The organism is Kitasatospora sp. NPDC094016, assembly GCF_040304045.1.
In the GTDB taxonomy this organism is placed as follows: domain Bacteria; phylum Actinomycetota; class Actinomycetes; order Streptomycetales; family Streptomycetaceae; genus Kitasatospora.
In genome coordinates, this window is sequence record NZ_JBEOUK010000006.1 from 163767 (window position 1) to 220216 (window position 56450).

Below are 56450 nucleotides of genomic sequence, written 5' to 3' on the forward strand. Positions count from 1 at the left end.
TAGTTGGGCGTGGTTGTCAGGGCCTTGGCGGGGCTGGCGGCCTGGCCGAGGTGAACGGCGTCCGGATCTCCGAGCGGGTCGGCCAGCGCCGCCAGACTCGCGGGCACCGGGCAGTCGGGGAGCTTGACCAGCTCGACCAGCGTGCCGTCGGCGGTCCGGGCACTGGGCATGAGCCGTGCGGCCAGCTCGGCCGTCAGCGGCTGCCAGGGGCCGGCAGGCAGGACAGCCCCTGACTCATACTCCGGCTCACTGCCTGCGATGCGGACCCCAGCGGTCTCGCAACGGGCGATGAGGGCGGCGGGGTCGGTGTGGGCGATGGCGAGGTTCAATCCGGGCTCCTCCCGGTTCGGGTCACCGGCGCTGGGTCATGGTGTCGCCGAAGGTCACGTCCAGCTCCGCGATCAGGGCTTCGGCGAGCTCGGCCTGCTGGGCCCGGTCGATGACCACCTTGGCGAGGTGGGCGACACCCCGCAGCGAGGCCAGGTCGTTGCCGCGCAGGTCCAGGCCCTGGTACTTGCCCCGTCCGAACTCGGTCAGCCGCAGTGCGCACGCGTCCAGGACCGCTCCGGTCAGGTCGCAGCCGGTGAACGATGCCTCGGTGAGCACGCACTTGGAGAACGCGACCGGCCCGGTGGCCCGGACCTGCTCGAAGCTCGCGTAGTCGAGCCTGCAGTTCTCGAAGAGCACGTTGTCCAGGGCCACGCCGGTGAGGCTGGCACCCATGATCTTGCAGTTGCGGAAGACGACGCGGGACAGCTTGCTGTCGGCGATGCGGGCGGTGGCCAGATCGCAAGTGTCGAACTCGACGGAGTCCAGGCGGACCTTGTCGAGCTGGACGCGATCAGCCCGCAGCCCCCTGACGCGGCCGGTGATGAGGCTGATGTCGGCCAGGTCCAGGTCTCGCAAGTCGGCGTCGCCGTACTGAAAGTCCTGGACGATGCCCCGGGCGGAGTCCAGGGAGGTGACGTTGGACAGGTAGAGGCCGGGCTCGTCCAGGGCGGGCAGGGTGACGGTGACGCGGCCGAAGGTGATGCTGTCCACGGGTGGGGCTCCGCTCTGTAGGGCCGAGCCCGCACCGCGCGGTGCGGGCCCGGGTGCTCAGGTGGTGCTACTTGCTGGTCTTGTTGTCCCAGGTGGGCCGGTTGTCGAACGACGAGCCGACGTTGTCCCACGTCGGTCGGTTGTCGAACTTGGCAACCGTGACCGGGTGACCAGACGTCAGGTCGGCCACCACGGGGGAATCGGTGGCGGCCAACAGTTCGAGGATGGTCATGCTGGTTGCTCCTCTCGGACGGTATCGGACAGTGCGGTGACGAGGGCCTGCCTGGACACGCGGCAGTAGTTGGTTTCGGTGGTGTCCAGGCGCCCGTTCTCGAAGTAGCGATTGCCAGCCTGGGCTCCCCGGCAGAAGCCGAAGAACTCGCACCGGGCCTCGCACTCGTCCAGGCCGGTCAGGAACTCGCGCACGTACCGCAGGTGGTGCGCGCGGTCCAGCATGGAGCCGATGGTCAGCTCCAAGACGTTGCCGGCCCGGAAGTCGTTGTATGCCGGGTCGCTGATGCCCGCGAGCTCGGGCGAGAGCAGGACCACGTCCCCGGCAGCGGAGACGGTCGGGATCGGGTCGATCAGCGCGTCGTCCCACGCGGCCAGACCGTTGGCGCGGGCGGAACTCAGATAGCTGCCCAGCCGGTCGACCTCGCGAACGGTCAGCTCACGGTGTCGCCTCGACCAGGCGATGGTGCGGCGCCAGAACTCGCGGGCCTGTTCGACGGTGGGCACCGCCCGGCCGGTGTTGACGCCCTCGGTCTCCTCCATGTTCAGCCCGACGCTGTGGCAGCCCAGGCCCGCCATGAAGTCCAGCAGCCCTTCCGGGTTGAGGATGCTCTCGGCGCTGACGACTGCGATCGCGGAGAACCGGACCTCGTGCTCCCGAAGGCAGCCGATGCCCTTCATGATCCGGTCGAAGGCCGGGCGTCCGGCCCAGTCGACGCGCTGACGGTTGAGGGCGGCCGGGCCGTCGATGCTCACCCCGATCCGGAACCCGTACTCGGTCAGGAAATCGCACCAGGCCGGGTTGATCAGCACCGCGTTGGTCTGCACCGAGTGCTCAACCAGGCCGGCCTGTCGCAGCGGCTCGAACGGGGCCAACAACTCGGCCAACCGCTTCCGCCCAACGGCCAGCGGCTCGCCCGCGTGCCACAGGACCTCGATGGGCGAGGAGGCCGTGGTGTCGGCGAACTCGGCGATCGAGCGGGCCACCGCCTCGGCGACCGCCACCGGCATCGGCGTGCGCCGGCCTCGGTCGGGCAGGTAGCAGTAGGTGCAGTTGAGATTGCAGAAGCCGTCGGGCTGCACAACCACCGTGTTCGGACGGCGGGCGATGCGGCACCGGTAGCGGGCCAGGGTCTGCATCGTGCTGGCTCCTCGCTGGGTCAAGGGATTCGGTACCCGGGTCGGTGTCCAGCGCACTGGCTGCGGCACGCGGTTGGTACTGAGGCGGTTGGTGCTCGACCAGGTAGCCGAGCAGACCGAGCACGACGAGGTGACCGGACACCACGAGGGCCTTCATGGCGTCGCCCAGCAGCTCGCGGTCGGGGCCGCGGTGCCGGGTGCTCATGCCACAGCCCCCAGTTCGGCGTGGACGGTCTTGCCGTTCGGCAGTTGGTCAGCGCCCCAATGGCCGCCAGTGAGGTGGTGGATCAAAGCGATGCCCCGGCCGCCCTCGTCCTGCCCATCGGCCTTGACCATGACCGGCAGGACGCGGCAGCCGTCGGTGACACGGATCTGGACCGCCTGCTCGGTGAGCCGTTCGATCTCGACTCGCATCCGCAGTCGGCACCCGGTCTTGGCCGCATTGGTCGCCAGCTCCGAGACGATCACCTGGGCGTCCTCGACCAGGTGATCCAGACCCCGGACCGCCAGCTGCACGCGCACCAGCCGACGAGCGGCAGACACGGACTCGGCCCGGTAAGGCAGGTCCAGGCCGACCGACTCGGTACCGCTGGCGGCTGCGGTCACGGCGGCCGTCGGCTCGACTCCCGAAGGCATGCCGGCAGTGAAGGCCATGGCGGAACTCCTGGTTGGGGTGCGGTTGAAGGTTGGCCGGTGCCAGGCCCGGAACGCAGGACGGGCCTGGCACCAGACGCCGTCCCCGAGAGGAGGACGGCCTCGCGTAACCAGTGAACGACCGTCAGCTACCGGCTGGTGAGGCAAAGTACGAGTGCCTCTGGTCCGCGCCCAACCGGAAAACTTGACCGCCTCATTACCCGACCCCCTGCACAGCACGTCACGCCACAGCTACGTTGACCGCATGGTGGCCAACGTCGCACTCCGCCTCCGGATGGCCGAACGACGCATGACGAAGGCAGAGTTAGCCCGCGAAGTGAACGCCGAGGTCAAGATCCTCACAGGGAAGCTCGGCACGGTATCAGAGCGCACAGTCCACAACTGGCTGACTGGTTACACCCGTTGGCCGCCTGCGAAGATCCGCCTTGCGCTCACGGCAGTATTCGACTGCCCGCCCGGGGACCTGGGCTTCGTCCCCACAGGACGAACCCGAAGCAGCACAACGGAGGAAGACGTGAGGCGACGCGACTTCATAGCAGCCGCCGGGGGCACCGCCGTGGCCGCACTCACGGGCGCCACAGCCGGACCACGTCGGATCGGGATCAGCGACGTCCAACAGTTGCAGGCCCGCTTCGCCGAGGTCGTTGCCAGCGACCACCGCCATGGCGGTCGCATCAGCATCGAGACTCGGGCCGGCCAGCTGGCCGACGAAGCTCTCGACCTCCAGGAGCGCGGCACGGCCACCCAGCGGATCAGGGCTCAGCTGTACGCCAGCGCGGCCTCCTTCATGTCGAGCGCGATGTGGGCCGCCATCGACGGCCGCCGCTTCGACGCCGCTCTCCAGCACCATCAGAAGGCTGCCTCCCTGGCAGCCATGTCCGGTGACTTGTCCATCCAGTTCCGCATCTGGTCCCACGCCGGCAGCCTCTACCGCCATCTCGGCCGGCCCGGTGACTCGCTCGCGGCCAACGACGTTGCCCGCAACCTGCCCATTGCCCGGCGTGATCCGTTGTTCGCCTCCCTCGGACACGCCCGCCACGCGGCCATCCACGGCCTGACCGGAGACACCAATGCGGTGCGACGTTCCCTGGGGCACGCACAGGAGGCCCTTGACCGGGCCGACTCTGGCGCCTCCCGCCCGCTGTGGATAACAGCCTTCTACGACCAGGCCGAACTCGACTCCCTGGCCCTGGCTGCCTACCTCTCGGCCGGCAGTTGGGAGGAAGCGGAAGCTCACGCGCACCGCAGCATGGCTCTTCGCCGGGGTGCCATGCAGCGCTCCCACGCGATCACCACGGTTCGCCTTGCCCACGCCCAGCTCGGCCAGGGCGACCTCGAACCCGCCGTCGCCACCGCCATGTCGGTCCCGGCGGAGGTCTCCGCCCACCCCCGCGTCACCGGCATGCTGAACGCCTTCGGCACCAAACTGGGCGACCTGGCCGCTGACAGCAACCTGGCCCGCACCTGGGCCGAGTACGCACACAACACCAGGAGGACCACCGCGTGACGATCGAGCTCCGCCACCAAACCGACCTGACCGAGCAGGCCCGCCAGGACCTGCTGGACGTCTACGCCGACGTGCGGGCGCCCCTGCTGCACCTGGTCAACTACCGCGTCCAGACATTCGCCGAGCGCCTCGACCGGCACGCCACCGAACCCGGCTTCGAACTCGTCCTCGGCTACGACGGCGACGTCCCGATCGGTTACGCCTACGGCAACACCGCCGATGCCGGCGACCGGTACTGGAAGCGCATGGTCGAACCCCTGCCCGACAGCTTCACCGAAGCCCCCGTGCTGGTCATCAAGGAGATCGGCGTCCGCACCCCCTGGCGCGGCACCGGCACCGCCCGCCGCATCCACGACGAACTCCTCGCCCACCGCACCGAGGATCGCGTCACCCTGATGGTCAATCCGCTCGCCGGGGAGGGCAAGGTCCAGGCCCTGTACGAGTCCTGGGGCTACCAGGCCATCAACAGCCAGCAGCCCTCGCCTGACTCACCCCGGCTCACCGCCATGATCCGCCCACGCTGACAGTGTCCGAATCGGCGGGCCGAGACCAGTACCCTCTCGAACTCGGGAAAGCTGCCCTCGTTTTCATATGCGACGACTACCGCCTGGTGGAGCCTTCAGCGCTGATTGAAAACCCCTTGCACCAAGGTCCATCGATTGGTGGGATGCAGGGGCTTCAATGACGGGAGGGGAAGCACGTGGGTGAGGTCTTCAGCGTGGAAACGCTCGGGCATGTTGTGGGAGGCCGTACGGAACCGACCGACGACTACTGGGGAGGGACGCGTGCCATCATCCGGCTCGACGGTGACAGGTTTCCGCTCGACGCGACGAAGGGGCTGGAGGAGTTCTCCCACCTCGACGTGATCTTCCGGTTCCACAGGACCGACCCGACCGACCTGAACTTCGGCGCGCGTCGTCCCCGGGACAATCCGGACTGGCCCGAGGTCGGCGTGTTCGGCCACCGGAACATGCGACGCATCAACTGGCTCGGGACCTCCCGCTGCCGACTCGTCAAGGTCGACGGACTGGACCTTCATGTCGAGAACCTGGACGCCATCGACGGCACCCCGGTACTCGAAGTGAAGCCGTGGTTCGAGGAGTTCGGCCCACGTGGAGAGGTGCGCCAACCCGCGTGGACGACGGAGATGCTCCGTGACTACTTCGCCCCGGTGGACCCTGCTCAGTGAACATCTCGCCTGGGATCACCTCGCTTCTGCCCCTGCCGATGGCAGGGGCAGAAGCACCTTCATCCCGTCCTCCGGCCCGCGCCCGGTTCCCTGGGGCGCGGGCCTCAGAGGTTGGACAACGCCGCCGCTTCGGCTGAGCCCGCCCCCTCGATCATCAATGGCGAGCTCAGCCCACCGAGGAGTAGGCGATGATGCCGCGGCGCAGGCCGTCCACCGCCTTGCGGGCCGTCCGGCGCAGTTCGGCGTCCTCGCCGGCCGCGTCCTGGATCTGGCCGAGGACGTCGATCAGTTGCTTGGTCCAGCGGACGAAGTCGCCGGCCGGCATGTCGGCGTCGCGCAGCACCTGGTCCAGGCTGTGGCCGAGGGCCCAGCGGTGGGCGGCCCAGGCGAAGCCGAGGTCGGGCTCGCGCTGGCCGACGCCCTCGGCGGTGTTGATCCGGTGCTGCTCCTCCAGGGCGTCCAGGTGGCCCCAGATGCGGACCATCTGGCCGAGCGCCTCCTTGGCCGCGCCCTCCGGCACCCGGGGGGCGGTGGCGTCGTCGGACTGGCGCGCCTCGTAGACCAACGCCGAGGCGCAGGCGGCGAGTTCGGCGGCGTCCAGGCCGCTCCAGACGCCTTCGCGGATGCACTCGGAGGCGAGCAGGTCGAGTTCGCCGTAGAGCCGGCCGAGGCGCTTGCCGTCGTCGGTGACGGTGTCGCCGCTCAGGTAGCCGAGGTCGGTGAGCAGCCCGCAGACCCGGTCGAAGGTGCGGGCGATGGTGTGGGTGCGGGAGCGCATCCGGCGTTCCAGCACCTCGGTGTCGCGGTGCAGGCGGTGGTAGCGCTCGGCCCAGCGGGCGTGGTCCTCGCGCTCGTCGCAGCCGTGGCAGGGGTGCTGGCGCAGTTCGGTGCGCAGCCGGGTGATCTCCTGGTCGTCGGCGGCGGCCGCGCGGCCCCGGCGGAACCGCTCGGGTTCGAGGTGGCCGGCCTTGGTGCGCAGCGCGGAGGCGAGGTCCCGGCGGGACTGCGGGCTGCGCGGGTTGAAGGACTTGGGGATGCGCACCCGCTCGACGGCGGCGACCGGGTACGGGAAGTCGATCATGGCGAGCCGCTTGACCTGCCGCTCGGCGGTGAGCACCACCGGGCGGGGCCCGTCCTGGAAGTCGGGGTGGCGGCCGACCCGGCCGTTGCGGCTGACCGGCGGCAGGCCCGGGTCGAGGACGAGGGCGAGGCCGGCGAACTTGCCGGTGGGGACGTGGATGACGTCGCCCGGCTTGAGGTGCTCGATCGACTCGACGGCGGCCGCGCGGCGCTGGCTGCTGCCCTCGCGGGCGAGTTCGTTCTCGCGGTCCTTGAGCCGGCGACGCAGGTCCATGTACGCGTCGAAGTCGCCGAGGTGGCAGGTCATCGACTCGCGGTAGCCCTCCAGCCCCTCTTCGTTGCGCTGGACCTGGCGGGCGATGCCGACCACCGAGCGGTCGGCCTGGAACTGGGCGAAGGAGGTTTCCAGCAGTTCGCGCGAGCGGTGCCGGCCGAACTGGGAGACCAGGTTGACGGCCATGTTGTAGGACGGCCGGAACGAGGACTTGAGCGGGTAGGTGCGGGTGCCGGCCAGGCCGGCCAGCGCCTCCGGGTCGAGGCCGCGCTGCCAGAGCACCACGGCGTGGCCCTCGACGTCGATGCCTCGGCGCCCGGCCCGGCCGGTGAGCTGGGTGTACTCGCCGGGGGTGATGTCGGCGTGGGTCTCGCCGTTCCACTTGACCAGCTTCTCCATGACCACCGAGCGGGCGGGCATGTTGATGCCGAGCGCCAGGGTCTCGGTCGCGAAGACGGCCTTGACCAGGCCCTTCACGAACAGCTCCTCGACCACCTCCTTGAACCGCGGCAGCATCCCGGCGTGGTGGGCGGCGATGCCGCGCTCCAGCCCGTCCAGCCACTCGAAGTAGCCGAGGACGTGCAGGTCCTCGTCGGGGATGTCGGCGCAGCGCTCCTCGACGAAGGCCCGGACGAGGGCGCGGTCGGCGTCCTTGTTGAGCCGCAGGCCGGAGCTGAGGCACTGCTGGACGGCGGCCTCGCAGCCGGCCCGGCTGAAGATGAAGGTGATCGCGGGCAGCAGCCCCTCGGCGTCGAGCCGGTCGATGACGTCCACCCGGCCCGGCGTCCAGACCCGGCCGGGGCGCCCGTTGGGCATGCTGCGGCCCCGGCCGCGGCCGAACCGGTCGCGCGGGTTGCGGTCCAGCTCGGAGCGGGCGAGCCGGACCAGCTCGGGGTTGACGGCCTTGCCGGGGTTGCGCGGGCCGTCCTTGGGGCGGCCGTCCCGGTCGGGGTTGGCGAACAGGTCGTACATCCGGTTGCCAGCCATCACGTGCTGCCACAGCGGCACGGGCCTGGTCTCGGAGACGATCACCCGGGTGCCGCCGCGCACGGTGTCCAGCCAGTCGCCGAACTCCTCGGCGTTGGAGACGGTCGCGGAGAGCGAGACGAGGGTGACCGACTCGGGGAGGTGGATGATGACCTCCTCCCAGACGGCGCCGCGGAAGCGGTCGGCGAGGTAGTGCACCTCGTCCATGACGACGTAGCCGAGGCCGTCGAGGGTGCTGGAGCCCGCGTAGAGCATGTTGCGCAGCACCTCGGTGGTCATGACCACCACGGGGGCGTCGCCGTTGACGGTGTTGTCGCCGGTGAGCAGGCCGACCTTGGCGGCGCCGTAGCGCTTGACCAGGTCGCCGTACTTCTGGTTGGACAGCGCCTTGATGGGCGTGGTGTAGAAGCACTTGCGGCCGCCCAGGAGGGCCAGGTGCACGGCGAACTCGCCGACGATGGTCTTGCCCGAGCCGGTGGGCGCGGCGACCAGGACGCCCGAGCCGGCCTCCAGCGCCTCGCAGGCCTCCAGCTGGAAGTCGTCCAGCGGGAAGTCGTACAGCTGCTGGAAGCCGTGGAGCGCGGTCGCCTGCTCCTTGGCCCGACGGCGGCTGGCCGCGTACGCCTCGGCGGGGCTGAGCTCCTGGTCGTCGTGGGGCTGGGGCTCAGGGGTGTTCATCGCCGTCCGGGTGTGGTTGGTGTGATCTCGCATCTCAGCGAGAGGTTACCCGGCGGCACTGACATCGATAGCACCGTTTTTCCGTGCGACTTTCCGTGCGGCTTCCCCACGGCTTCCCTACGGCTTTCGCTGCGGCTTCCGTGCAGCGTCCGTGGGGCTTCCGCACGGCGGGATCGGCCGCGGGATCATTCCGGGATCGCTTCCCTCTCACATCCATAGTTGCAAACATCTTCAAGTGATCGGAGTCCGACCAGCTTCGGACGTCTCCGGTCATTCCCGGTGGACCGCCGCCGGTCTCCCTACCGTCGTTGGCACGGCGGAGCGACCGCCACCAACTCACGGGAGGACACCGACGATGGCGAACCTGGAGACGTCCCTCAAAGAGGCCATGGGGATCGACGGCGCGATCGGCGTGGCCCTGGTCGACTACGGCAGCGGCATGGCGCTCGGCAGCCTCGGCGACGGCGGCGAACTGGACCTCAACGTCGCGGCCGCCGGGAACACCGACGTGGTCCGCGCCAAGATGCGGGCGATGGAGATGCTCAACCTGCACGACAACGAGATCGAGGACATCCTGATCAGCCTCACCAACCAGTACCACATGGTCCGACCGATCACGACGCCCACCGGACGCGGCCTCTTCCTCTTCCTGGCGCTCAACCGCGGCCGCTCCAACCTCGCGATGGCCCGCCACCAGCTCAAGCGGATCGAACTCTCGCTGGAGATCTGAACGGACCGACACCAGGGAAGGGGGGACTCGTGGCGGTAGCGCTCTACCAGGCCAAGGCCGAGTTCTTCCGGATGCTCGGCCATCCCGTCCGGATCCGGGTGCTGGAACTGCTCCAGGCCGGACCGACGCCCGTCCGCGGGCTGCTCGCCGAGCTGGAGGTCGAACCCTCCAGCCTCTCCCAGCAGCTCGCGGTGCTGCGCCGGTCCGGCATCGTCACCGCCACCCGGGAGGGCAGCACGGTGGTGTACGCGCTGGCCGGCGGCGACGTCGCCGACCTGCTGCGGGCGGCCCGGCGGATCCTCACCGGGCTGCTCGCCGACCAGAACCTGCTGCTCGCCGAGCTGCGGGCCAGCTCCGAGCGGGCCGGATCCGAACGAACCGACGCCGAACGGGCCGGCTCCGACCGAACCGGCTCCGAGCGGGCCGGCCCGGAGTAGCCGCGTGCGGACCGGCCCGGACCAACCGCGCGCGCAGGCCTGCCCCCGCGCGCCGGTCAGCCCTTCAGCAGGCCGGCCAGCCCGTCCGCCAGCCGCTCGTACTCCCGCGGCCGGTTGTACAGCTGCGCGCTGACCCGCAGCACCCCGCCGCCGGCCCACGGGCGGATCGCGATCCGGGTGCCGAGCCGCTGCCACACCTCGTCCCGCAGCGGTCTCACGTCCTGCTCCGCCTCGACGCACCCGGCCGGCAGCCGGACGGAGCGCATCCAGACCCCGGGCGTCGCGGGCAGCGGCGACAGGCCGGCCCGCTCGGCGAGCACCCGCTGGCCGTACCCGGCGAGCGCGGCGTTGTGCGCGGCCACCGCCTCGGGGCCGAGTTCGCGCAGCAGCTCGAACCCGGCCGGGGCGGCCAGCCAGCCCGTGTAGTCGCAGGTGCCGCGCCATTCGACGTTCCACGGGAAGCCCCGGTCGTGCTCCCAGGAGAAGGTGAGCGGGCGCACCCGGTCCACCCACTCCGGGCGGACGGCGAGCACGCCGGTGCCGCGCGGGGCGAAGGCCCACTTGTGCAGGTTGCCGAACCAGAAGTCGGCGTTCGGGTCGACGGGGGCGGGCAGCATGCCGGGGGCGTGGGCGCCGTCCACGACGGTGGTCACGCCGCGTTCGCGCAGGTCGGCGAGCAGGCCCGGGCCGGCGATCAGGCGGGCGGTGGGCGAGGTGATCTGGTCGAGCACCGCGACGGTGACGCGCTCGTCGACGGCGGCGAGCACCGCCTCCCGGACGGCCTGCTCGTCGGGGGTGTCCACCGGCAGTTCGACCTCGACCACCTCGGCGCCGGTCTCGGCGGCCCGGCGCTCGGCGGCCCGGGTGACCACGCCGTAGCCGTGGTCGGTGACCAGGATCCGGTCGCCGGGCGCGAACGGGATGGTGTCGAGGGCGATCGCGACCGCCTCGGTGACGTTGGAGACCAGGGCGAGCCGGTCCGGGTCGACGGCCAGGTCGGCGGCGATCCTGGTGCGCGCCGCGCCGACCCGGGCCGGCAGGTCGGCGAAGAAGCCGTCCGGGTCCAGCTCGTGTTCGGCGCGCAGCCGCTGCTGCGCCCGCTGCACGGGGACGGGCACCGCGCCGAACGAACCGTGGTTCAGGTGCGCCGCGTCCGGTGAGACGCCGAACAGCCCGTCGGCCGCGGGCAGCGGTGCCGGGGGGTCGGCGGTCCACAGGTCCTCGATCACGGCATCCTCCGCATTGTGATGTGTGACATTTCACATGACAGGGTACTGGTCGGGTGGCGCGCCCCGAGACGACGATCGGGCCGTGACCATCACCGACCCCTTCCTGTCGCTCAGCGCCCGCACCGGCCGGTTCACCTTCGGTGCGCCGCGCGCGTTCACCCTCGCCGAGGACGGTACCCGGCTGCTGCTGCTCCGCTCGACCGGTTCCGAGGATCCGGTCGACCGCCTCCACCTGCTCGACACCGCCACCGGCGAGGAACGACTCGTCGCCGACCCGGCCGTCCTCGCCCCCGGGCGCACCGGCCGCCGCGACGACCTGCCCGCCGTCGAACGACGGCTGCGCGAACGCACCCGCCTGGCCGCCGCCGGCATCGGCACGTACGCGGCCACCGCCGACCTCGCGACCGCCGTCCTCGTCCTCGACGGCCGGCTGTTCCTGATCGACACCGCCACCGGTGCCGGCACCGAACTGCCCGTCGCCGGGCCCGCGTTCGACCCCCGGCCGGACGGCGCCGGCGAACGCGTCGCCTACGTCGCCGACGACGCCCTGTACGTCACCCCCGACCTCGAACCGCTCTCCCCCGCCGACGGCGCCCGCTGGGGCGTCGCCGAGTTCGCCGCCGCCGAGGAGCTCGGCCGCTCCCGCGGCCACTGGTGGCGCCCCGACGGCGGCGCGCTGCTGGCCGCCCGGGTGGACGAATCCGCCCTCCCCCGGCGCTACTTCGCCGACCCCGCCCACCCCGGCGAGCCCGCCGAGGACTTCGCCTACCCGCAGGCCGGCGGCCCCAACGCGGACGTCCAGCTCTGGGTGCTCGGCCTCGACCGCAGCCGGGTACGGCTCCGCTGGGACGCCGCCGCGTTCCCGTACCTCTGCGCCGCCACCTGGGCCTGCGACCAGGAGCTGCTGCTCACCGTCGCCGACCGGCTCCAGCAGCACGTCCTGCTGCTGACCGCCGACCCGGCCACCGGCGAGACCCGCGAACTCTCCCGCACCACCGACGAGTTCTGGGTCGACGACCTGCCCGGCACCCCCGCCCGGCTGACCGACGGCCGGCTGCTCACCGCCCACGACACCCCGCAGGCCCGCGGCCTCGCCCTGGACGGCAAGCCGCTGGACACCACCGGGCTCCAGATCCGCCGGGTGGTCGGCCACCTGGACGGCCGGCTGCTCTGCGAGACCGGCCAGGGCGACCCGGCCGACCAGTACGTCCACCTGGTCGACCCGGACGGCGGCGCACCCGAACCCGTCAGCACCGGCCCCGGCGCGCACTCCGCACTCGCCGCCGGCCGCACCCTGCTGCTCACCACCGCCGACGCCGACGGCATCCGGCGCCGCCTGCTGCGCGACGGCTCGCTCGACGCCTCGCCCGACGGCCCCGCGCTGCCGCTCGCCGACCTGAGCGCCGCCCTGCCCTACCAGGTGCGGCCCCGGCTCGCCCGGGTCACCGAACTCGCCCTGCCCACCGCCGTGGTGTACCCGCGCGACCACGCCCCCGGCCGCCGGCTGCCGGTACTGCTGGACGTCTACGGCGGGCCCGGCTTCCAGGCCGTGGCGGCCGAGCCACGCCGCTGGCAGCTCCGCCAGTGGTGGGCCGACCAGGGCTTCGCCGTCGTCACCACCGACAACCGCGGCACCCCGTTCGTCTCGCCCGAGTTCACCCGGGCGATCTTCCGCCGCTTCTCCCAGGTGGCGCTGGACGACCAGGTGGACGCGCTGCGGGCGCTCGCCGGGCAGCACCCTGACCTCGACCTCGGCCGGGTCGGCGTGCGCGGCTGGTCCTACGGCGGGTACTTCGCGGCGCTCGCCGTGCTGCGACGCCCGGACGTCTTCCACGCCGCCTGCGCGGGCGCCCCGCCCACCGACTTCCGGCACTACGACACCGCGTACACCGAGCGCTACCTCGCGCTGCCGCAGGACAACCCGGAGGGCTACGCCGACGACTGCCTGGTCACCGACGCGCCCGGGCTGACCCGGCCGCTGCTGCTGATCCACGGGCTGGCCGACGACAACGTCCACCCCTCGCACACCCTGCTGCTCTCCGAGGCGCTCACCAAGGCCGGCCGCCCGCACAGCGTGCTGCCGCTGCCGGGCGTCACCCACATGACCCCGGGCGGGGTGAACGAGCAGGTCACCCAGGCCGAACTCGCCTTCCTGCGGGCGTCCTTGGGCTGAGTCTCCGAATTCCGGACAAGGGCGTCGCACCGGTGGTGCGGCGCCCTTCGCCTTGCCTCCGCCTCTTCCACGTGACCCGTGACATGTGAAATATTACCTGCGCTTCACCGAACGATTACTCCCACCCGGACCACCCGGACCACCCGGAAGCCCGAGACCCCATCCCCCGGAAAGGACCGGTCAGTTGCGCAGACTGTCCGCCGCACTCGCGGCCGCGCTCACCACGAGCGCGATAGCCGCCGCCCTGCTGGGCACCCCCGCCCAGGCCGCTCCCCCCGCCGCCACGACCGCCCCCGCCACGATCGCCGCCGCCCCGGCGGAGCAGGGCGCCGAAGCCCCGCCCGCGCCGCTCGCCCCCCAGGAGCGCGAGCGCCAGGCCCTCCGCACCAAGGCCCTGGAACAGCTCAACCAGGGCGCCGTCGCCAAGACCGCCGGCAAGCGGGCCCCCGCCAAGGTGAAGGTCGGCAACGACTACGTCCAACTGGCGCACCAGCGCACCGACAAGGTCTTCGTGATCCTCGCCCAGTTCGGCGACGAGGTCGACAACACCACCCAGTACAACGGCCAGCCCCGCTACGGCGGCACCCCCGGCCCGCGCCACGACCAGATCCCCAAGCCGGGCAAGGGCGACAACCACACGCTGTGGGAGCCGGACTTCGGCCGCGACTACTACCAGAAGATGTTCTTCGACGACACGCCCGGCGCCGTGTCGATGCGCAACTACTACCGCACCCAGTCCTCCGGCCGCTACGACGTCCAGGGCACCGTCAGCGACTGGGTCACCGTCCCGTACAACGAGGCCCGCTACGGCAGCAACAAGGGCCCGCAGGGCTCCGGCGCCTGGACCCAGGGGCAGGAGTTCATCCGGGACGCCGTCAAGGCCTGGTACGACGGCGAGATCGCCAAGGGCCGCAGCGTGGCCGACATCAAGGCACAGCTCGCCCAGTACGACGTCTACGACCGCTACGACCACACCAGGACCGGCGAGTTCAACCAGCCCGACGGCTACCTCGACAACGTCATCGTGGTGCACGCCGGCGTCGACGAGACCTGGGGCGGCGGCGCCCAGGGGGCCGACGCGCTGTGGGCGCACCGCAGTTGGACATTCCCCGACGCGACCGGCCAAACCGGACCGGAGGGCAACAAGATCGGCGGCGCGCCGGTCGGCGACACCGGCCTCTACGTCTACGACTACGTCCAGGCCGGCGAGAACAGCGGCGTCGGCCTGTTCGCCCACGAGTACGGCCACAACCTCGGCCTGCCCGACCTGTACAGCACCAACGGCGGCGACAACAGCGTCAACTTCTGGTCGCTGATGTCCTCCGGCTCCTACCTAGGCAAGGGGCCGAACACCACCGGCGGCTACCCCGGCGACCTCGACGCCTGGAGCAAGCTCCAGTTCGGCTGGCTCGACTACGACGAGGCGCAGGCCGCCACCCGGTCCAGCCACGCCCTCGGGGTGAGCGGCTACAACACCGACCAGGCCCAGGCACTGCTCGTCCACCTGCCGGACAGCACCACCAGCACCGACCTCGCCGACCCGTACGAAGGCGCCAGGCAGTGGTGGAGCGACACCGGCGACAACCTCGACAACTCCCTCAGCCGGGACGTCGACCTGCGCACCGCCACCGGCCCGGCCGCCCTGGACGCCGCCGCCTGGTACGACACCGAGCAGGACTACGACTTCCTCACCGTCGAGGCCTCCACCGACCAGGGCAAGCACTGGACGGCCCTGGGCGGCACCGTCGACGGCGCGCCGATCGGCAACACCAGCGCCAACACCCCAGGCCTGAGCGGAAGTTCGGGCACCTACCGGAAGCTGCACATCCCGCTGGACGGCTACCTCGGCCAGCAGGTCCGGCTGCGCTTCCACGCCACCTCGGACGGCAACACCCACGGCCGGGGCGTGCTCGTCGACGCCGTCAAGATCAGCGCCGGCACCGCCGAGCTCTTCGCCGACGGCGCCGAGAACGGCGCCAACGGCTGGACCGCCACCGGCTTCACCGTCATCACCGGCCGCACCGCCGTCAAGCAGCACCCGCGCGCCTATCTCGCCGAGAACCGCCGCTACACCGGCTACGGCGCGTTCCTGAAGACCGGCCCGTACAACTTCGGGTACAGCGGCGTCGCGGGCAAGGCCGACATCGTCGACACCTACCCGTACCAGGAGGGCGTCCTGCTCTGGCTGTGGGACACCGCGTACGGCGACAACAACACCAAGGACCACCCCGGCGGCGGCCTGATCCTGCCGATCGACGCCCACCCGGCCGCGGTCCGCTTCGCCGACGGCACCCTGGTCAACGGGCGGGCGCAGACCTACGACGCGCCGTTCTCGCTCAAGCCGACCACGGCGTTCACCCTGCACAAGGGCGGCGTCGCGGTGCGGATCCCGTCCGAACCGGCCGTCCCGGTCTTCAACGACCACACCGGCACGTACACCGACCCGGCCCTCCCGCAGCTCGCGGTGAAGGTCCCGGACACCAACACCAGGATCGAGGTCGTCCGGGAGTCCCAGGGCGGGCGGATCACCACCGTCCGGGTCGGCCCGGCCTCGTAGGAACCCACAACGAAGGCCCCGGGCCCCCCGACGAAAGGGGCCCGGGGCCGGCTCGTGGGTCTCGCCGTACCCGGAGAACGGTTCACGCCGACCTCCGACGAGGCCGTTCGACGCCGAATCGAGCGGTAACTGTCCTGCTCGGCAGGGGCAGTAACGCTCTGCGCGGCGAATGGTACGGCCACGTCCGGTACGCTAGATCTTCAACAGGACTTGAAGTCAAGGAGTCGAGGAGCAGGCATGGACACCGCACCGGTCGACCTGCTGAGCGTCGGCGAGGTGGCCCGGCGGGCCGGGATCGCCACCTCGGCGGTGCGCTTCTACGAGGACCAGGGGCTGATCTCCTCCGAGCGGTCGCCGGGCAACCAGCGCCGCTACCGGCGGCACGTGCTGCGCCGGATCTCGCTCATCCTGGTCGCCAAACGGCTCGGCATCCCGCTCTCCGAGGTGGCCGAGGTGTTCACCGGGCTCCCCGAGGACCGGATGCCGGGCAAGCACGACTGGGACCGCATCTCGCGGCGCTGGGCCGAACAACTGCGCGCCCGTCGAGCCGAGTTGGAGCGACTGGAGGAGGAACTGACCGGCTGCATCGGCTGCGGCTGCGTGTCGCTGCGCCGCTGCCGGGTGCTCAACCCCGGGGACGAACTGGCCGCCGAGGGGCCCGGCCCGCGCCGGCTGCTGCCGGGCACGGCTGGCGAGGCGGGCGGGCCGTCCGGATCGTGAAGACGGCCGGCCCACGAGAACGGCCGGCCCACAAGAACGATCGGTCCGTGCGAACGGCCGGACCGTGAACACGGTGGAACCCGGCCGGACGCGGCCCTCGTGAGGTTCCCCGCCGCGCCCGACCGGGCGTCTGCGGCGAGGGATCGCGTCCCTCGCCCGTTGGGTGCCGTACCGCCCGGCGTGGGGGCAACTGGGCGGTACGGCGGCTCTGTGTGCCCGGCCTCAGCCGGACTCGGTCGGCCCCGGAGGCCTCCGGGAACCGGACTCGGTCGGCCCCCGAAGGCCTCCGGGAATCAGGCCTCCGGGAAGTGGCAGGCCGCCTCCCGGCCGCCCGGCCCGGCGATCCGCAGCAGCGGGCGGTCCGTGCGGCAGACCTCCTGCGCCTTGGGGCAGCGCGGGTGGAAGGAGCAGCCGGACGGCGGGTTCGCCGGGCTCGGCGGGTCGCCGAGCAGCACGATCCGCTCCCGCGCGCGCTCCGCCGCCGGGTCGGGCAGCGGGACGGCGGACAGCAGCGCCCTGGTGTACGGGTGCGCCGGGCTGCCGTACACCTCGGCCTTGTCACCGATCTCGACGATCCGCCCGAGGTACATCACCGCCACCCGGTCGCAGACCCGCTTGACCACCGAGAGGTCGTGCGCGATGAACACGTACGCCAGGCCGAGCTCCTGCTGGAGCCGCTCCATCAGGTTGACCACCTGGGCCTGGATGGAGACGTCGAGCGCGGAGACCGGCTCGTCGGCGATGACCAGCTTCGGCGAGGTGGCGAGCGAGCGGGCGATGCCGATGCGCTGCGCCTGGCCGCCGGAGAACTCGTGCGGGTAGCGGTCGATCTGCTCGGGGATCAGCCCGACCAGTTCCATCAGCTCGCCCGCCCGCCTGCGCGCGTCGGCCGCGCCCGACCCCTGGAGCAGCAGCGGCTCGGAGATGATCCGGGCCACCGTCTGCCGGGGGTTGAGCGAGGAGTACGGGTCCTGGAAGACCATCTGCAGGTGCCGCCGGTGCGGTCGCAGCCGGGCCTGGGAGAGCCCGCCGATCTCGGTGCCGTCGAAGGTGACGGTGCCCGAGGTCGGGTCGAGCAGCCGGACGATCATCCGCCCGGTGGTGGACTTGCCGCAGCCGGACTCGCCGACCAGGCCGAGCGTCTCGCCCTTGCCGACGTCGAAGCTGACGCCGTCGACGGCCCGGACCGGGGCGCCGGGGCGGCCGGTGCGGCTTCGCCGGCCGGGGAAGGTCTTCACCAAGTCCCGTACGGACAGCAGGGTTTCGGTCATGACCGGACTCCTTCCGGCACCAGTGGCAGGTGGCAGGCGGCCTGGTGGCCGGGGGCGAGCGGGCCGAGCTCGGGACGTTCGGCCAGGCAGCGGGCGTGTTCCTCGGCGGTGGCGGCGCCGGTGCGGGCGCAGCGCGGGGCGAAGGAGCAGCCGGGGGCGGGGGTGATCAGCGACGGCGGGCTGCCGGGGATGGCCCGCAGCGGGGCGTCGTCGGTGTCGTCCAGGCGCGGCAGCGAGTCCAGCAGGCCGCGGGTGTACGGGTGCCCGGGGGTGGCGAACAGCCGTTCCACCGGGGCCTGTTCGGCGGCCCGGCCGCCGTACATGACCAGCACCTCGTGGGCGACCCGGGCGACCACGCCGAGGTCGTGGGTGATCATGACGACGCCGAGGCCGCGCTCCTGCTGGATGCGGGCGATCAGTTCGAGGATCTGCGCCTGGACGGTGACGTCGAGGGCCGTGGTGGGCTCGTCGGCGATCAGCAGCTCGGGCTCGCAGGCGAGGGCCATGGCGATCATGACGCGCTGGCGCATGCCGCCGGAGAACTGGTGCGGGTACTCGTCGACCCGCCGGGCCGGCTCCGGGATGCCGACCTCGGCCAGCATCTCGACCGCCCGCGCGCGGCCCGCCCTGCGGTTGGCCTTGAAGTGCACCCGGTAGTGCTCGGCGATCTGCTCGCCGACGGTGTAGAAGGGGTGCAGGCTGGACAGCGGGTCCTGGAAGATCATCGCGATCCGGCGGCCCCGGACGGTACCCAACTCCCGTTCGCCGAGCCCGTTGAGCTCCGTCCCGTTGAGCCGGATCGAGCCGGTGACGGCGGCACCGCGGTGCAGGCCCATGACGGCGAGCGAGGTGACGGACTTGCCGCTGCCGGACTCGCCGACCAGGCCGAGGGTCCGCCCGGCCTCGACGGCGAAGGAGATGCCGTCCACCGCCCGGACGACGCCCCGGGGTGTGTCGAAGGAGACCCTGAGGTCGTCGACCTCCAACAGAGTCATCAGTACCTCACTCTCGGGTCGACGAACGCGTAGAGCAGGTCGACCAGCAGGTTCGCGGCGACGATGAAGGAGGCCGCGAGCAGGGTGACGCCGAGGATGACGGGCTGGTCGGAGCGGACCAGCGCGTCGTAGAACAGCCGCCCGACGCCGGGCAGGCCGAAGATGGACTCGGTGATGACGGCGCCGGCCAGCAGGCCGCCGAGGTCCATGCCGAAGATGGTGAGGATCGGCGTCATCCCGGAGCGCAGCCCGTGCTTGACGGCGACGGTGCCGGGCGGCAGGCCCTTGGCCCGGGCGGTGCGGATGTACGGCTCGGCCATCGCCTCGATCATCGAGTTGCGGCTCTGCCGGGCGTACATGGCCGCGTACAGCAGGGCCAGGGCGATCCACGGCAGCAGCAGGTTGGAGGCCCAGGCGAACGGATCGTCGGTGAACGCGTGGTACGCCGGGTACGGCAGCAGGCCGGCCGTCCGGACGACGCCCCAGATCAGCATGATCGAGGTGAAGTAGACCGGCAGCGACGCGGCGCCGACCGACGCCACCATGAGCGTCCGGTCGGTGAGCCCGCCCTTGCGCAGCGCCGAGGTGACGCCGGCGCCCAGGCCGAGGACCAGCCAGAGCACGGCCGCGCCGATGGCGAGCGAGACGGAGACGGGCAGGCGGTCGGTGAGCAGGTCCCAGACCGGCAGCGAGTACTCGTAGGAGTAGCCGAGGCAGGGGAAGCCGCAGTGGGTGGCGCTGGCGCCGCTGCCGTAGTCGCGCCCGGCGAAGATGCCGGTGAGGTAGGTGGCGAACTGCTCCCAGACCGGCTTGTCCAGGCCCATCGCCGTCTTGACCTCGGCGACCCGTTCGGGGCTGCAGGTCTTGCCGCAGGCGGCCACCGCCGGGTCGGAGGGCAGCAGGTAGAAGATGGTGAAGGTGATCGCGCAGACGGCCAGCAGGATGCCGGCCGCGGCGAGCAGGCGGCGTCCGAGGTAGAGGATCACGGCCGGCCTCCTCGGGGGTCGGGGGAGAGGGTCACGACCGGCCTCCCCGGGGGTCGAGGATGTCGCGCAGCGCGTCGCCGAGCAGGGTGAAGGCGAGCACGGCGAGGAACAGGAAGACCGTCGGGATCAGGAAGTACGTCGGGTCGGTCTCGTAGTGGACGATGCTCTCGGCGATCATCTGGCCCCAGGACGGGGTCGGCGGGCGCACTCCCACGCCGAGGTAGCTGAGCGCGGCCTCGGTGGCGATCATGCCGGGGACGAGCAGCGTGGTGTAGGCGATGATCGGGCCGGAGACGTTCGGCAGGATCTCCCGGGTGAGGATCCGCCAGGAGCGGGCGCCGCCGACCTTGGCCGCGTCGACGTACTCGCGGTGCTTGAGCGAGAGGGTCTGGCCGCGGACCACGCGGGCGATGCCGGGCCAGCCGAACAGGCCGATCACCAGGGTCATCAGCAGGATCCGGTTGACGTCCTTGGCCACCGACATCATCGAGATCATGAAGATCAGGGACGGGAAGGACATGGTGAGGTCCATCAGCCGGGAGAGCACGGCGTCGGTGCGTCCGCCGAAGTAGCCGGCGGCGATGCCGGTCAGTGTGCCGACGACCACGACCAGCACGGTGGCGGTGAACGCGATCAGCAGCGAGGTCTGGCCGCCGTGCAGGACCCGGGCGAACAGGTCGCGTCCGGTCGCGGGTTCGACGCCCAGCCAGTGCCGGGTGCCGATCCCGCCGAAGTCGCCGATCGGCAGGCCGCCGAGGTAGGGGTCGATCGCGCGTTTGTCGAACTCGTCGGGGGTCCAGCCGCCGAGCGCGCTCAGCGGTCCGGCCAGGGCGGCCAGCAGGACCAGGAGGGCGACCGTGACCAGGCCGAAGCGGGCCGAGCCCCTGGCCCACAGCTGGTCCCAGACCAGCCGCCACGGCCCGCGGCCGGCGGCCTTCGCGGGGCCCGCCGCCGCGACCTGCGCGGCGGCGGGCTCAGTGCGTGTGCTCATCGTGGACGGCCCCTCAGCCCTTGCTCTTCGAGGGGTCCTTGAGGCCGATGGTGGCGAAGTCCCACTGGCCGGTCCAGACCGGGTGGCCGAAGGCCCCGGCCACGTTGGTGCCGGCCAGCAGCGGGCGGCGCAGCCAGAGCAGCGGCACGGTGGGCGCCTTCTTCAGCAGGTCGTCGCTGAGCTGCATCCAGGCCTTGTTGGCCTCGGTGATGTCGCTCATCGCGTTGATCTGGTCGATCCGGTCCGAGGTGGCCTGGTCGCGGAACTGCTCGACGTTGCCCTGGTTGCCCTTCTCCTTGATGGTGCGGCCGTCGAAGACCTGGGGCAGGAAGGTGGCACCCGACGGGTAGTCCGGGCACCAGCCGAGGATGGCGAGGTCGGGCGCGTTCTTGGTGTCGCCGATGGTGTCGTAGTAGACCGACGGGTCGGCGGTGGTGATGGTGACCTGGATGCCGACCTTGGCCAGCGACTGCTGGAGGGCCTCGGCCCGGGTCTTGTCACCGGAGGAGACGGTCAGCGAGACCTTGAGGTCGGTCTTGCCGGCGTCCTTGAGCAGCTGCTTGGCCTTCTCCGGGTCGCCGGTCGGGGCGATCTTCAGGGTGTCCTGCTTGGTGCCGCCGGTCAGCGCGGGCGGCAGGTAGGAGGTGGCCACGTCGGCCGTCGCCGGGCCGCCGAACGCCGTGACCTGGGCGTCCCGGTCCACCGCGTACATCAGGGCCTCGCGCACCTTGGGGTCGTCGAACGGCGCCTTGGAGGTGTTGGGGTAGAGCATGTCGGTGCAGCCCTGCTGCTCGGCGATCAGCCGGCTCTTCACGTCCGGCTTCGGCAGCACCTTGGAGATCGACTCCGGGCGCAGCGTCGCCCACTCGATCGTGGAGGCGTCCTCGCCCTCGCTCGCGATGATCCGGTCGTCGATCTGACCGGCCTTGAGCCCCTCGACGACGACGATCTTGTCCGGGTAGGCCTTGCGGACGGGGTCGGTGGACTGGTCCCAGTTGGTGTTGCGGACCAGCGTCAGCTGCTTGCCGCGGTCGTAGGTCTCGATCTTGTACGGGCCGGAGGAGAACGGGCGCAGGTCGTACTGGGTGCCCTTGTCCTGGGCTTGCGGCACCGGGGAGAAGGTCGGCAGCGTCGCGGTGGAGGAGAACTCGGCGACCGGGCGCTTCAGGTGGAAGACGACGGTCTTCTCGTCCGGGGTCTCGATGCCGGCCAGGTGCTCGCCGTTCAACGGGCCCTTGTAGTTCTCGCCGCCGGCCAGGTACTGCTGGGCGTAGTCGGGGCCGCCGGTGAGGTCCGGGGCGAAGGAGCGCTCGACGTTGTACTTGACGTCGGCGGACTTGATCGGCGTCCCGTCCTCGTACTTGAGGCCGTCCTTGAGGGTGAAGGTCCAGGTCTTCCCGCCGTCGGAGGAGCGGCCGAGGTCGGTGGCGAGGTCGGGGACGAGCTCGCTGCCGGCGGCGCCCGGCTCGGCCTTGAAGGTGACCAGGGTGCGGTAGAGCAGCCGGATGCCGAAGTCCATGTTCGGCATGGTCCAGTTGCGGGCCGGGTCGAGGTGGGCGAAGTCCTGGTTGGACAGGACGGTGAGGGTGCCGCCCTTGACCGGGGTGCCACCGACGATCGACCCGGACTCCGCCCCGGGGCCCTTGGTGCTGCCCGCCGCCGCGTCGGCGCCGCTGTCGCTCTTGTCGTTCTTGCAGGCCCCGAGGCCGAGGGTGAGGGTCGCCGCGAGGGCCGCCGCGAGGGCGGCGTGGGTGCGCCTGGTCATGTGCAACTCCGCTGTGGGGGGCCTGCCGTGAAGCCCGTGGTCCGCCCCGGGAGGTGATCCGGGGACCCGACCGGGAGGCGACCTTCGAGATCTGGCCGCTCCGCGGTGTGACCCGTAACATAGTAATGTGAAATTGCACTGCACAAGAGGTGACGCCCCCCGTTACCGAGCTGTGTCCGGGCCACACCACCCCCGCACCTCCTAGGAGTTCACCGGTGCCCCTCCGCCAGACCGGCCTCAACACCGGGAGCCACGACCTCCCCGTCTCCCCCGCCCTCGACGCCTTCATGGGCACCCGCTGGGCCGCCACCCCCCTCCCCACCGACCAGCGCGTTCCCGGCCGCGACCGCCTCCCCGGCCGCCACGCCCGCCTCTGCGCCGCCTTCCCCGGCGAGCGGCTGATCGTCCCCGCCGGCCGGCTCAAGGTCCGCTGCAACGACCTCGACCACCGCTTCCGCCCGCACAGCGCCTACGCCTGGCTCACCGGCCTCACCGGCGAGGACCAGGCCGACCACGTCCTCGTCCTCGAACCGACCGGCCCGCACGGCCACGAGCCGGTCCTGTACCTGCGCCCCCGCTCCCCCCGCGGGGGGCACGCCAACGGCACCGAGTTCTACCGCGACCGCCGCTACGGCGAGTTCTGGGTCGGCCGCCGCCCCGACCTCGCCGAAGCCGCCGCACTCACCGGACTGCGCACCGAACACCTCGACGACCTCGACAAACTCCTCACCGGCCCCCAGCCGCCCACCCGCGTCCTCGCCGGCACCGACCCCCTCGTCGACGAGAGCACCGGACGCCCCGGCGCGCACACCGCGCGGGACGGCGAACTCGCCGCCGTCCTCGCCGAGTTGCGCCTGGTCAAGGACACCTGGGAGATCGGCCAGCTGCAACTCGCCGTCGACCACACCGTCACCGGCTTCCAGGACGTCGTCCGCGCCCTGCCCACCGCCCTGCGCCACCCCCGCGGCGAACGCTGGATCGAGGGCGTCTTCGACCTGCGCGCCCGCGCCGAGGGCAACGGCACCAGCTACACCACCATCGCCGCCTCCGGCGCCCACGCCTGCGTCCTGCACTGGATCCGCAACGACGGCGCCCTCGACCCGAACTCCCTGCTCCTGCTGGACGCCGGCGTCGAAACCGACACCCTCTACGCCGCCGACATCACCCGCACCCTCCCGCTCAGCGGCACCTTCACCCCCGTCCAGCGGCAGGCCTACGACCTCGTCCTCGCCGCCCAGAGCGCCGGCATCGCCGCGCTGCGCCCCGGCGCCCGCTTCCGCGACTTCCACCACGCCGCCATGCGGGTCATCGCCGAAGGCCTCGCCGACTGGGGCGTCCTGCGCATCCCCGCCGAGCAGTCCCTCGCCGAGGACAACGGCCTCCACCGCCGCTACACCCTCTGCGGCAGCGGCCACATGCTCGGCCTCGACTACCACGACTGCGCCAGGGCCCGCGCCGACCGCTACCTCGACGGCACCCTGGAAGCCGGCATGGTCCTCACCGTCGAACCCGGCCTCTACCTCCAGCCCGACGACGAAACCCTCCCCCTCGAACTCCGCGGCCTCGGCATCCGCATCGAGGACGACCTCGTCATCACCCCCGACGGCGCCCACCTCATGTCCCACGCCCTCCCCCGCACCGCCCCCGCCATCGAATCCTGGATGGCGAGCCTGCTGGATTGAGCCGTTCGAAGCGGGCGGACGATCAAGCCACCTTGATCGTCCGCTCCCCCTGCCGAACGGCCACCTCGACCTCCCCGCCGATCGCGGCGGCGTACGCCCTCAGGTTGTCCAGGCTGTCCACCTGCCCGTGCTCGATCTGCGACACCCGCGCCTGACTCACCCCCATCAGCGCGGCCACCTCCTTCTGCGTCAGCCCGGCCGCCTTCCGCAGCTCAGCCAGCTCGTACCCACGGATCCGCGCCAGGGTCTCCTGCCGGATCTGCGCCCGCTCAGCCTCCGCCTCCGGCGTCGCCAGCGCGGGGTTGAGACGCTGTGCCTCGGCCCACACCTCGGTCCAACTACGGCCTTTCATGCGCGCGCTCCCTCGTTCTTCCCGTTGACGTACTGCTCATAGCGGGCCTCCGCCAGCGGGATGTTGACGTCGTACCACCGGGACCACTCCCCGTTCTTGTCGCCGGCGACCAAGATGATCGCCTCCCGCTCGGCGTCGAAGACGAAGAGCATCCGAATCTCGGACTGCCCGGCCGAGCCAGGCCTGAGTTCCTTGAGGTTGTGCAGTTTGCTCCCCTGGATCCTGTCGACCATCGGGCGCCTGAGCAGCGGCCCTCTCCGGGCGAGCAGCGTGACCGCGTCAACAATCTGGTTGGCGGTGTCCGGATCCTTGACGCAGATGTCCAGGAACCAGTCGTTCACTGGACCAACGAGTGTGATCTCCCACATGGGGAAAAATTAAGTTGTCCCTTATACGTTACCGCGCGTTTTCCGGTCTGATCCACCCCTGCGAGGGACAACACGCCCCGACCTCGCGAGCGCCGGGCGCACTACCCCCGCGCAGACCGCCACAGCTCCGCGATCAGGTCCGCCGCCGGGCCCGTGCGGGCGAGGTGGTGGGCGGTGCCGGCCCAGAGGTGCATGGACCGGAGGTCGGCGCGGCGGGTCGCGGCGGCGCGCAGCGGCTGGGTGAGGTGGTGCACCTCGGGGTAGGCGGGCGGGGCGTACGGGCCGTGGCGGTCGATGAAGGCATTGCGCAGGCCGCGGGCCGGGCGGCCGGTGAAGGCCCGGGTGACGGCCGTCTCCGGGAGTTCGGTGAGCGCCGCCCGGTGCGCGGCCGAGGTGCCGGCCTCGTCGGCGCGCAGCAGGGCCGTCCCCAGCTGCACCGCCGCCGCGCCGGCCCGCAGCGCCGCCGCGACCGCCGGGCCGTCGCCCAGCCCGCCGGCCGCGATCAGCGGCAGCGCCGTCACCGCCCGGACGGCGGGCAGCAGCTCCAGCAGCGGGACGTCGCCGGGCTCGTCCCCGATCCGATGGGTGGCGCGGTGCCCGCCGGCCTCCGGGCCCTGCACGCACAGCGCGTCCATCCCGACCGCCTCCGCCGCCCGCGCCTCCGCGGGCGTGGTGACGGTGCCGACCTGGAACGACCCGGCCGCGCGGACCGCCGCCGCCTCCTGCGGTGTCGGCAGGCCGAAGGTGTACGAGACCACCGGGACCGGGTCGGCCAGCAGCACGGCGAGCTTGGCCTCCCAGTCGTCCCGGTCCGGCCCGATCTCCTCGGGCAGAGCCACGCCCCACCGCTCGGCCTCGGGCCGCAGCCGCTCCCGGTAGGCGGCGACGGCCGCCGGATCGCCGGGCGGGGCCGGGACGAACAGGTTCACGCCGAACGGCCCACCGGTCGACTCCCTGACCAGCGCGACCTGTTCGGCCATCGCGGCGGCGCTCCGGTACCCGGCGGCGAGGAACCCCAGCCCGCCGGCCCGGTTCACCGCCGCCACCAGCTCCGGGGTGGACGCCCCGCCCGCCATCGGCGCGCCGATCACCGGCACGGAAAGTTCATCGAGACGCACGGCCACCGGGGTCCTCCACTCCGGGAAACGGTTCGGACCGGGCCCACCCTACGCTCAGCGGATCAGCCCCCGCCCGCGCGCCGCCCGCACCGCCGCCGTCCGCGAGTCCACCGCCAACTTGGTGTAGACGTGCACCAGATGGGACTTCACCGTGGCCTGGCTCAGGTGCAGCCGCTGACTGATCTGCTGGTTGGTCAGCCCGTCCGCGACCAGCCCCAGCACCTCGGTCTCCCGCGCGCTGAGCGCCGCCGCCGGCGTCCGCATCCGTTCCAGCAGCCGGTCGGCGACGCTCGGCGCCAGCGCCGAGCGGCCCGCGGCGGCCGCCCGGACGGCCTGGGCCAGTTCCTCCGGCGGGGCGTCCTTGAGCAGGTAGCCGGTGGCGCCGGCCTCCAGCGCGGGCAGGGTGTCGGCGTCGGTTTCGTAGGTGGTGACGACGAGGACCCGGGGCGCACCCGGCCGGGCGGTGATCGCGGCGGTCGCCTGCGCGCCGTTCATGGCCGAGCCGGGCCCGAACTGGAGGTCCATCAGCACCACGTCGACCCCGCCCGCCGCGGCCAGTTCGACGGCCCGTTCGGCGGTCGCGGCCTCGGCGGCGATGGTGAAGTCCGGCTCGCCCTCCAGAACGGCCCGCAGCCCCGCCCGCACCACCGGGTGGTCGTCCGCCAGCAGCAGCCGGATCACCGCGCCGCTCCCGCTCCCGCCGTCACTGCGCCCGTTCACGCCCCACCCTCCGTCACCGGCAGCTGCACCGCGAGCGCCGTGCCCCCGCCGGGCGCCGACTCCACCGTGAAGGTGCCGCCGAGCGCCCGCGCCCGGGCCCGCATCGACGGCAGCCCGAAACCGCCGTCCCCTCCGCTGCGCCCGGCGACCGCCGCCGGGTCGAAGCCGGCCCCGTCGTCGAACACGTCCAGCGCCACCTCGCCCTCCATGTAGCTGAGCGTCACCTCGGCGTGCGAGGCGTGCGCGTGCCGGACGGTGTTGCCGAGCGCGGACTGCGCGATCCGCAGCAGCGCGACCTCCTGCGGCACCGGCAGCCGTACCGGGTCCCCGGAGACGTGCAGTTTGACCGGCAGGCCGCTGTGCGCCGCCGTGGTGGCGCACAGCCGTTCCAGCGCGACCGGCAGCGGGTCGCCGTCGAGCGCGGGCGGGGTGAGCGCGCGGACGAACCGCCGGGCCTCGTCCAGGTTGTCCTGGGCTGCCTGCCGGGCCTGCTCGACGTACCCGGAGGCGGCCTCGGTGCGTTCCGGCAGGGCCCGCTGGGCGGCCCGCAGCAGCAGCTGGATGGAGCTGAGGCTCTGCGCGAGGGTGTCGTGGATCTCCCGGGCGAGGCGCTCGCGTTCGGCGAGCACCCCGGCGGTGTGGTGGGCGGCCGCGGCGTCGGCGCGGGCGGCGGTGAGTTCGTCGATCAGCCGGCGGCGCTCCTCGCTCTCCCGGTACAGCGCCTGGTAGCCGAGCACGGTGGCGGTGGCGACGGCCGCGCCGAGCACGGGTCCGATCGCGGCGGGCAGGCTGAAGGTGTGCTGGTGCCAGGACCAGGCGGCGATGGCGGTGGCGGCGGTCAGCCCGACGGCGGTGAGGCCGCCGCGCCGCCCGAGCAGGTGCAGTTCCAGGAAGTACAGCGGGAACGCCAGCCACACCCCGTCCTGGGTGGCGATCAGCACGCCCACCCAGGTGACGCCGAGCAGCGCCAGCCACAGCGCGGCGGCCCGGCGCGAGCGGCGGACGGCGGCCAGCCGGGGGCCGACGGCGTACACGGCGGCCATCGCGGTGGCCGCGGCGGCGACGGGCAGTGGGTCGCCGCCGCGGCCGACGACGGCGCGGGCGACGGCCAGGGCGAGCAGGCCCGCCACGAGCAGGTGCAGGCAGACCTGGAGGACGCGGGCGACGGGGGTGGTGCGGGATCGTTCGGTCGCCATCCGTCCAGCCTAGGTTCCGGACCGGGCCCCGGCATCAATCAAAAGGTTGAACTCCGCTTCTGCCCTTTGATGCCGGGGATGCAATCCGCGGTGCGATGCCCGCGGGGCCCCTTCTCCGGGACGGTGGAAGCGTCGGAAGCACTCGTTCAGCAGGAAGGCCCACCGTGTTCGTCGCCTGGAGGGATCTGGGGTTCGCCAAGGGGCGGTTCGCCCTGATGGGGACCGTCATCGTGCTGATCACCGTACTGGTCGGTCTGCTGTCCGGACTGACCGCCGGACTCGGCCGGCAGAACATCTCCGCGATCACCGGCCTGCCCGCCGACCACCTGGTGTTCGGCGAGCCCGCCGACGGGCAGAAGCTCTCCTTCACCGACTCCCAGGTCACCCCCGAGCAGTGGCAGGCCTGGGCGGCCGAGCCGGGCGTCACCTCCGCCCAACCGCTGGGCATCACCACCACCAAGGCCGCCGCCGGCACCCGCACCACCGCGCTGTCCGCCTTCGGCGTCCCGGACGGCTCCGCGCTGGCCCCGCAGGGCGCCCGGATCGCCCCCGGCCAGGCCGTCCTGTCGAAGACCGCCGCCAAGAACCTGGGCGACCTCGCCCCCGGCGCCGACTTCACCCTGGCCGGCCACCGCCTCCGGGTCGCGGCCGTCGACGGCGACGCCGCGTACAGCCACACCCCGGTGATCTGGACCAGCCTCGCCGACTGGCAGCAGGCCGCCCCCGGCGGCACCGGCCACGCGACCGTCATCGCGCTCACCACCGCCAAGGGCGCCGACCTGCACGGCGCCGACGCCCGCCACGGCACCGAGACCCGCACCCGCGACAACGCCCTCGCCGCGATCGGCTCCTACACCTCCGAGAACGGCTCGCTCCAGCTGATGCGCGGCTTCCTGTTCGCCATCTCGGCCCTGGTGATCGGCGCCTTCTTCACCGTCTGGACGATCCAGCGCAGCGGCGACGTCGCGGTGCTCAAGGCCCTCGGCGCCTCCACCCGCTACCTGCTGCGCGACGCCCTCGGCCAGGCCGTCCTGCTGCTGGTGCTCGGCACCGCCGCCGGCACCGCGCTCGCCCTGGGCGCCGGCGCGCTGATCGGCTCCGCCGTCCCCTTCGTCCTCGACGCGCCGACCCTGCTGCTGCCCGCCGCCGTCATGATCGCGCTCGGCGCGGTCGGCGCCGCCCTGTCCATCCGCCGGATCACCTCCGTCGACCCGCTGACCGCCCTGGGGAGTGCCCGATGAGCCTGACCCTCGACCGCATCACCCTCACCTACCCGGACGGCGACGGCCGGCTCACGGCGCTGGACGACGTGTCGCTGACCGTCCCCAAGGGCTCGATCACGGCCGTCGTCGGCCCGTCCGGCTCCGGCAAGTCAAGCCTGCTGGCGGTCGCCGCCACCCTGATCACCCCGGACTCCGGCCGGGTCGTGCTGGACGGCACCGACACCACCGGACTCGGCCGCGCCGAACTCACCGCCCTGCGCCGCACCCGGATCGGCATCGTCTTCCAGCAGGCCAACCTGCTGCCCTCGCTCACCGCCGTCGAACAGCTCCAGGTGATGGCCCACCTGGACGGCCGCTCCCCGCGCACCGCCCTCCCCCGGGCCCTGGACCTGCTGGCCGCCGTCGGCCTGCGCGACCAGGCCGCCCGCCGCCCGCACCAGCTCTCCGGCGGTCAGCGCCAGCGCGTCAACATCGCCCGCGCGCTGATGAACGACCCCACCGTCCTACTGATCGACGAACCCACCAGCGCCCTCGACCACGAACGCGGCGCGGCCGTCCTCGACCTCATCACCGACCTCACCCACCGCCGCGCCACCGCCACCGTCCTGGTCACCCACGACCGCACCCATCTGACGGCCGTCGACCGGATCGCCGAAGTCCACGACGGCCGCCTGACCGTCCCGGCGGCCGCCTGAGCTACTTCTTCGCCGCCAGCACGTCGTCCACCGAGAGCGTCACCGACGCCCCGATCGACTCCGGCAGGGTGAACGACTGCCCCGGGTGGTGGACGGCGTGCACGCGGTACTCGCCGTCCTGCGGGTCGGTGAGCATCATCACCCGCTGGTTCGTCCGGTCCACGATCACGTAGACGGGTACTCCGGCGGCGGCGTAGACGAAGGGCTTTCTCTTCAGGTCGTCACTGAGGTTGGACGACGTGACCTCCACCACGAGACGGAAGACCGCCGGGTCGTAACAGTTGTACTCGATCAAGTGGTCATCGATGTCGGCATCGACGATCGCCAGGTCGGGAACGGCGTAGTCCGACGGCCCATCCGGCAGCCAGATGCCAACGCCCTGAATGACGTCGACCTCGTCCCCGTCGAGGCCGGCCGCGAACAGCACACGCATGAGGCGGCTCAGCGACTTGCCGTGCGAAGCGTTCGGCGGCGGCGTCACGGTGATCTGGCTCCCGACGATCTCGACCCGGTGCCCGGCGAACTGGTTGGAGATCAGCTCGGCGGCTTCGAGCAGAGTCGGCTGCCCCATGGGTTCTTCCACTGCTGCGGCGGACATGGATTTCCTCCTGGCTGCCGATGTCGAGAACATCATCGTAGGGCGCAAGCACCTTCCGACGCCCAGTCCCCAGTCTTCACCCGAACGGATGGTTTAGCCCCTACCGCGCCCGCAGCTTCAGCGCCGGGCGGGCCTCCTCCGCCGCCTCGTCCTGCCCCGCCCACAGCGAGCGGACGTGGCTGAGGTGGCGGGTCATGCAGGCCTCGGCCGCCTCGGCGTCGCCGGCCAGCATGAGGTCGAGCAGTTCCAGGTGCTCCTCCGCCGAGGAGGTCAGCTCGCCGCGCTCGTCGAGCCGGTTGAGGCCGTACAGCCGCGAGCGCTTCCGCAGGTCGCTGACGACGTCGACCAGCCGGGCGTTGCCGGCCAGCCCCAGCAGGTCCAGGTGGAACTGCCGGTCGGCCTCCAGGTACCCGATGAGGTCGTGCTTGCGCGCGGCCGCGACGATCTCCTCGGCCTGCGGACGCAGCCGCTCCAGCTGCTCCCTGGTCGCCGTCCGCGTCACCCGGCCGACGGTGGGGACCTCGATCAGGGCGCGGATCTCGGTGTAGTCGTCGAGGTCACGCTCGGTGAGCTCGGTGACCCGGAAGCCCTTGTTGCGGACGGCCTCGACGAGGCCTTCGCGGGCGAGGTCGAGCATGGCCTCGCGGACGGGGGTGGCGGAGACGCCGAAGTCGGCGGCGAGCGCGGGTGCGGAGTAGACGACGCCGGGGCGCAGTTCGCCGGAGATCAGGGCCGCCCGGAGCGCGTGGGCGACCTGGTCGCGAAGCCGCTCCTGCACGGAGATCAGGGTGCGGGATTTGAGGTCGGCCATGGTGTTCCTCCGGGTGGGTGCAGAACACCAGCGTACAATGTCACGTTACGTTGAGTGCGCAACATTTCGCGATTCGGACACCTGCCCTCCGGCCGCGCCGACCCTGGCAGCCGGGAGTGCCCGGCGCCTACCCCTGCCGGTACACCTCCGCCGCGACCGCCAGGTCCTCCCACGCCATGCCGACGCTCTTGAAGAACCGCGGCCGCCCATCCGGCACCAGCGCGTCGCCGCGCACCAGCTCGGCCAGGTTCCACAGCTGCCGGCCGACCACGCCCGCCATGATCAGGTCGCCGGCCTCGCGCGCGGCCACCGTCCGCGCCTCCACGTACAGTTCGGACCGCCCGACCAGTACCTCGTCCACCTCCCGCGCGTCCGGCTCGTGCGAGCCGACGGCCGCGACGGCGGCGTGCGCGGGCACCAGGGCGCCGTCGAACAGCGGCGTGCGCGCGGTGGTGCAGCAGACCACCAGGTCCGCTTCGGCGACGGCCTCCGGCCCGCCGACCCCGGCCGCCAGCCCGAGGCCGCGCCCGTACGCGGCGAGGGCCCCGGCCCGGCCGGCGTCCCGTGCCACCACGGTGAGCCTGGTCAGCGGCCGGACGGCCAGCAGGGCGTCCAGGTGCCCGTACGCCTGCGGCCCGGAGCCGAACAGCACCAGGTGTTCGGCGTCCGGCGCGGCCAGCCGGCGCAGCGCGACGGCGGTGACGGCGGGCGTGCGCAGCGCGGTGAGCGCGGCGCCGTCGAGCAGGGCGAGCGGCTGCAGGGTGGGCCCGTCGAGCAGCAGGTAGCTGCCGGTGATCCGGGGCAGCCCCCGGCCGGGGTTGGCGGGCGCGACCCCGGCGATCTTCACCCCGGCGTACGGGCCGGCGGCGGCCGGCATCATCAGCAGTTCGCCGGCCGGGACGGGGACGGCCGAGCGGGCCGGTGCGGGCTCCGGGTCGAACCCGTCGAGCAGCACCCGCTCGATCGCCGCCACCGCGGCCGCGGGCCCGACCCCGCCGACGCCCGGCACGGCGTACTGGAGCGGCTCAGCCGCCGTACCGGGCGGCACAGGAGGCGGCACATGAGACGACGCATGAGGCCGCGCAGAAGGGTCCACGGGCGGGTTCGCGGGAGCCGTCACAGCAGGAACCCCGCGCCCAGCTCGTCGTCCGGTTCCAGGACGAACGCGTGCTCGCCGGTGCGGTGCGCGCTGCCGGTGACCTCGGTGACGACGCCGCCGTCCAGCGGGTCGCCCCCGGGCAGGACGCGGCCGGTGAAGACCGTCCCGATGACGGACTCGTGCCGCAGTTCCTCCCCCGGCGCGAGCCGGCCCTCGGCGGCGAGGACCGCGAGCCGGGCGGAGGTCCCGGAGCCGCAGGGCGAGCGGTCGATCTGCCCGTCCGCGAAGACGGTGACGTTCCGTTGGTTCAACACGCCGTCCTCCGAGACGAGTTCGTCGAACAGGATGACCCCGTACACCCCCGACAGCAGCGGGTCGCTCGGGTGCGCCACCGCCGCCGCGCCGGCCAGCAGCTCCCTGATCTCCCGCCCGGCGGCGGTGAGTTCGGGCAGCTGCGCGGGCTCGACCGCGAGGCCGAGGGCGGCCGCCGGCACGGAGGCGTAGCAGGCGCCCGCGTGCGCCACCGCGACCTCCACGGTGCCCCGTGAAGTGGCCAACGGCAACTTCAGAGCGGCGACCCGGGTGGGCACGTTGCGGAAGGTCACGCCGGTGGTCCGCCCGCCGGCCCGGTGCACCAGCGCGGTGACCCGGCCGGACGGCACGTCGATCCGCACCCGGGCCACGCCGTCGGCGGGGGCCGCGACCCGCCCGGAGTCCACCGCCCAGGCGCCGAGCGCGATGGTGCCGTGCCCGCAGGCCGTCGAGTAGCCGTCCTTGTGCCAGAACAGCACCCCGAAGTGCGCCTCGTCGTCGTCCGGCGGCACCAGGAACCCGCCGTACATCCCGGCGTGGCCGCGCGGTTCACGGCTGAGCAGCTGCCGGGCGTCGTCCAGCGCGCTCGGCCGGGGCGCGGTCGCGCTGCCGCCGGCGCCGAGTGCGATGGCCCGCCGTTCGGCGACGCTGTCGCCGGGGATCGCGGGCACGCCGTCCAGCACGATCCGGAACGGCTCACCGGCCGCGTGGTAGTCGACGGTGCGGACGAGCATCACGCGCCCCCGCCCGGCAGCAGGCTGACGGTGCGGCTGACGGTGTAGAAGTCCAGCGCCGCCTGGCCCTGTTCGCGCTCGCCGTGGGCGGCGCCCTTGGCGCCGCCGAACGGCAGGTGGAAGTCGACGCCGCTGGACGGCGCGTTGACCCGGATCATGCCCGCGTCCAGCCGGTCGGCGGCGGCGAGCGCCACGTCCAGGCTGCGGGTGTGCACGGAGGTGGAGAGGCTGTGCGGGGTGTCGTTGGCGAGCGCGATCGCCTCGTCGAGGTCGGCTGCGGCGTGCAGCAGCGCGATCGGGCCGAAGAACTCCTCGCGGGCCAGCGGGTGTTCGGCCGGCACGTCGGTGAGCAGGGCGGGTTCGAGGTACCAGCCGTCCCGCTCGGGCGCCCGGCCGCCGGTGAGCAGGGTGGCCCCGGCGGCGACGGCCGAGTCGACGGCGGCCGTCAGCCGGTCCCGGGCGGCGGCGTTGATGACCGGCCCGCAGGCCGCGTCGTCGACCAGTTCCAGCGCCTTGACCAGGGCGTCGCGCAGCGGCTCGTACGCGGCGCCGACCGCGATCACCCGGCTGGTGGCGGTGCACTTCTGCCCCGCGTACCCGGCGATGGCGGCGGCGAGGTGGGCGGCGGCCTGCGCGAGGTCGGCGTCCGGCAGCACCAGCGCGGCGTTCAGCCCGCCGAGTTCGGCCTGCACCGGGACGCCGCGCTCGGTGGCGGCCCGCACCACGGCCCGGCCGACGCCGGTCGAGCCGGTGAAGGAGATCACGTCGGCCGTGTCGACCAGCGCCGCGCCCTCCTCGGCGCCGCCCGGCAGCACGGTGAACACGTCCTGGGGCAGCCCGGCCCCGGCGGCCAGTTCGGCCAGCCGCAGCGCGCAGGCGGTCGCCTCGGGCGCCGGCTTGAGCACCGCGGTGTTGCCGACCGCCAGCGCCGGCGCGGCCTTCCAGGTGGGGATCGCCAGCGGGAAGTTCCACGGCGCGATCAGCCCGGCGACGCCGTACGGGCGGCGCCGGGTGAGCAGCAGCCCGGGCCCGGCGGCGGTCTCGTGCACCGCCCCGGACGGCGCGAACGGCGCCTGCGCGTAGTAGCGCCAGATCGCCGCGGTGCGGGCGACTTCGCCGCGCGCCTCGGCGAGCGGCTTGCCGACCTCGCGCACGATCAGCCCGGCCAGTTCGTCCGCGTGCGCCTCGACCGCTTCGGCGACCCGGCCGAGCACCGCGGACCGGGCGCCCGCGCCGGCCGCGAGCCAGCCGGGCTGGGCGGCCCGGGCCCGGGCGACGGCGGCCCGGACGGCTTCGGCGCCGGGTTCCTCGACGGCGACGACGAGGTCCGCGGGGTCGGCGGGGTTGTACGAGGTGATGGTCACGACCAGCAGCCCTTCGAAGGTGGTTCAGCGGACGTCTGAGCGGGCCCCTCCCGCGAGGCCGGCTCCTCTTTCAAAACAGCTTCGAACCGCTCTACAGCAGGAACCCGGCCGGGAACGGGTCACGCGGGTCGAGGAAGTACTGGGCGGTGCCGGTGACCCAGGCCCGCCCGGTGACGGTGGGCACCACGGCGGGCCGCCCGGCCACCTCGGTCTCCTCGACCAGGCGCCCGATGAAGGTCGTCCCGATGAAGGAGTCGTTGCGGAAGTCGCGCCCCAGCGGCAGTTCGCCGCGCGCGTGCAGCTGCGCCATCCGGGCCGAGGTGCCGGTGCCGCAGGGCGAGCGGTCGAACCAGCCGGGGTGGATGGCCATCGCGTGCCGGGAGTGCTCGGCGTTGGAGCCGGGGGCGAGCAGCTGGACGTGGTGGCAGCCGTGGATGGACGGGTCCTCCGGGTGCACCGGGCGGTCGGGGCTCGCGTTGATGGCGGCCATCAGGGCCAGTCCGGCCTCCAGGATGTCCTGCTTGCGCTCGCGCTCGAAGGGCAGCCCGAACTCGGCGAGCGGCAGGACGGCGTAGAAGTTGCCGCCGTACGCCAGGTCGTAGCCGATCGTGCCGTACCCGGGCACCTCGATCTTGGCGTCCAGGGCGGCCGAGTAGGACGGCACGTTGCGGATGGTCACGGCGGTGGCGGCGCCGTCCTCGACCCGCACCTCGGCGATCACCAGCCCGGCGGGCGTGTCCAGCCGCACCGTGGTGACCGGTTCGACCACCGGCACCATGCCGGTCTCGACCAGCACGGTGGCGACGCCGATGGTGCCGTGGCCGCACATCGGCAGCAGGCCGGAGACCTCGATGTAGAGCACGCCGAAGTCGGCGTCCGGCCGGGTCGGCGGCTGGAGGATGGCACCGCTCATCGCCGCGTGGCCGCGCGGCTCGTACATCAGCAGGGTGCGGAAGTGGTCCAGGTGCTGCTGGAAGTGCACCCGGCGCTCGGCCATGGTGGCGCCGGGGATGACGCCGAAGCCGCCGGTGATGACCCGGGTCGGCATGCCCTCGGTGTGCGAGTCGACGGCGTGGAACACGTGACGGCTGCGCATGGCTCTGACGACTCCCGTCGGAGTGGGCGTACGGAGGAGCTGACCGTACGCGGGATCGGGTGGGATCGGGTGGGGTGGGGCCGGGCCGGCTGCCCCCTCAGCCGGCCTGGCGGCGAGGTCTCCCGGTTATGCCAGGCCCTCGGCCAGCGCCTTCTCGGTGGCCGCGCGGACGGCCGCCTCGATGTCCGGGGTCAGCGGCTGGCGCGGCGGGCGGACGGGGCCGCCCGGGCGCCCGGCGATGTCCATGGACAGCTTGATGGCCTGGACGAACTCGGTCTTGGAGTCCCAGCGCAGCAGCGAGTGCAACGACTTGTATAGCGGCAGCGCGGTGTCCAGCTCGTGCGCCACGGCGGCCCGGTACAGCGCGACGCTGGCCTCCGGCAGGGCGTTCGGGTAGCCGGCGATCCAGCCGACCGCGCCGGCCAGCGCCAGCTCCAGCAGCACGTCGTCGGCGCCGATCAGCAGGTCCAGCCCGGGGGCCAGTTCGGCGATCTCGTAGGCCCGGCGGACGTCGCCGCTGAACTCCTTGACCGCGACGATCGAGCCCTCGCCGTGCAGTTGGGCGAGCAGCGCGGGGACGAGGTCGACCTTGGTGTCGATCGGGTTGTTGTACGCGACGACGGGCAGTCCGGCCTTGGCGACGTCGGCGTAGTGCGCCCGGACGGACGCGTGGTCGGCCCGGAAGGCGTTCGGCGGCAGCAGGAGCACGGAGCCGGCGCCGGCCTCGGCGGCCTGCTCGGCCCAGCGGCGGGACTCGGCGCTGCCGTAGGCGGCCACGCCGGGCATCACCCGGGAGCCGTCGCCGGCCGCCTCGACGGCCACCTCGACGACGCGGGCGCGCTCCTCGGCGGTGAGCGTCTGGTACTCGCCCAGCGAGCCGTTGGGGACGACGCCGTCACAGCCGGACTCGATCAGCCAGCGGACGTGCTCGGCGTACGCGTCGTAGTCGACGGAGAGGTCCGGGCGCAGCGGGATCGTGGTGGCGACCATGATGCCGCGCCAGGGCCGGGCGGTGTCGTGGGGGGTGTTGGACACGGTGAGCTCCTTGGTGAGGTGTGACATTTTATTAGAGGAGACGGGCCGGAGACAAGAGTCCCCGGCCCGCGTGTTCGACGGGCCTCAGGCCGTGTCGGCATCCTCGCCGGTCGGCCCGGACCGCCCGGACGGCCCTGACGACCCGGACGGCCCGGCCGCCAGCTGGGACAGCGGCACCGGGCAGGCCAGCGGCCGCCGGTCCGGCCCCGGCTCACCCGAGCCGGCCAGGCAGGCCACCGCCGGACCGCACATCCGACCCTGGCACCAGCCCATCCCGGCCCGGGTGAGCAGCTTGACGGTGCGCGGATCGCCCGCGCCCAGCTCGTCCACGGCCTCCCGGATCGCCGAGACCGGCACCTCCTCGCACCGGCAGACGTCGGTGTCCGGGCGCAGCCAGCCGGTCCAGCCGGGGCCGGGCCGGTGCGCCGCGGCCATCAGGTCGGCGAAGTTCCGCAGCCGGGCCCGGCGGCGCAGCAGTGCGGGCTTCGGTACCCGGTCGGCCACGGCGTGCGCGGCCAGTTCGCCTTCCACGATCGCGAGGTCCGCGCCGCCGACGCCGTTGGTCTCCCCGGCCGACCAGAGGCCGGGCACGGTGGTGCGCAGCCGGGCGTCGACCCGGAGCCCGACGGCGCCGTCCGGGGCGGTCCTGGTGGCCGCGCCCAGTTCGGTGGCCAGGTCGATCTGCGGCAGCAGCCCGTGGCCCACGGCGACGGCGTCGCAGGCGATCCGGCGTTCGGTGCCGGGCACCGGCCGCCAGTCGGCGTCCAGCCGGGCCACCGTGACGGCGGTGACCCGCTCGGTCCCGTGCGCCTCGACGACGGCACTGCGCGGGCGCAGCCGCACGCCGTGCCGCAGCAGCGTGCTCCCGTGGCCGGCGCCCTCGACGAGCTTGGCGGGGACGGCCGCCAGGGCGCCGGGGCGCCGGGCGTAGCCGAGGTAGTCGGTGGCCTCGACGACCGCCGGCACCTCGGCCCCGGCGGTGACCAGCGAGGACGCCGCCGCGAGCAGCAACGGCCCGCTGCCGGCCACCACGATCCGCCGCCCGGGCAGCACCAGCCCGGCCTTGAGCATCGCCTGGGCGCCGCCCGCGGTGACCACTCCGGGCAGGGTCCAGCCGGGGAACGGCAGTTGGCGCTCGTACGCGCCGGTGGCGAGCAGCACGGCCGCGGCCGGAACGGTGGCCCGGTCGGTGGCCTCCGGTCCGCGCGTGACGTGCACGGCGAAGCCGTCGCCGGTCCGCTCCAGCGCCCACACCTGGTGGCCGCCGAGGAAGCGGACCCGCCCGGCCCGCTCGTGCGCGGCGAGCCGGTCGGCCAGTCCGGTGTAGACGGACCAGCCGTGGTGGAGCCGGTCCGGGCGGGCGGCGCCGAGGCCGGGCGCGGGGTGCCGGTAGTACTGCCCGCCGGTGCTGCGGCCGGCGTCCAACAGGACGCAGCGCAGCCCGAGGTCGGCGGCGGTCACGGCGGCCGCGAGCCCGGCCGGGCCGGCGCCGATCACCGCGAGGTCGGGGCGTCGGGCCGCTTCGGCGGCGGCCCGGTCAGACGGCGAGGTCGGCACGGCCGTGGCCCTCCTGGGTGGTGACGGTGGTGCCGGGGTCGGCGGGGAGCAGGCAGGTGCGCTGGTTGGGGCGGCCGTCGACGGTGGCCAGGCAGTCGAAGCAGGCGCCGATGCCGCAGAACACCCCGCGCGGGCGGCCGCCGACCCGGGTGGTGCGCCAGGAGAGCACGCCGTCGGCCCAGAGCGCGGCGGCGATCGACTGTCCGGGCAGGGCCGGGACGGGTCGGCCGTCGAACTCGATGTAGTGGGCGGGGCCGGGTTCGGCCCGGACCAGGTCGGCGGGGGTGCGGCGCATCGGCGGCTTCTCCGTTCCGGGGTTGGTCGACGAACGAGGGCGATCGGCACGGCGGGGGCGATCGACAGAGCGAGGGCAGTCGGTAGGCGGGCAGCGGCGGTCGAGGAGCCGCGGCTCAGCCCCCGGCGTCCGCCGGGAAGCGGTCCGGGCGGAACGGTGCGAGGTCCAGTTCCGGCTGCTTGCCGGTCAGTTGCTCGCTGATCAGCAGGCCGGTCGCCGGGGCCAGCCCGATGCCGGCTCCCTCGTGCCCGCAGGCGTGGTAGAGCCCGGGCGCCCTGGGGTCCTCGCCGATGGCCGGCAGGTGGTCCGGCAGGTACGGGCGGAAACCCCGGTAGGTGCGCATCACGGTGACGTCCGCGAGCACCGGGAAGAGCGCCGCGGCCTGGGCGGCGAGCCGCCTCAGCACCTCCTGGGAGAGGGTGCGGTCGAAGCCGACCCGTTCGCGGCTGGCGCCGATCAGCACGGGCCCGCCGGGGGTGCCCTCGACCACGGCGGAGGTCTGGAGCCCGGCCGAGCCGCTGGCGACGTCGGCGACGTAGTCGGCGGCGTAGACCTTGTGCCGGACGATCCGCGGCAGCGGCTCGGTGACCAGGACGAAGCCGCGGCGGGGCATCACCGGCAGGTGCACCCCGGCCAGCCGGGCCAGTTCGCCGCCCCAGGTGCCGGTCGCGTTGACGACGGCGGGGGCGTCGAGTCGGCGGCGGTCGGTCCGCACCCCGCGCACGGCGCCGTCCGGCCCCCGGTGCACGGCGGTCACCGTCTCCCCGGTGATCAGCTCGGCGCCCATCCGGCGGGCCTCGCGCAGCAGGTGGGCGGCGGCGAGGGCGGGCTGGACCTGGGCGTCCTGCGGGTAGTGGAAGCCGCCGGCGAGGCCGGGGGCGAGGTGCGGCTCCAGCTCGTGCAGCCGCTCGGCGGCGACCTCCTCGGCGGTGACGCCGGCGGCGGCCTGGCCGACGGCGAAGGCCCGCAGGGCGTCCTGCCCGGCCGGGGTGGAGGCGATCACCACGCCGCCCTTGGGCTCGTACTCGACGGCCGCGCCGAGGTGTTCGGCGAGGTCGTGCCAGAGCCGGGTGCTGAGCAGGGCGAGGTCGAGTTCGGGCCCGGGCTCCTTGTCGGAGACCAGCAGGTTGCCCTCGCCGGCGCCGGTGGTGCCGCCGGCCACGGGCCCGCGGTCGACGACGGCGACGGTGAGCCCGGCGCGGGCCGCGTAGTAGGCGCAGGCGGCGCCGACCACGCCGGCGCCGACCACGACGACATCCAGGGGAGGTCTCTGGGTCTTGAGCACGTCAGTAATATGTCACATGCCATCAACCATGCCAAGACCACCCGCCGAATCCCGAAACCGGGCCGGAGCAGCGCAAAGGCCCCGGCCCACCGCGTCGGGCGGCGGGCCGGGGCCTCAGGATGCGCTACCGGCTCAGGTGATGTCGTCGATCTGCTCGTGACGGGCGGCCGGCACCGGGGCGCCCGCCGTCGGCGCGGCCGAGGCCTGGACCATCTCCGTACCGGCCACCGGCTGCACCGAGAGGTCCAGCTCCGAGGCCTCCTCGTCGCTCAGCCCGGCGTCGGGGTTGCGGCGCTCCTTGCGCCTGTCGTTGAAGATCGCGATGCCCACCGCGAGGAAGTAGAACGCCCAGATCGGCGCGGCCAGCGTGAGCATGCTCACCGGATCGGCGCTCGGGGTGGCGAAGGCGGCGAAGACCGTGATGCCCATGACCATGCCGCGCCACCAGCCGAGCAGCCGCTTGCCGCTGACCATGCCGACCATGTTCATCATGACCAGCAGCAGCGGGAACTCGAAGGCCAGGCCGAAGACCAGCACCATCCGGGTGGCGATGTCGAGGTAGTCCTCGGGCGGCAGGATCGGCGTGGTCTTGTCCGGGGTGAACGAGATCAGCACGTCGACGGTGGTCGGCAGCACCAGGATGGCGCAGCCCACACCGGCCAGGAAGAGCGGCGCCCCGCACAGCATGAAGATGACGGCGTACTTCTTCTCGTGCCGGTGCAGACCGGGCGCCACGAAGGCCCAGACCTGGTAGAGCCAGATCGGCACGGTCGCGACCACGCCGGCCGTCAGCGACACCTTGAGCATCCAGGTGAAACCGGCGGTCAGACCGATGTTGGAGACCTGGGCGCACTTGCCCTTGAACTGGTCGGCGGTCTCCGGTGTGCAGCGCGGCAGCGGCTCCAACAGGAAGTTCTCGATCTGCCGGTGGTAGACCGCCGCCACGATGGTGATCACCACGATCGCCAGGACCGACTTGACCACGCGGTTGCGCAGTTCCCGCAGGTGGTCGGTGAGGGCCATCCGCCCCTCAGGATCCTTGGACGCCTTCGACGCCTTGGAGAGCTTGCTCAACCCCGGTCCTCAACTCGTGCGTCGAGGCCCGCCGGTCGACGGGCCTCCGTGGTCGCGTTCGTCACGTGCGCCGCGCTCAGTGCGGGCGGTCGCCGTCGGCCGCGGACGGCCCGGCGGCGGGCTCGGCCACCGGGCGGGCGGTGCCCGAGGCGCCCGGAGCCGCCTGGATGGTCCTGGCCGCGGTCGTCGCCGAACCGCCGTCGACCCGGGGCGCCGGAGGCGGCGTCGCGGCGGCGTCCTCCTCGGCACCGTCCGAGCGCATGGCCTTGGTTTCGCTCTTCAGGATCCGCATCGACTGCCCGAGCGAGCGAGCCAGGTCGGGCAGCCGCTTGGCGCCGAACAGCAGAACGGCGAAAATCACGACCACCACGATCGCGGTCATCGAGATGCGCATTGCGCGACCACCTTCACTCATGGAGACCCGTCGGGCCCCCCGCCGCGGATGGTAACCGCTGCGGATGACGCCACGACGACGGCCGCCCGAACAGGACAGCGGCCCCGGTTCGCAGTTCAGGAGCCATCTGCAGGAGCCATCTGAGAGCGTAACCCGCCCCGGCCTCCCCGCAGCAGCCCCCGTACCACCGACGGCCCTCCTGTGCTACCGAACAGGCGCCACCGGACGGGCACCATCGGACGGTCTCACCGGGCGGGCCCTGGCGGAAGGGCGCCACCGGACGGCACTACCGGCCCGGTACGGCCTCCGCCAGCTCTCCCGCCGCCTCGGCCAGCGCCCGCGCGGCCGCGTCCACGCCCTTGGCCAGCGCCCGCACGTCCAGCCAGAGCCGGATCGCGAGCACCCCGAGGACCAGCAGGCCCGCGGTGGCGAGCAGGACGGCGGCGACGAGCATCCAGGACATGCGCCCCACCCTATCGGGCCCGGCCCCCCGGCCGGGTCCGCGGGAGAGCGCCCGCTACCCCTCGGCCGGGACGAGCCGCATGGTGCGGACACCGGCCCCGACCAGCGCCGCGACGATCTTCTCCCCGGCCGGCTTGCGCACCGCCGCCCCGCAGAGCGGGCAGCCGAAGCTGTAGTGCGCCTGGGCCGGGGTGCGACCGAGGGTCAGCCGGAACTCGTCCGCCGGGAGCTCGACCTTCTCCCGGCACTCGGAGCAGTACACCTTGAATCTGGTCCCGGGCTCCACCGATCAGACCCGCCCCTCCCCGTCGGCGACGGTCTGCTCCCCGTACGCGGCCAGCGCTTCCAGGGCGGCCGCGCGGGCCTGCCCGGCGAGCCCGGGCGGCGAGACGATCCGGCCGTCCCGGCCCAGCCGCAGCGCCAGCGGTCGTAGCTGGGAGGGGTCGGCGCTGCGCAGGGTGATCCGCAGCCCGCCGTCGGGCAGTTCCTCGGCCCGGTCGTGGGTGTAGTACTCGGCCACCCAGCGCCCGCCGGAGGAGACCTCGACGACGACCTCGGGGTCGTCCGCGGACGGGTTGACCAGCCCGCCGCTCAGGTCGCGCGGCTCGCGCCGCGGCGGGTCGGCGGGGACGTCCAGCACCCGGATCTCGGCGACCCGGTCCAGCCGGAACATCCGGTGGTCCTCGGAGGTGCGGCACCAGGCCTCGAGGTAGGTGTGGCCCTCGGTGAGCAGCCGGATCGGGTCGACCTCGCGCTCGGTCATCCCGCCGCGCCCGTGCGAGTAGTAGCGCAGCCACAGCCGGCGCCCCTCGCTGAGCGCGCGGTCGATGTCGGCGAACACGTGACCCTCGGCCTCGAAGGTCACGCCGACCCGGGCGCTGCCGGCGGCGCTCTCGCCCGCCGCGTTCTCGATCTTGACGACGGCCCGGGTGAGCGCCTCCCGGTCGCCGGCCCGCAGGCCGGGCAGCCCGGCCACCGCACGGGCGGCGACCAGCAGCGCGGTGGCCTCGTCGGCGGCGAGGCGCAGCGGCTGCGCCACGTCGTCGACGTTGTGCCACCAGATCCGCTCGCCGTCGGTGTCGATGTCGAGCAGGTCGCCGCCGCGGAAGCTGGTGCCGCACATCGGCAGCACGTTGAGGTCCCCGATCAGCTCGCGCTCGGAGATCCCGAACGCGCGGGCCACCTCGGCGACCTCGGCGCCGGGGCGCTCGCGCAGGTAGGTGACCAGCGACAGCATCCGCCGCGTCTGGTCGATCGCGTTGCTCACGCCTGAACCCCTCCGCTTCCGTTCACCACGTCCAGCCCGGCCACGGCCCGCAGCCGGTCGATCACGTCGGCCCGCAGTTCCTCGGGCCCGAGCACCAGCACGTCCGGCCCGAACTCGGCGAGGTCGGCACCCAGCCCGTTGCCGTACGGGATCTCCAGCTCGTCCCAGCCGTCGTCCACCCGCGCACTGCTCAGCGCCTTGGTGCGCAGCGGGAAGCCCGCTCCCCGGCGGACCCGGACGGTGGCGGTGGCGGTGGCGCCCTCGCCCGCGAACTTGGCGACGGTGGCACGGACGTCGACGTGCTCGGGCACGGTGCCGAGGAAGGCTCCGGTCCTGGCCCGGACCTTGCCGGTGATCCGGCTGAGCCGGAACACCCGGGCGTCACCGCGGTCGCGGTCCCACCCGGCCAGGTACCAGTGCCCGCGCCAGCACTCCAGCGCCCACGGCTCGACGGTGCGCAGCTCGCCGGCGGCGGCGCCGGCCTTGCGGTACTCGAAGCCGACCGGGCGGCGGTCCCGGGCGGCGGTGAGCAGCGGCTCGAACGCGGCCTCCCGGGCGGGAATGCGGGGCTCCAGGGCGGTCCGGCCCTCGGGCTCGGCGAACGGCACCCCGGCGGCGCGCAGCTTCTGCAGCGCGCCGCTGGCCGCGCCGGACATCTTGGCCTGCTGCCAGACCCGGGCGGCCAGGGTCAGCGCGGCCGCCTCCTCGGCGTCCAGCGCGATCTCGGGCAGCCGGTTGCGGTCGGCGCGGGCCAGGTAGCCGAGTTCGCCGTCCAGGGCGCTCTCGTCGACGTCGATCACCAGGCCGAGTTCGCGCAGGTCGTCCTTGTCCCGCTCGAACATCCGGTTGAAGGCGTCCTCGCTGCTGTTCTGCCAGGCCTCGCGGTACGCCTCGATGGATTCCCGCAGCTCCTTCTTGGAGAGCGGACGTCTGGTGTTCATCAGGCACAGGGCGAGATTCATCAGCCGCTCTGCCTTGGCGATCGCCATCGCTGACCCTTCCGGTGTGCCGCGCGTGCGCGGGGTGCGCCCGCCGGGCGGTCGTCACCCGGCGGGACCGACCGTACCGGTAGCGGTACGCAGTGCAAAAGCCGCCTCCGGAGACGACCGTGGGCCGAACCCCGGTCGGGGTTCGGCCCACGCTCTGGAACGACTCAGACGCCGATCAGGTCGACCACGAAGATCAGGGTCGAGCCCGCCGGGATGAGCGGGGTCGGCGACTGGTTGCCGTAGGCCAGGTGCGACGGGATGGTCAGCTCGCGGCGGCCGCCGACCTTCATGCCCGCGACACCGCGGTCCCAGCCCTTGATGACGCGGCCGGCGCCCAGCGGGAACGAGAACGGGGCGGTGCCCCGGTTCCAGCTGGAGTCGAACTCCTCACCGGTCTCGAAGGTCACGCCGACGTAGCGGACCTTGACGACCTGGCCCGACTTGGCCTCCTCGCCGTCACCGACGACGATGTCGCGGATCTGCAGGTCCGCCGGGGCGTCGCCGATCGGGAAGTCGATCTCGGGCTTCTCGTTGAGGTTGACGCTCACAGTCCCTCTTCTCACGTTTCGCATTGCAGTCACGACCAAGCGGCGGGCGCCCGCACCCCGGTCCGTTCCCGGACCACGGTACGGGCGCCCACCGCCCGGGGTGGTCCGGCCACGCGGCCGGACCTGAAGGTCACACGCACACCATTGTCACCCGAAAGTGGATCAGCCCTGACCGGCGTCCAGGATGTCCACCACGAAGACCAGCGGCGCGCCGGGCGGGATGTCGCCCTGGCCCTTGTCGCCGTACGCCAGCGCGGCCGGGATCACCAGCTCCACCCGGCTGCCGACGGTCTGGCCCACCAGCCCCTGGTCCCAGCCCTGGATGACCTGGCCACCGCCGACCGGGAAGGAGAACGCCTGGCCCTTGCTGAGCGAGGAGTCGAACATCTTGCCGTCCTTGAACAGCGCGCCGGTGTACTGGACGACGACCTTCTCGCCCTTCTCCACCGCCGGCCCGGTGCCCTTGATCAGGACGTGCGACTTCAGCTCGGTCGGGTCCTTCGCGCCGGCCACCGGGGTGATCTCGGCCGGCTTCTTGCCGTTGTCCTTCACCTGCGGGAAGTCCGCGGGCGGCGGCGTGACGGTGCCGCTCACCACGGAGTCGGGCGCGTTGGCGTTGCGGATGTCGATCACGAAGATCAGGTCGTCCTTCGCCCCGATCGACATGTCGGCCTTGCCCTGGGAGCCGAACGCGGCGGCCGGCGGGGCCACCACGAGGATCCGGCTGCCGGCCTTCTTCCCGACCACGGCCTGGTCCAGCGCCGGGATCAGCGCGTCGGTGCCGGCCTGGAAGATCTGCGGCTTGCCGTTGTTGTCGTACGAGCTCGGGATGTCCTTGCCGGTGGTCCAGTCCTTGGCGGTGTAGTCCACCGAGGTCCAGGAGTTCTTGTCCACCTTGGGGCCGGTGCCCTCGGTCAGCACCTTCACCACGAAGGAGCCGTCGGAGGCCTCGCCCGGCACCTGGATCTCGGCCTTCTTGCCGAAGTCACCGGTGACGGCGGGCAGCACCTTGGCGCTGTCCTTGATCGGCGGCACCGGGTCGGCGGTCGGCGTGGGCGGCGCGCTCTTGGCGGCGTCCGGCTTGGCGGCGGTGTCCGACTTGCCGTCCTTGTTCACCAGGTACAGCGTCACGGCGCTGCCGGCCAGCAGCACGGCCAGCACCGTGCCGAGGATCACGCCCAGCCGGCCCACCCCGGGCGGGTTCTCGTCGTACCCGGCCTCCGAGGTGTCGCCCCGACGCACGGTGGAGGCGAAGATCTGCGGGGCGTCGTCCGTCTTGGTCCCGCCCGAGGCCCGCGGCTGCTCGCCGGGCTGCGCCCAGCCGGCCTGCTGCTTCAGGATCGACGGCGGAACGACGATCGACTCGCCGTCCCCCGGGAGCGGGCCGCCGGGACGCGAGGCGGCCGGGTCACCCGCAGAGCTGTCGTTCGCCGCGGTGCCGGCCCCGCCCGGGCTCGGCGTCTTCTCAGTCATGACTCCCCATCCATCTCGCCACGAGGTCTTCCAGGTCTGCGACCGGCGTGCTGACTGCCGGTCTGCCGTCGCACCGTCCGCCCCGGACCTCGACGCCGGGCGGCGCCTGCCACAGTGCGAGGGCAGTATGACAGCTCAGGATGAGGGCGGACGCTTCGTTGTACGAGCGTCCGCCCAAGCGTACGGAATCCCCTAGGGGACTTCCTAGAGCGTGTCCGCCCTAAACCGCTTCCCTAAACCGCTTCCAGAACGTCGATCACGAAGACCAGCGTCGAGTTGGGCGGCACCGAGCCCTGCGCCTGGTCCTTGTACCCGAGCGCGGGCGGCACCACGAGCAGGATCCGGCTGCCGACGGTCTGGCCGACCAGCGCCTTGTCCCAGCCCTCGATCACGCTGCCGGTGCCGATCTGCACCGCCTGCGCGCCCCCGTGCGTCCAGGAGGAGTCGAACTGCTGGCCGTTGTTCCAGAGCACCCCGGTGTACTGCACCACCAGGGTCTGCCCGCTCTTGACCTGCTTGCCCTCGCCCTTGATCAGCACCGCCTGCTCCAGGTCGGTGGGCGCGGCCTGCCCGGCCGGCACGGTGATCGTCACCGGGGCCTTGCCGTTGTCCTTGACCTGCGGCATCGTCGCCGGCGGCGGGGTCATGGCGCCGGTCAGCGTGGAGTCCTGCGGCAGGCTCTCCATGATGTCCAGGACGAACACCACGGTGTCGCCCTTGTTGACGCCGAGCTGGGTGCTGCCCTGCTCGCCGAAGGCCGCCGCCGGCGGGGCGACCACCAGCAGCCGGCTGCCGACCTTCTTGCCGATCACGCTCTGGTCCAGCGCCGGCACGAGCTGTCCGCTGCCGGCCTGGTAGAGCTGCGGCTTCCCGCTCGGGTCGTACGAGCTGGGCAGGTCCTTGCCGGTGGTCCAGTCCTTCGCCGTGTAGTTGACCGTCACCCAGTCGCCCTTGTTGACCGTCGACCGCTCGCCCTCGCTGACGGTGTTCACCACGAACTGGCCGCCGGGCTGGCCCTCCGGGAGGGTGATGGTGGCCTTGCTGCCGAAACCGCCCCCCGAGAGCGTGGGCATCGGCGACGCCTCGCCGACCGGCGCGGGCACCGTCGGAGGCGCGCTCGCCGCGGACGGAGTCGCCGGGCCGGCCGCCTTGGGCGAACTGCTGCAGGCGACCGCCAGCAGCAGGGGCAGGGTGAGTAGCAAACCGGCGGTGCGGCGCACGGTGGTCCTAACTGTCGATCGAGGTCGGCTCTCCTGACTTCGACGGACAGCGTATGCCCGGACGGTGTCCGGCCCCGGTAGACACCACCGGGGCCGGACACCGCCTTGATCACAAACCTGGGATCCCCCGCGGGGCTCACATCCCGGCGATCAGCTTCTCCACCCGCTCGTCCACCGAGCGGAACGGGTCCTTGCAGAGCACCGTGCGCTGCGCCTGGTCGTTCAGCTTCAGGTGCACCCAGTCCACCGTGAAGTCCCGGCGCTGCTCCTGCGCCCGGCGGATGAAGTCCCCGCGCAGCCGGGCCCGGGTGGTCTGCGGCGGGATGGACTTGGCCTCGAAGGTCTTGAGGTCGGTGGTCACCCGCTTCGCCTGGCCCTTGCCCTGGAGCAGGTAGAACAGGCCGCGCCGGCGGTGGATGTCGTGGTACGCCAGGTCGATCTGGGCCACCCGCGGGTTGGACATGCTCATCTGGTGCTTCTCGCGGTAGCGCTCGATGAGCTTGTACTTCATGATCCAGTCGATCTCGGTGGCCACCTGGTCCAGGTTCTCGGTGCGGACGGCCTCCAGGGTCCGGCCCCACAGTTCGAGCACCCGGCCGATGGTGCCGGTGTTGATGCCCTTGCGGTCGGCGAACTCCAGCGCCTTGGTGTAGTACTCCTCCTGGATGTCCAGCGCACTGGCCTCGCGCCCGTTGGCGAGCCGCACCTGGTGGGTGCCGGTGAGGTCGTGGCTGACCTCGCGGATCGCCCGGATCGGGTTCTCCAGGGTGAGGTCGCGCATCACCACGCCGGCCTCGATCAGCCGCAGCACCAGGTCGGTGGCGCCGACCTTGAGCAGCGTCGTGGTCTCCGACATGTTGGAGTCGCCGACGATCACGTGCAGCCGGCGGTAGCGCTCGGCGTCCGCGTGCGGCTCGTCGCGGGTGTTGATGATCGGGCGGGAGCGGGTGGTGGCGGAGCTGACGCCCTCCCAGATGTGCTCGGCGCGCTGGCTGACGCAGTAGACCGCGCCGCGCGGGGTCTGCAGCACCTTGCCGGCGCCGCAGATCAGCTGGCGGGTCACCAGGAAGGGGATCAGCACGTCGGCCAGCCGGGAGAACTCGCCGTGCCGGGCCACCAGGTAGTTCTCGTGGCAGCCGTAGGAGTTGCCGGCCGAGTCGGTGTTGTTCTTGAACAGGTAGACGTCCCCCGCGATGCCCTCCTCGTGCAGCCGCCGCTCGGCGTCGACCAGGAGCCCTTCGAGGATCCGCTCGCCCGCCTTGTCGTGCGTCACCAGCTCGATCACGTCGTCGCACTCGGGGGTGGCGTACTCGGGGTGGGAGCCGACGTCGAGGTACAGCCGGGCGCCGTTGCGCAGGAAGACGTTGCTGCTGCGGCCCCAGGAGACGACCCGGCGGAACAAGTACCGCGCCACCTCGTCCGGCGACAGCCTGCGCTGCCCGCGGAACGTGCAGGTCACGCCGTACTCGTTCTCCAGCCCGAAAATCCGGCGGTCCATGAGCACTCCATTCTGTGTCGGAGCTGTCCGAAACCGCCTCCACGACGACTGGGCCGCCGCAGGGGCACCGGAGTCCCGTACGGCCTCCGTCCGGCCGCCGTACGGGACTCCGCAGGCACTGCTACTCCGGCGCGGTGTCCGCCGGGTTGTCCTCGTCGTCCGACTCGGCGGACTGGTCGCCGTCGAGCAGCCGGGCGAGCTGGTTGCCCAGGATGCGCTTGAACTTGCGCTGCTGGAACCGCTGGCGGTCGAGGACGGCCACCTCCAGCTGCTCCGGGGTGAGGGCGCGCGGGCTGCCGCCGTTGGGGTCGCGGGCGAGCGAGTCCACGGCGGCCCGGACCACCTCGGTGAGGCTCATCCCGGCCCGGTGGCGCTGGCCCAGGTAGTTGCCGATCGAGTCGGCGTTGCCGCCGACCACGACGTAGTTCTTCTCGTCGACGATCGAGCCGTCCGGGGTGAGGCGGTAGATCTGGTCCTCGTCCGCGGTGCGGCCGACCTCGGCCACGATCAGCTCGACCTCGTAGGGCTTCTCGCCGACCGAGGAGAAGATGGTGCCGAGCGTCTGGGCGTAGACGTTGGCCAGGCCCCGGGCGGTGACGTCGGCCCGGTCGTAGGAGTAGCCGCGCAGGTCGGCGTAGCGGACGCCGCCGATGCGCAGGTTCTCGAACTCGTTGTAGCGGCCGACCGCCGCGAAGGCGATCTTGTCGTAGATCTCGGAGACCTTGTGAAGCGCTCTGGAGGTGTTCTCCGCGACGAAGACGATGCCGTCGGCGTAGGTGAGCACGACCACGCTGCGGCCGCGCGCGATGCCCTTGCGGGCGTACTCCGCGCGGTCCGCCATGGCCTGCTGGGGCGAGACGTAGAACGGTGTCGACACCGGCGGTCGTCCCTTTCCTGAGAGGTGATGGCTAGAGCAGCGGGGCCTGCGGGCCGTTGGGGTACGAGCGGCGCTCGTCGGTGATCGCCACCGCGATCTCGGTGACCTCCGCGTCGGTGAGCCGGCGGAAGCCGTCCTCGGTGATCAGCGAGACGATCGGGAAGATCTTGCGGGCGAGGTCGGGGCCGCCGGTGGCCGAGTCGTCGTCGGCCGCGTCGTACAGCGCCTGGACGACCAGCGTGGCGGCCTGGTCGGCCGTCAGGCCGTCGCGGTAGAGCTTCTTCATCGAGCCGCGGGCGAAGACCGAGCCCGAGCCGGTGGCGGCGAAGCCGCGCTCCTCGGAACGCCCGCCGGTGACGTCGTAGTTGAAGATCCGGCCGCGGCCGAGGTCCAGGTCGTAGCCGGCGAACAGCGGGACGACCGCCAGGCCCTGCATCGCCATGCCCAGGTTGCCCCGGATCATCGCGGTGAGCCGGTTGGCCTTGCCCTCCAGCGAGAGCACCGCGCCCTCGATCTTCTCGTAGTGCTCCAGCTCCAGTTGGAACAGCCGGACCATCTCGATGGCGAGGCCGGCGGTGCCGGCGATGCCGACCGCGCTGTACTCGTCGGCCGGGAACACCTTCTCCATGTCGCGCTGGGCGATCACGTTGCCCATCGTCGCCCGACGGTCACCGGCGATCACCACGCCGCCGTCGAACACCGCGGCCACGATGGTGGTCCCGTGCGGGGCCTCGATCACGGCCCCCGCCGGGAGCCCGCGGTGGCCGGGGATCAGCTCCGGCCGGTGCTCGGCGAGGAAGTCCACGAAGGAGGAGGACCCCGGGGTCAGGAAGGCAGCCGGTAGACGCCCGGTGCCACGAGTGTTGGCTTCCACACGATTCCTTCCAGGTAGCTTGAAGCTCGCGTTGCCCGCACCCTACCCGCCCGGCGATCACTGTCCACGCGCGCAGGGGGCCGGTGCCGGACGGCCGGGCGGCCCTCGCCGCCCGACCGCCCTCGACGGTCACGACCGTGAATTCCCGAATACCAGGGGTGGGCTATTGCCCGCCCTTCTGCACGAATCCGCGGACGAAATCTTCCGCATTCGACTCGAGGACCTCGTCGATTTCGTCCAGCACCGCGTCGACGTCGTCGCTCAGCTTTTCCTGGCGTTCCTTGAGGTCGTCGGAATTCTGGGTTTCCGCGGCCTGCTCCTCGACCTCCTCGGAGGAGCGGTTCGCCCGCTGCTGGCCGCCGCCGGTGTCCTTGCTCGCCATTTCCCTCACCCCGCTCGATTCTTCTGGCACGGTTTGGTCGTTGCTTGCTGCACCGACCCTATACACAAGGTGCGACTGCCGCTCCCGGTTTGCCGGTGGCGCTTCCTGTCCAACACCCGCTGCCACCCCGGATGATTCCCATTCGGCGGACGTTCACCCATGGTGATCGAAAAGTTACCCGCCGGAGAGGACCCGCAGCAGGTCCTCCGCGGTGCGACAGCGGTCCAGCAGCTCCTTGACGTGGTTGCGGGTGCCCCGCAGCGGCTCCAGCGTGGGCACCCGCTGCAACGAGTCCCGGCCCGGCAGGTCGAAGATCACCGAGTCCCAGGAGGCCGCGGCGACGTGGTCGGCGTACTGCTCCAGGCAGCGCCCGCGGAAGTACGCCCGGGTGTCCTCCGGGGGCTTGGAGACGGCCCGCTCGACCTCCGCCTCGGTCACCAGCCGCTCGAACCGGCCGCGGGCCACCAGCCGGTTGTAGAGGCCCTTGTCGGGCCGTACGTCGCTGTACTGGAGGTCGACCAGGTGCAGCCGGGGGTTCTCCCACCCGAGGGCGTCCCGGCTGCGGTAGCCCTCCAGGATCTCCCGCTTGGCGATCCAGTCCAGTTGCCGGGAGAGCGACATCGGATCGCGCTCCAGCCGGCCGAGGACGTCCTCCCAGCGGGCCAGCACGTCCAGTGTCTGCTCGTCCGCGTCGGTGCCGAAGCGGTCCTCGACGTACTTGCGGGCCAGCTCGAAGTACTCCAGCTGGAGCTGGACGGCGGTGAGTTTGCGCCCGTTGCGCAGGGTGATCAGGTGTTTGAGCGTGGGGTCGTGGGAGACCCGGTGCAGGGTGCGCACCGGCTGGTCGACGGCGAGGTCGGAGGCGATGAAGGAGTCCTCGATCATCGACAGGACCAGTGAGGTGGTGCCCAGCTTGAGGTAGGTGGAGATCTCGGAGAGGTTGGCGTCCCCGATGATCACGTGCAGCCGGCGGTACTTCTCCGCGTCGGCGTGCGGTTCGTCCCGGGTGTTGATGATCGGGCGCTTGAGCGTGGTCTCCAGGCCGACCTCGACCTCGAAGTAGTCGGCCCGCTGGCTGATCTGGAAGCCGTGCGTCGAGCCGTCCTGGCCGATGCCGACCCGGCCGGCGCCGGTGACCACCTGGCGGGAGACGAAGAACGGGGTGAGGTGGCGGACGATGTCGGCGAACGGCGTCGCCCGCTTCATCAGGTAGTTCTCGTGGGTGCCGTAGGAGGCGCCCTTGTTGTCGGTGTTGTTCTTGTACAGGTGGATGTTCTGCCCGTTGGGCAGTTCCAGCGCGCGCTGCGCGGCGGCGGCCATGATCCGCTCGCCGGCCTTGTCCCAGAGCACTGCGTCGCGCGGGTTGGTGACCTCTGGCGAGCTGTACTCGGGGTGCGCGTGGTCCACGTAGAACCGGGCCCCGTTGGTGAGGATGACGTTGGCCAGGCCGATGTCCTCGTCGGTCAGCTGGCTGGCGTCCGCCACCTCGCGCGCCAGGTCGAAGCCCCGGGCGTCACGCAGCGGGTTCTCCTCCTCGAAGTCCCAGCGGGCCCGCCGCGCCCGGTGCATCGCCGCCGCGTACGCGTTGACGATCTGGGACGAGGTGAGCATGGCGTTGGCGTTGGGGTGCCCGGGCACGGAGATCCCGTACTCGGTCTCGATGCCCATCACGCGCCGTACGGTCATGCGGCCCTCCTTGTCCGGTGCGCCGCCCCCCACGGGCGGAGCACGCCGACGTACCGCTGAACAACACCGGCGCCGGCGTTCTGCCCGCGATCGGTGGGTCGAGCCTAGAACCCGGCGCCGACGGGCGGACCCCGAGACGCGCCGTCCGGCTGCGGGGCCGCGAGGCGCCACAGCCGGACGGGGTGCGTGCTGTTCCGGGGACCGCCGGGCGGCCCGGTCTCACCGCGTGCCTACAGGTACTGCCCCGTGTTGGCGACAGTGTCGATCGAGCGGCCGGACTCGGCGCCCTGCTTGCCGGTGACCAGCGTGCGGATGAAGACGATCCGCTCGCCCTTCTTGCCGGAGATGCGGGCCCAGTCGTCCGGGTTGGTGGTGTTCGGCAGGTCCTCGTTCTCCTTGAACTCGTCCACGCAGGCGGCGAGCAGGTGGGAGACGCGCAGACCGCGCTGACCGTGGTCGAGGAAGTCCTTGATGGCCATCTTCTTCGCGCGGTCGACGATGTTCTGGATCATGGCGCCGGAGTTGAAGTCCTTGAAGTACAGGACCTCCTTGTCACCGTTGGCGTAGGTGACCTCCAGGAAGCGGTTCTCCTCGGTCTCGGAGTACATCCGCTCCACGACCGACTGGATCATCGCGGCCACCGTGGTGCCCAGGGAGCCGTCGTGCTCCTTGAGGTCGTCCGGGTGGAACGGCAGCGACTCCTTGAGGTACTTGGAGAAGATGTCCTTCGCGGCCTCGGCGTCCGGGCGCTCGATCTTGATCTTGACGTCCAGGCGGCCGGGCCGCAGGATCGCCGGGTCGATCATGTCCTCGCGGTTCGAGGCGCCGATGACGATGACGTTCTCCAGGCCCTCCACACCGTCGATCTCGGCGAGCAGCTGCGGGACGATGGTGTTCTCCACGTCCGAGCTGACGCCGGAACCGCGGGTGCGGAACAGCGACTCCATCTCGTCGAAGAAGACGATGACGGGCGTGCCCTCGCTCGCCTTCTCCCGGGCCCGCTGGAAGACCAGGCGGATCTGCCGTTCGGTCTCGCCCACGTACTTGTTGAGCAGTTCGGGGCCCTTGATGTTGAGGAAGTAGCTCTTCCCCTGGGGGCGTCCGGTGACCTCGGCGACCTTCTTGGCCAGCGAGTTGGCGACCGCCTTGGCGATCAGCGTCTTGCCGCAGCCGGGCGGACCGTAGAGCAGCACGCCCTTGGGCGGGCGCAGCTCGTACTCCTTGAAGAGGTCGGCGTGCAGGTAGGGCAGTTCGACCGCGTCCCGGATCAGCTCGATCTGGTTGCTCAGTCCGCCGATCTGGCGGTAGTCGATGTCCGGGACCTCCTCGAGGACCAGCTCCTCGACCTCGGACTTCGGCACGACCTCGTACACGTAGCCGGAGCGGGGCTCCAGCAGCAGGGCGTCCCCCGCCCGGATGGTGAGCTCGCGCAGCGGTTCGGCGAGGCGCACCACCCGCTCCTCGTCGGTGTGGCCGACGACCAGGGCGCGTTCGCCGTCCTCGAGGATCTCCTTGAGGGTGACGATCTCGCCGATGCGCTCGAAGGCCATCGCGTCCACGATGTTGAGGGCCTCGTTGAGCATCACTTCCTGGCCGCGCCGCAGTTCGTCGAGGGCGACGTTGGGGCTGACGTTCACGCGGAGCTTGCGCCCCCCGGTGAAGATGTCGGCGGTGCCGTCCTCGTTGGCCTCGAGGAAGGTGCCGAACCCGGCCGGGGGCTGTGCCAGCCGGTCCACTTCCTCCTTGAGGGCCACGATCTGGTCGCGGGCCTCTCGCAGGGTGGAGGCGAGCCGTTCGTTCTGGGCGGACACTCCGGCCAGGTTGGTCTGGAGCTCGACGATCCGCTCTTCGAGGATCCTCGAATTGCGCGGCGAGTCGGCGAGCTTGCGGCGCAGCACAGCGATTTCCTGCTCAAGGAACGAGACCTGAGCGGCCTCGTCGGAACCACGAGCGGGCCTGCCGGTGCTGCGGTTGTAGTCGTCATCGTGGGCTGCCACGGTCCTCACCTCCTCCGGGGAGCTGGACGCTTCCAGACCCTACCTGGGACCAGGGGTCCGTAAACCCCTAGATCAAGAAAGATGGAACGGGCGTGTCCGATCTTCGCCCCAGCGTGCTTCCCCTCTGCTAAGGGGATACCCACCGCTCACCACCCAAAGCGGGCCAGATGTATCGTCGAGCGAAGTGATATCCGATCGCGACCGGGCGCCTGGGTCCGATCGTTGTACGAATGGCGGGATTGCCCCCGGAAAAGGGCGACCCGGGACAGAAACGGCAGGGGACCATGTCGGTAACCGAGCAGACGGCCGCAGCGGCCGAACAGCTGGAGGTGTGGATCGACCAGGATCTGTGCACCGGCGACGGCATCTGCGTGCAGTACGCACCCGAGGTCTTCGAGCTGGACATCGACGGCCTCGCCTACGTGAAGGGGCCGGACGACGAGCTGCGCCAGCAGCCCGGGCAGACCGCCCCGGTGCCGCTGACGATCCTTCAGGACGTGGTGGACTCGGCGAAGGAGTGCCCCGGCGACTGCATCCACGTGCGCCGGGTCACCGACCGGGTCGAGGTGTACGGGCCGGACGCGGACTGACGCGTCCTCCCCTCAGGTCTGGCTGACCGGGGCGGCGGTCTGGGAACGTTCCCAGCCGCCGCCCTTGCGCATCCAGGTGAGGTCGAGTGAGATGTCGGGACGGAAGCGCGGCACCTCGTCGCTCGAATACCCCTGCGCGTGACCGGTGATGGCGCCGTCGGAGCGCAGCGCGAGCCGGCCGAGGGTGAGGTTCTCGCGCTCGGAGAGGAGCGTGGCCAGCACCACCGGGCGCTCGCCGGGGCCGAAGCCGAGCAGGTAGACGGCGTCCGGCGGGGTGCCGTTCTCGGCCGCGCAGTGCGCGGCGACGACCGTGCCGGGCCGTCCGTCGCCCAGGTCGGCCGGCATGCTGATGGCCGTCGCGACCGGGAACGGGCCGCAGTCGAGCGGAAGTTGGGCCTTGGCCGGGTCCGGGGCGGCGCTCGCCCCGAGGGCCTTGGGAGTGCCGTGGACGGGCACCGGGGTGCCGGTGGCGGGGCCGGCGGCGAGGGCCGCGGCCACCACCGCGCCGCAGCCGGCCAGGGCCAGGGCCCAGTGCCACGGGGCGGTACGCGCGTGTCCGGGCCCGGTGCGGCCCCGCGGTGTCTGCTGTCCAGCCGTCGTCCCGACCGCGGTCTCCACCAGGCGTCCCCTCCAGTGCTCCCAGGAGCTGGTCTGCGTGCGCGAGCATCGTCCCACACGCCGGCGGCCGGAATGCCGAGGGGTGGCACGAGCAGGCTCGTACCACCCCTGGGAAGCGCTCCCGGTCAGCCCAGGTCGGGCTGCTCGGTCTCGACGGCACGGGCGGCGGCCCGGGCCGCGGCGCGCTCCTGGAGGCTCGGCTCCGAGCCCCCGTTGTCGTAGTCCTCGCCGTACGCGCCCTTGGCCGGGCGGCGGCGGCGCAGCGGCGGCTCGACGCCGTCGGCGAGGCGGCGGGCGGTGAGCAGGAAGCCGGTGTGGCCGATCAT

Annotated in this window: 56 protein-coding genes and 1 pseudogene (2 of these 57 cut by a window edge); 12 read left to right on the forward strand and 45 right to left on the reverse strand. The window is 72.3% G+C overall.

What is annotated here, in order from left to right; translation table 11 throughout:
• The 5 genes from ABT015_RS08675 to ABT015_RS08695 form a co-directional block, all read right to left on the reverse strand.
• Window positions 1-329 carry the beginning of a hypothetical protein gene (locus tag ABT015_RS08675; protein ID WP_350877944.1) on the reverse strand. The gene continues 388 nt to the left of window position 1, outside the view, so only the first 329 of its 717 coding nucleotides appear in the window; it begins with the start codon at window positions 327-329; its stop codon lies off the left edge, out of view.
• Window positions 330-351: 22 nt separating this feature from the next.
• Window positions 352-1041 (reverse strand): pentapeptide repeat-containing protein, encoded by a 690-nt coding sequence (locus ABT015_RS08680; protein ID WP_350877945.1) that lies wholly within the window; start codon window positions 1039-1041, stop codon window positions 352-354.
• A 67-nt stretch (window positions 1042-1108) separates the two neighbouring features.
• Window positions 1109-1273, reverse strand: coding sequence for a multiple cyclophane-containing RiPP AmcA (gene amcA / locus ABT015_RS08685; protein WP_350877946.1), 165 nt, complete (start codon window positions 1271-1273; stop codon window positions 1109-1111).
• A complete protein-coding gene (gene amcB / locus ABT015_RS08690) occupies window positions 1270-2412 on the reverse strand; it encodes a cyclophane-forming radical SAM peptide maturase AmcB (protein ID WP_350877947.1) in 1143 nt (380 codons plus the stop codon). Before amcB ends, amcA begins: the two co-directional genes overlap by 4 nt.
• A 201-nt stretch (window positions 2413-2613) precedes the next feature.
• A complete protein-coding gene (locus ABT015_RS08695; RefSeq protein WP_350877948.1) occupies window positions 2614-3066 on the reverse strand; it encodes an ATP-binding protein in 453 nt (150 codons plus the stop codon).
• 244 nt (window positions 3067-3310) lie between these two features.
• On the opposite strand from ABT015_RS08695, the gene ABT015_RS08700 reads away from it, so the two are divergent.
• The 3 genes from ABT015_RS08700 (at window position 3311) to ABT015_RS08710 (ending at window position 5762) form a co-directional block, all read left to right on the forward strand.
• Complete coding sequence (locus ABT015_RS08700) at window positions 3311-4573, forward strand: helix-turn-helix domain-containing protein (protein WP_350877949.1); 1263 nt, start codon at window positions 3311-3313, stop codon at window positions 4571-4573.
• Window positions 4570-5097, forward strand: a complete 528-nt coding sequence (locus ABT015_RS08705) for an N-acetyltransferase (protein ID WP_350877950.1) — start codon at window positions 4570-4572, stop codon at window positions 5095-5097. The genes ABT015_RS08700 and ABT015_RS08705 overlap by 4 nt, the downstream gene beginning before the upstream one ends.
• A 176-nt stretch (window positions 5098-5273) precedes the next feature.
• On the forward strand, window positions 5274-5762 hold the full coding sequence (locus ABT015_RS08710) for an SAM-dependent methyltransferase (RefSeq protein WP_350877951.1): 489 nt from the start codon (window positions 5274-5276) through the stop codon (window positions 5760-5762).
• A 166-nt stretch (window positions 5763-5928) separates the two neighbouring features.
• Here ABT015_RS08710 and ABT015_RS08715 read toward each other — a convergent pair whose 3' ends face one another.
• Window positions 5929-8781 carry a DEAD/DEAH box helicase gene (locus tag ABT015_RS08715; RefSeq protein ID WP_350878048.1) on the reverse strand — a complete coding sequence of 951 codons (2853 nt, stop codon included), beginning with the start codon at window positions 8779-8781 and terminating at the stop codon, window positions 5929-5931.
• Window positions 8782-9136: 355 nt separating this feature from the next.
• On the opposite strand from ABT015_RS08715, the gene ABT015_RS08720 reads away from it, so the two are divergent.
• Entirely contained in the window at window positions 9137-9511 is a 375-nt protein-coding gene (locus ABT015_RS08720) for a hypothetical protein (protein WP_350877952.1), read from the forward strand.
• A 29-nt stretch (window positions 9512-9540) separates the two neighbouring features.
• Window positions 9541-9948 (forward strand): ArsR/SmtB family transcription factor, encoded by a 408-nt coding sequence (locus ABT015_RS08725; protein WP_350877953.1) that lies wholly within the window; start codon window positions 9541-9543, stop codon window positions 9946-9948.
• Window positions 9949-10004: 56 nt separating this feature from the next.
• On the opposite strand, the gene ABT015_RS08730 is transcribed toward ABT015_RS08725, so the two are convergent.
• Entirely contained in the window at window positions 10005-11177 is a 1173-nt protein-coding gene (locus ABT015_RS08730) for an aminotransferase class V-fold PLP-dependent enzyme (RefSeq protein WP_350877954.1), read from the reverse strand.
• A gap of 82 nt (window positions 11178-11259) precedes the next feature.
• Between ABT015_RS08730 and ABT015_RS08735 the strand changes: the two genes are divergently transcribed.
• The 3 genes from ABT015_RS08735 to soxR all read left to right on the forward strand — a co-directional run bounded on the left by ABT015_RS08735 (window position 11260) and on the right by soxR (window position 16627).
• Entirely contained in the window at window positions 11260-13350 is a 2091-nt protein-coding gene (locus ABT015_RS08735; protein WP_350877955.1) for a S9 family peptidase, read from the forward strand.
• Window positions 13351-13534: 184 nt separating this feature from the next.
• Entirely contained in the window at window positions 13535-15907 is a 2373-nt protein-coding gene (locus tag ABT015_RS08740; protein ID WP_350877956.1) for an immune inhibitor A domain-containing protein, read from the forward strand.
• A 237-nt stretch (window positions 15908-16144) separates the two neighbouring features.
• Entirely contained in the window at window positions 16145-16627 is a 483-nt protein-coding gene (gene soxR / locus ABT015_RS08745; RefSeq protein ID WP_350877957.1) for a redox-sensitive transcriptional activator SoxR, read from the forward strand.
• Between the two features lie 293 nt (window positions 16628-16920).
• Here soxR and ABT015_RS08750 read toward each other — a convergent pair whose 3' ends face one another.
• From ABT015_RS08750 to ABT015_RS08770, 5 genes are read right to left on the reverse strand one after another with little or no spacing between them, the layout of a single operon-like run.
• Window positions 16921-17898, reverse strand: a complete 978-nt coding sequence (locus ABT015_RS08750; protein WP_350877958.1) for an ABC transporter ATP-binding protein — start codon at window positions 17896-17898, stop codon at window positions 16921-16923.
• Complete coding sequence (locus ABT015_RS08755) at window positions 17895-18893, reverse strand: ABC transporter ATP-binding protein (RefSeq protein ID WP_350877959.1); 999 nt, start codon at window positions 18891-18893, stop codon at window positions 17895-17897. The genes ABT015_RS08750 and ABT015_RS08755 overlap by 4 nt, the downstream gene beginning before the upstream one ends.
• On the reverse strand, window positions 18893-19879 hold the full coding sequence (locus ABT015_RS08760) for an ABC transporter permease (RefSeq protein WP_350877960.1): 987 nt from the start codon (window positions 19877-19879) through the stop codon (window positions 18893-18895). The genes ABT015_RS08755 and ABT015_RS08760 overlap by 1 nt, the downstream gene beginning before the upstream one ends.
• A 31-nt stretch (window positions 19880-19910) precedes the next feature.
• Window positions 19911-20870: an ABC transporter permease gene (locus ABT015_RS08765; protein ID WP_350877961.1), complete on the reverse strand. Its 960-nt coding sequence runs from the start codon at window positions 20868-20870 to the stop codon at window positions 19911-19913.
• 13 nt (window positions 20871-20883) lie between these two features.
• A complete protein-coding gene (locus tag ABT015_RS08770) occupies window positions 20884-22635 on the reverse strand; it encodes an ABC transporter substrate-binding protein (RefSeq protein WP_350877962.1) in 1752 nt (583 codons plus the stop codon).
• Window positions 22636-22850: 215 nt separating this feature from the next.
• Between ABT015_RS08770 and ABT015_RS08775 the strand changes: the two genes are divergently transcribed.
• On the forward strand, window positions 22851-24317 hold the full coding sequence (locus ABT015_RS08775; RefSeq protein ID WP_350877963.1) for an aminopeptidase P family protein: 1467 nt from the start codon (window positions 22851-22853) through the stop codon (window positions 24315-24317).
• A 22-nt stretch (window positions 24318-24339) separates the two neighbouring features.
• Here the strand turns inward: ABT015_RS08775 and ABT015_RS08780 are convergent, their stop codons facing one another.
• The 5 genes from ABT015_RS08780 to ABT015_RS08800 form a co-directional block, all read right to left on the reverse strand.
• Window positions 24340-24669, reverse strand: a complete 330-nt coding sequence (locus ABT015_RS08780) for a helix-turn-helix domain-containing protein (RefSeq protein ID WP_350877964.1) — start codon at window positions 24667-24669, stop codon at window positions 24340-24342.
• Window positions 24666-25010 carry a type II toxin-antitoxin system RelE/ParE family toxin gene (locus ABT015_RS08785; protein WP_350877965.1) on the reverse strand — a complete coding sequence of 115 codons (345 nt, stop codon included), beginning with the start codon at window positions 25008-25010 and terminating at the stop codon, window positions 24666-24668. Before ABT015_RS08785 ends, ABT015_RS08780 begins: the two co-directional genes overlap by 4 nt.
• Window positions 25011-25138: 128 nt before the next feature.
• The gene (locus ABT015_RS08790) at window positions 25139-26161 is read right to left on the reverse strand and encodes a nitronate monooxygenase (protein WP_350877967.1); all 1023 of its coding nucleotides are present in this window, start codon (window positions 26159-26161) and stop codon (window positions 25139-25141) included.
• 48 nt (window positions 26162-26209) lie between these two features.
• Entirely contained in the window at window positions 26210-26875 is a 666-nt protein-coding gene (locus ABT015_RS08795) for a response regulator transcription factor (protein ID WP_350877968.1), read from the reverse strand.
• Window positions 26872-28071: a sensor histidine kinase gene (locus ABT015_RS08800; protein ID WP_350877969.1), complete on the reverse strand. Its 1200-nt coding sequence runs from the start codon at window positions 28069-28071 to the stop codon at window positions 26872-26874. The genes ABT015_RS08795 and ABT015_RS08800 overlap by 4 nt, the downstream gene beginning before the upstream one ends.
• 164 nt (window positions 28072-28235) lie before the next feature.
• Between ABT015_RS08800 and ABT015_RS08805 the strand changes: the two genes are divergently transcribed.
• Together ABT015_RS08805 and ABT015_RS08810 are read left to right on the forward strand one after the other, a co-directional pair.
• Window positions 28236-29312: an ABC transporter permease gene (locus tag ABT015_RS08805; protein WP_350877970.1), complete on the forward strand. Its 1077-nt coding sequence runs from the start codon at window positions 28236-28238 to the stop codon at window positions 29310-29312.
• Window positions 29309-29989: an ABC transporter ATP-binding protein gene (locus tag ABT015_RS08810; protein WP_350877972.1), complete on the forward strand. Its 681-nt coding sequence runs from the start codon at window positions 29309-29311 to the stop codon at window positions 29987-29989. Before ABT015_RS08805 ends, ABT015_RS08810 begins: the two co-directional genes overlap by 4 nt.
• Before the next feature lies 1 nt (window position 29990).
• Here ABT015_RS08810 and ABT015_RS08815 read toward each other — a convergent pair whose 3' ends face one another.
• The 26 genes and pseudogenes from ABT015_RS08815 to arc form a co-directional block, all read right to left on the reverse strand.
• A complete protein-coding gene (locus ABT015_RS08815) occupies window positions 29991-30587 on the reverse strand; it encodes a Uma2 family endonuclease (protein ID WP_350878049.1) in 597 nt (198 codons plus the stop codon).
• Between the two features lie 100 nt (window positions 30588-30687).
• Complete coding sequence (locus ABT015_RS08820; protein ID WP_350877973.1) at window positions 30688-31398, reverse strand: GntR family transcriptional regulator; 711 nt, start codon at window positions 31396-31398, stop codon at window positions 30688-30690.
• A gap of 127 nt (window positions 31399-31525) precedes the next feature.
• Entirely contained in the window at window positions 31526-32446 is a 921-nt protein-coding gene (locus ABT015_RS08825; protein ID WP_350877974.1) for an ornithine cyclodeaminase family protein, read from the reverse strand.
• Window positions 32447-32514: 68 nt separating this feature from the next.
• The gene (locus ABT015_RS08830) at window positions 32515-33543 is read right to left on the reverse strand and encodes a proline racemase family protein (RefSeq protein ID WP_350877975.1); all 1029 of its coding nucleotides are present in this window, start codon (window positions 33541-33543) and stop codon (window positions 32515-32517) included.
• Window positions 33543-34913, reverse strand: coding sequence for an aldehyde dehydrogenase family protein (locus tag ABT015_RS08835; protein ID WP_350878051.1), 1371 nt, complete (start codon window positions 34911-34913; stop codon window positions 33543-33545). The genes ABT015_RS08830 and ABT015_RS08835 overlap by 1 nt, the downstream gene beginning before the upstream one ends.
• An 85-nt stretch (window positions 34914-34998) precedes the next feature.
• Window positions 34999-36003, reverse strand: a complete 1005-nt coding sequence (locus ABT015_RS08840; protein WP_350877976.1) for a proline racemase family protein — start codon at window positions 36001-36003, stop codon at window positions 34999-35001.
• 126 nt (window positions 36004-36129) lie between these two features.
• A complete protein-coding gene (locus tag ABT015_RS08845) occupies window positions 36130-37065 on the reverse strand; it encodes a dihydrodipicolinate synthase family protein (RefSeq protein WP_402448132.1) in 936 nt (311 codons plus the stop codon).
• Between the two features lie 57 nt (window positions 37066-37122).
• Window positions 37123-38595 carry an FAD/NAD(P)-dependent oxidoreductase gene (locus ABT015_RS08850; RefSeq protein ID WP_350877977.1) on the reverse strand — a complete coding sequence of 491 codons (1473 nt, stop codon included), beginning with the start codon at window positions 38593-38595 and terminating at the stop codon, window positions 37123-37125.
• Window positions 38576-38890 carry a (2Fe-2S)-binding protein gene (locus ABT015_RS08855; protein ID WP_350877978.1) on the reverse strand — a complete coding sequence of 105 codons (315 nt, stop codon included), beginning with the start codon at window positions 38888-38890 and terminating at the stop codon, window positions 38576-38578. Before ABT015_RS08855 ends, ABT015_RS08850 begins: the two co-directional genes overlap by 20 nt.
• 115 nt (window positions 38891-39005) lie before the next feature.
• Window positions 39006-40175: an NAD(P)/FAD-dependent oxidoreductase gene (locus tag ABT015_RS08860; protein ID WP_350877979.1), complete on the reverse strand. Its 1170-nt coding sequence runs from the start codon at window positions 40173-40175 to the stop codon at window positions 39006-39008.
• A gap of 132 nt (window positions 40176-40307) precedes the next feature.
• The gene (gene tatC, locus ABT015_RS08865; protein WP_402448406.1) at window positions 40308-41198 is read right to left on the reverse strand and encodes a twin-arginine translocase subunit TatC; all 891 of its coding nucleotides are present in this window, start codon (window positions 41196-41198) and stop codon (window positions 40308-40310) included.
• A gap of 127 nt (window positions 41199-41325) precedes the next feature.
• A complete protein-coding gene (gene tatA, locus ABT015_RS08870) occupies window positions 41326-41643 on the reverse strand; it encodes a Sec-independent protein translocase subunit TatA (protein ID WP_350877981.1) in 318 nt (105 codons plus the stop codon).
• 286 nt (window positions 41644-41929) lie between these two features.
• Window positions 41930-42106: a hypothetical protein gene (locus ABT015_RS08875; RefSeq protein ID WP_350877982.1), complete on the reverse strand. Its 177-nt coding sequence runs from the start codon at window positions 42104-42106 to the stop codon at window positions 41930-41932.
• Between the two features lie 54 nt (window positions 42107-42160).
• Window positions 42161-42367, reverse strand: coding sequence for a hypothetical protein (locus tag ABT015_RS08880; RefSeq protein WP_350877983.1), 207 nt, complete (start codon window positions 42365-42367; stop codon window positions 42161-42163).
• A 27-nt stretch (window positions 42368-42394) separates the two neighbouring features.
• Window positions 42395-43342: a helix-turn-helix transcriptional regulator gene (locus ABT015_RS08885; RefSeq protein WP_350878052.1), complete on the reverse strand. Its 948-nt coding sequence runs from the start codon at window positions 43340-43342 to the stop codon at window positions 42395-42397.
• 26 nt (window positions 43343-43368) lie between these two features.
• Window positions 43369-44361 carry a helix-turn-helix transcriptional regulator gene (locus tag ABT015_RS08890; protein WP_350877984.1) on the reverse strand — a complete coding sequence of 331 codons (993 nt, stop codon included), beginning with the start codon at window positions 44359-44361 and terminating at the stop codon, window positions 43369-43371.
• A gap of 164 nt (window positions 44362-44525) precedes the next feature.
• Complete coding sequence (locus ABT015_RS08895; RefSeq protein ID WP_350877985.1) at window positions 44526-44909, reverse strand: FKBP-type peptidyl-prolyl cis-trans isomerase; 384 nt, start codon at window positions 44907-44909, stop codon at window positions 44526-44528.
• Window positions 44910-45071: 162 nt separating this feature from the next.
• Window positions 45072-46382 (reverse strand): FKBP-type peptidyl-prolyl cis-trans isomerase, encoded by a 1311-nt coding sequence (locus tag ABT015_RS08900; protein ID WP_350877986.1) that lies wholly within the window; start codon window positions 46380-46382, stop codon window positions 45072-45074.
• Window positions 46383-46615: 233 nt separating this feature from the next.
• A complete protein-coding gene (locus ABT015_RS08905; protein WP_350877987.1) occupies window positions 46616-47602 on the reverse strand; it encodes an FKBP-type peptidyl-prolyl cis-trans isomerase in 987 nt (328 codons plus the stop codon).
• A 136-nt stretch (window positions 47603-47738) separates the two neighbouring features.
• Window positions 47739-49100: a Pup--protein ligase gene (pafA, locus tag ABT015_RS08910; RefSeq protein ID WP_350877988.1), complete on the reverse strand. Its 1362-nt coding sequence runs from the start codon at window positions 49098-49100 to the stop codon at window positions 47739-47741.
• A gap of 121 nt (window positions 49101-49221) precedes the next feature.
• Window positions 49222-49977, reverse strand: a complete 756-nt coding sequence (gene prcA, locus ABT015_RS08915; protein WP_350877989.1) for a proteasome subunit alpha — start codon at window positions 49975-49977, stop codon at window positions 49222-49224.
• Between the two features lie 31 nt (window positions 49978-50008).
• Window positions 50009-50851, reverse strand: coding sequence for a proteasome subunit beta (gene prcB / locus ABT015_RS08920; protein ID WP_350877990.1), 843 nt, complete (start codon window positions 50849-50851; stop codon window positions 50009-50011).
• Window positions 50803-50931 (reverse strand): annotated as a pseudogene (locus ABT015_RS37955) (endonuclease VII domain-containing protein); the annotation flags it as partial. The gene prcB and the pseudogene ABT015_RS37955, both read right to left, overlap by 49 nt.
• An 83-nt stretch (window positions 50932-51014) precedes the next feature.
• A complete protein-coding gene (locus tag ABT015_RS08925) occupies window positions 51015-51233 on the reverse strand; it encodes a ubiquitin-like protein Pup (RefSeq protein ID WP_031069167.1) in 219 nt (72 codons plus the stop codon).
• 174 nt (window positions 51234-51407) lie between these two features.
• Window positions 51408-52919 (reverse strand): depupylase/deamidase Dop, encoded by a 1512-nt coding sequence (gene dop / locus ABT015_RS08930; RefSeq protein WP_208869055.1) that lies wholly within the window; start codon window positions 52917-52919, stop codon window positions 51408-51410.
• A gap of 230 nt (window positions 52920-53149) precedes the next feature.
• Window positions 53150-54916, reverse strand: coding sequence for a proteasome ATPase (gene arc, locus ABT015_RS08935; protein WP_350877991.1), 1767 nt, complete (start codon window positions 54914-54916; stop codon window positions 53150-53152).
• A 284-nt stretch (window positions 54917-55200) separates the two neighbouring features.
• Between arc and ABT015_RS08940 the strand changes: the two genes are divergently transcribed.
• Window positions 55201-55506 (forward strand): ferredoxin, encoded by a 306-nt coding sequence (locus tag ABT015_RS08940; protein ID WP_350877992.1) that lies wholly within the window; start codon window positions 55201-55203, stop codon window positions 55504-55506.
• A 12-nt stretch (window positions 55507-55518) separates the two neighbouring features.
• Here ABT015_RS08940 and ABT015_RS08945 read toward each other — a convergent pair whose 3' ends face one another.
• Window positions 55519-56124 (reverse strand): hypothetical protein, encoded by a 606-nt coding sequence (locus tag ABT015_RS08945; protein ID WP_350877993.1) that lies wholly within the window; start codon window positions 56122-56124, stop codon window positions 55519-55521.
• Window positions 56125-56249: 125 nt separating this feature from the next.
• Window positions 56250-56450 carry the 3' portion of a tRNA (adenine-N1)-methyltransferase gene (locus ABT015_RS08950; RefSeq protein ID WP_350877994.1) on the reverse strand. The gene runs 759 nt beyond the window's last position, so only the last 201 of its 960 coding nucleotides appear in the window; its start codon lies beyond the right edge, outside the window; the stop codon is at window positions 56250-56252.

Bases quoted from the DNA above. Each gene is read 5' to 3' on its own strand.
- amcA (WP_350877946.1), bottom strand. From the start codon at position 1,273: ATGACCATCCTCGAACTGTTGGCCGCCACCGATTCCCCCGTGGTGGCC.
- amcB (WP_350877947.1), bottom strand. From the start codon at position 2,412: ATGCAGACCCTGGCCCGCTACCGGTGCCGCATCGCCCGCCGTCCGAAC.
- ABT015_RS08695 (WP_350877948.1), bottom strand. From the start codon at position 3,066: ATGGCCTTCACTGCCGGCATGCCTTCGGGAGTCGAGCCGACGGCCGCC.
- ABT015_RS08700 (WP_350877949.1), top strand. From the start codon at position 3,311: ATGGTGGCCAACGTCGCACTCCGCCTCCGGATGGCCGAACGACGCATG.
- ABT015_RS08715 (WP_350878048.1), bottom strand. From the start codon at position 8,781: ATGAACACCCCTGAGCCCCAGCCCCACGACGACCAGGAGCTCAGCCCC.
- ABT015_RS08720 (WP_350877952.1), top strand. From the start codon at position 9,137: ATGGCGAACCTGGAGACGTCCCTCAAAGAGGCCATGGGGATCGACGGC.
- soxR (WP_350877957.1), top strand. From the start codon at position 16,145: ATGGACACCGCACCGGTCGACCTGCTGAGCGTCGGCGAGGTGGCCCGG.
- ABT015_RS08750 (WP_350877958.1), bottom strand. From the start codon at position 17,898: ATGACCGAAACCCTGCTGTCCGTACGGGACTTGGTGAAGACCTTCCCC.
- ABT015_RS08755 (WP_350877959.1), bottom strand. From the start codon at position 18,893: ATGACTCTGTTGGAGGTCGACGACCTCAGGGTCTCCTTCGACACACCC.
- ABT015_RS08765 (WP_350877961.1), bottom strand. From the start codon at position 20,870: ATGAGCACACGCACTGAGCCCGCCGCCGCGCAGGTCGCGGCGGCGGGC.
- ABT015_RS08770 (WP_350877962.1), bottom strand. From the start codon at position 22,635: ATGACCAGGCGCACCCACGCCGCCCTCGCGGCGGCCCTCGCGGCGACC.
- ABT015_RS08780 (WP_350877964.1), bottom strand. From the start codon at position 24,669: ATGAAAGGCCGTAGTTGGACCGAGGTGTGGGCCGAGGCACAGCGTCTC.
- ABT015_RS08800 (WP_350877969.1), bottom strand. From the start codon at position 28,071: ATGGCGACCGAACGATCCCGCACCACCCCCGTCGCCCGCGTCCTCCAG.
- ABT015_RS08810 (WP_350877972.1), top strand. From the start codon at position 29,309: ATGAGCCTGACCCTCGACCGCATCACCCTCACCTACCCGGACGGCGAC.
- ABT015_RS08815 (WP_350878049.1), bottom strand. From the start codon at position 30,587: ATGTCCGCCGCAGCAGTGGAAGAACCCATGGGGCAGCCGACTCTGCTC.
- ABT015_RS08820 (WP_350877973.1), bottom strand. From the start codon at position 31,398: ATGGCCGACCTCAAATCCCGCACCCTGATCTCCGTGCAGGAGCGGCTT.
- ABT015_RS08830 (WP_350877975.1), bottom strand. From the start codon at position 33,543: ATGCTCGTCCGCACCGTCGACTACCACGCGGCCGGTGAGCCGTTCCGG.
- ABT015_RS08840 (WP_350877976.1), bottom strand. From the start codon at position 36,003: ATGCGCAGCCGTCACGTGTTCCACGCCGTCGACTCGCACACCGAGGGC.
- ABT015_RS08845 (WP_402448132.1), bottom strand. From the start codon at position 37,065: ATGTCACACCTCACCAAGGAGCTCACCGTGTCCAACACCCCCCACGAC.
- ABT015_RS08855 (WP_350877978.1), bottom strand. From the start codon at position 38,890: ATGCGCCGCACCCCCGCCGACCTGGTCCGGGCCGAACCCGGCCCCGCC.
- tatC (WP_402448406.1), bottom strand. From the start codon at position 41,198: ATGGCCCTCACCGACCACCTGCGGGAACTGCGCAACCGCGTGGTCAAG.
- tatA (WP_350877981.1), bottom strand. From the start codon at position 41,643: ATGCGCATCTCGATGACCGCGATCGTGGTGGTCGTGATTTTCGCCGTT.
- ABT015_RS08875 (WP_350877982.1), bottom strand. From the start codon at position 42,106: ATGTCCTGGATGCTCGTCGCCGCCGTCCTGCTCGCCACCGCGGGCCTG.
- ABT015_RS08885 (WP_350878052.1), bottom strand. From the start codon at position 43,342: ATGCTGTCGCTGGTCACCTACCTGCGCGAGCGCCCCGGCGCCGAGGTC.
- ABT015_RS08890 (WP_350877984.1), bottom strand. From the start codon at position 44,361: ATGGCGATCGCCAAGGCAGAGCGGCTGATGAATCTCGCCCTGTGCCTG.
- ABT015_RS08900 (WP_350877986.1), bottom strand. From the start codon at position 46,382: ATGACTGAGAAGACGCCGAGCCCGGGCGGGGCCGGCACCGCGGCGAAC.
- pafA (WP_350877988.1), bottom strand. From the start codon at position 49,100: ATGGACCGCCGGATTTTCGGGCTGGAGAACGAGTACGGCGTGACCTGC.
- ABT015_RS08925 (WP_031069167.1), bottom strand. From the start codon at position 51,233: ATGGCGAGCAAGGACACCGGCGGCGGCCAGCAGCGGGCGAACCGCTCC.
- dop (WP_208869055.1), bottom strand. From the start codon at position 52,919: ATGACCGTACGGCGCGTGATGGGCATCGAGACCGAGTACGGGATCTCC.
- ABT015_RS08940 (WP_350877992.1), top strand. From the start codon at position 55,201: ATGTCGGTAACCGAGCAGACGGCCGCAGCGGCCGAACAGCTGGAGGTG.